General features: G+C 32.1%; 53 protein-coding genes and 5 pseudogenes (1 of these 58 running past the window's edge). 14 read left to right on the plus strand and 44 right to left on the minus strand.

The features are described from left to right. A partial coding sequence (locus BR66_RS0111015) for an NADPH-dependent F420 reductase (protein ID WP_035796049.1) occupies positions 1–562 on the plus strand: 562 nt, incomplete at its 5' end. A 27-nt stretch (positions 563–589) separates the two neighbouring features. Next, the gene (locus tag BR66_RS0111020) at positions 590–964 is read left to right on the plus strand and encodes a VOC family protein (protein WP_026882996.1); all 375 of its coding nucleotides are present in this window, start codon (positions 590–592) and stop codon (positions 962–964) included. A 71-nt stretch (positions 965–1,035) separates the two neighbouring features. Here BR66_RS0111020 and BR66_RS0111025 read toward each other — a convergent pair whose 3' ends face one another. The 3 genes from BR66_RS0111025 to BR66_RS0111035 all read right to left on the minus strand — a co-directional run bounded on the left by BR66_RS0111025 (position 1,036) and on the right by BR66_RS0111035 (position 3,141). Then, on the minus strand, positions 1,036–1,485 hold the full coding sequence (locus BR66_RS0111025) for an Rrf2 family transcriptional regulator (RefSeq protein ID WP_026882997.1): 450 nt from the start codon (positions 1,483–1,485) through the stop codon (positions 1,036–1,038). Positions 1,486–1,560: 75 nt separating this feature from the next. Continuing rightward, entirely contained in the window at positions 1,561–2,589 is a 1,029-nt protein-coding gene (locus BR66_RS0111030; protein ID WP_026882998.1) for an epoxyqueuosine reductase, read from the minus strand. A gap of 141 nt (positions 2,590–2,730) precedes the next feature. After that, positions 2,731–3,141, minus strand: a complete 411-nt coding sequence (locus tag BR66_RS0111035; RefSeq protein WP_026882999.1) for a peptide deformylase — start codon at positions 3,139–3,141, stop codon at positions 2,731–2,733. Positions 3,142–3,571: 430 nt separating this feature from the next. On the opposite strand from BR66_RS0111035, the gene BR66_RS0111040 reads away from it, so the two are divergent. From BR66_RS0111040 to BR66_RS25695, 3 genes are all read left to right on the plus strand, one after another. Then, a complete protein-coding gene (locus BR66_RS0111040; protein ID WP_035796051.1) occupies positions 3,572–4,501 on the plus strand; it encodes an SDR family NAD(P)-dependent oxidoreductase in 930 nt (309 codons plus the stop codon). Positions 4,502–4,543: 42 nt separating this feature from the next. Further along, entirely contained in the window at positions 4,544–5,140 is a 597-nt protein-coding gene (locus BR66_RS24810) for a TetR/AcrR family transcriptional regulator (protein WP_051624198.1), read from the plus strand. 187 nt (positions 5,141–5,327) lie between these two features. Further along, positions 5,328–5,483 (plus strand): hypothetical protein, encoded by a 156-nt coding sequence (locus tag BR66_RS25695; protein ID WP_156946282.1) that lies wholly within the window; start codon positions 5,328–5,330, stop codon positions 5,481–5,483. A 140-nt stretch (positions 5,484–5,623) separates the two neighbouring features. Here BR66_RS25695 and BR66_RS26415 read toward each other — a convergent pair. The 4 genes and pseudogenes from BR66_RS26415 to BR66_RS0111070 all read right to left on the minus strand — a co-directional run bounded on the left by BR66_RS26415 (position 5,624) and on the right by BR66_RS0111070 (position 8,150). Then, a pseudogene (locus tag BR66_RS26415) lies at positions 5,624–6,233 on the minus strand (aldo/keto reductase). 121 nt (positions 6,234–6,354) lie between these two features. Further along, a complete protein-coding gene (locus BR66_RS0111060) occupies positions 6,355–6,861 on the minus strand; it encodes an AAA family ATPase (protein ID WP_026883001.1) in 507 nt (168 codons plus the stop codon). A 101-nt stretch (positions 6,862–6,962) separates the two neighbouring features. Continuing rightward, complete coding sequence (locus BR66_RS0111065; protein ID WP_026883002.1) at positions 6,963–7,196, minus strand: hypothetical protein; 234 nt, start codon at positions 7,194–7,196, stop codon at positions 6,963–6,965. A 111-nt stretch (positions 7,197–7,307) separates the two neighbouring features. Next, positions 7,308–8,150, minus strand: a complete 843-nt coding sequence (locus BR66_RS0111070) for a 4Fe-4S binding protein (protein WP_026883003.1) — start codon at positions 8,148–8,150, stop codon at positions 7,308–7,310. Positions 8,151–8,403: 253 nt separating this feature from the next. Between BR66_RS0111070 and BR66_RS0111075 the strand changes: the two genes are divergently transcribed. Beyond that, positions 8,404–9,132: an SDR family NAD(P)-dependent oxidoreductase gene (locus tag BR66_RS0111075; RefSeq protein ID WP_026883004.1), complete on the plus strand. Its 729-nt coding sequence runs from the start codon at positions 8,404–8,406 to the stop codon at positions 9,130–9,132. Positions 9,133–9,551: 419 nt separating this feature from the next. On the opposite strand, the gene BR66_RS26805 is transcribed toward BR66_RS0111075, so the two are convergent. The 5 genes and pseudogenes from BR66_RS26805 to BR66_RS0111095 all read right to left on the minus strand — a co-directional run bounded on the left by BR66_RS26805 (position 9,552) and on the right by BR66_RS0111095 (position 13,366). After that, a complete protein-coding gene (locus tag BR66_RS26805) occupies positions 9,552–9,785 on the minus strand; it encodes a formylglycine-generating enzyme family protein (RefSeq protein WP_423219380.1) in 234 nt (77 codons plus the stop codon). 98 nt (positions 9,786–9,883) lie between these two features. Further along, positions 9,884–10,378 (minus strand): annotated as a pseudogene (locus tag BR66_RS26810) (formylglycine-generating enzyme family protein); the annotation flags it as partial. 158 nt (positions 10,379–10,536) lie between these two features. Next, positions 10,537–11,610: a sensor histidine kinase gene (locus BR66_RS0111085; protein ID WP_035796053.1), complete on the minus strand. Its 1,074-nt coding sequence runs from the start codon at positions 11,608–11,610 to the stop codon at positions 10,537–10,539. Further along, on the minus strand, positions 11,607–12,284 hold the full coding sequence (locus BR66_RS0111090) for a response regulator transcription factor (RefSeq protein WP_026883007.1): 678 nt from the start codon (positions 12,282–12,284) through the stop codon (positions 11,607–11,609). The genes BR66_RS0111085 and BR66_RS0111090 overlap by 4 nt, the downstream gene beginning before the upstream one ends. 116 nt (positions 12,285–12,400) lie before the next feature. After that, the gene (locus tag BR66_RS0111095) at positions 12,401–13,366 is read right to left on the minus strand and encodes an AraC family transcriptional regulator (RefSeq protein ID WP_026883008.1); all 966 of its coding nucleotides are present in this window, start codon (positions 13,364–13,366) and stop codon (positions 12,401–12,403) included. 409 nt (positions 13,367–13,775) lie between these two features. Here BR66_RS0111095 and BR66_RS0111100 point away from each other — a divergent pair, with 409 nt between their 5' ends. Next, entirely contained in the window at positions 13,776–14,774 is a 999-nt protein-coding gene (locus BR66_RS0111100) for an SDR family NAD(P)-dependent oxidoreductase (protein ID WP_026883009.1), read from the plus strand. Further along, on the plus strand, positions 14,771–15,760 hold the full coding sequence (locus tag BR66_RS0111105; protein ID WP_026883010.1) for an aldo/keto reductase: 990 nt from the start codon (positions 14,771–14,773) through the stop codon (positions 15,758–15,760). The genes BR66_RS0111100 and BR66_RS0111105 overlap by 4 nt, the downstream gene beginning before the upstream one ends. Before the next feature lie 432 nt (positions 15,761–16,192). Here the strand turns inward: BR66_RS0111105 and BR66_RS0111110 are convergent, their stop codons facing one another. The 7 genes and pseudogenes from BR66_RS0111110 to BR66_RS25195 all read right to left on the minus strand — a co-directional run. Beyond that, positions 16,193–16,579: a hypothetical protein gene (locus BR66_RS0111110; RefSeq protein ID WP_026883011.1), complete on the minus strand. Its 387-nt coding sequence runs from the start codon at positions 16,577–16,579 to the stop codon at positions 16,193–16,195. A gap of 195 nt (positions 16,580–16,774) precedes the next feature. Next, a complete protein-coding gene (locus tag BR66_RS26645; protein ID WP_278246809.1) occupies positions 16,775–16,906 on the minus strand; it encodes a hypothetical protein in 132 nt (43 codons plus the stop codon). A gap of 327 nt (positions 16,907–17,233) precedes the next feature. Beyond that, a pseudogene (locus BR66_RS25190) lies at positions 17,234–17,380 on the minus strand (RNA polymerase sporulation sigma factor SigK); the annotation flags it as partial. Between the two features lie 155 nt (positions 17,381–17,535). Further along, positions 17,536–17,862, minus strand: a complete 327-nt coding sequence (locus BR66_RS0111125) for a putative quinol monooxygenase (RefSeq protein WP_026883012.1) — start codon at positions 17,860–17,862, stop codon at positions 17,536–17,538. 135 nt (positions 17,863–17,997) lie between these two features. Further along, positions 17,998–18,456, minus strand: a complete 459-nt coding sequence (locus BR66_RS24815; RefSeq protein WP_051624199.1) for a MarR family winged helix-turn-helix transcriptional regulator — start codon at positions 18,454–18,456, stop codon at positions 17,998–18,000. Between the two features lie 270 nt (positions 18,457–18,726). After that, complete coding sequence (locus BR66_RS0111135) at positions 18,727–19,581, minus strand: carbon-nitrogen hydrolase family protein (RefSeq protein WP_278246810.1); 855 nt, start codon at positions 19,579–19,581, stop codon at positions 18,727–18,729. A gap of 416 nt (positions 19,582–19,997) precedes the next feature. Further along, positions 19,998–20,111, minus strand: a pseudogene (locus BR66_RS25195) (sigma factor-like helix-turn-helix DNA-binding protein); the annotation flags it as partial. 419 nt (positions 20,112–20,530) lie between these two features. Here BR66_RS25195 and BR66_RS0111140 point away from each other — a divergent pair. Continuing rightward, positions 20,531–21,337, plus strand: coding sequence for a class I SAM-dependent methyltransferase (locus BR66_RS0111140; protein WP_026883014.1), 807 nt, complete (start codon positions 20,531–20,533; stop codon positions 21,335–21,337). Between the two features lie 221 nt (positions 21,338–21,558). On the opposite strand, the gene BR66_RS0111145 is transcribed toward BR66_RS0111140, so the two are convergent. The 13 genes and pseudogenes from BR66_RS0111145 to BR66_RS26650 all read right to left on the minus strand — a co-directional run bounded on the left by BR66_RS0111145 (position 21,559) and on the right by BR66_RS26650 (position 40,609). Further along, the gene (locus tag BR66_RS0111145) at positions 21,559–22,185 is read right to left on the minus strand and encodes a type 1 glutamine amidotransferase family protein (protein WP_026883015.1); all 627 of its coding nucleotides are present in this window, start codon (positions 22,183–22,185) and stop codon (positions 21,559–21,561) included. 100 nt (positions 22,186–22,285) lie between these two features. Next, positions 22,286–23,248 carry a helix-turn-helix transcriptional regulator gene (locus BR66_RS0111150; protein ID WP_026883016.1) on the minus strand — a complete coding sequence of 321 codons (963 nt, stop codon included), beginning with the start codon at positions 23,246–23,248 and terminating at the stop codon, positions 22,286–22,288. 74 nt (positions 23,249–23,322) lie between these two features. Next, positions 23,323–24,000 (minus strand): YczE/YyaS/YitT family protein, encoded by a 678-nt coding sequence (locus tag BR66_RS0111155; RefSeq protein WP_242841149.1) that lies wholly within the window; start codon positions 23,998–24,000, stop codon positions 23,323–23,325. Positions 24,001–24,005: 5 nt separating this feature from the next. Beyond that, a pseudogene (locus BR66_RS23650) lies at positions 24,006–24,607 on the minus strand (AAA family ATPase). Positions 24,608–25,162: 555 nt separating this feature from the next. Continuing rightward, positions 25,163–26,080, minus strand: coding sequence for a bacteriophage abortive infection AbiH family protein (locus BR66_RS23655; protein ID WP_035796056.1), 918 nt, complete (start codon positions 26,078–26,080; stop codon positions 25,163–25,165). Between the two features lie 238 nt (positions 26,081–26,318). Further along, complete coding sequence (locus BR66_RS0111170) at positions 26,319–29,411, minus strand: DEAD/DEAH box helicase (protein WP_026883018.1); 3,093 nt, start codon at positions 29,409–29,411, stop codon at positions 26,319–26,321. Positions 29,412–29,865: 454 nt separating this feature from the next. Beyond that, positions 29,866–30,126, minus strand: coding sequence for a hypothetical protein (locus BR66_RS0111175; RefSeq protein WP_026883019.1), 261 nt, complete (start codon positions 30,124–30,126; stop codon positions 29,866–29,868). 762 nt (positions 30,127–30,888) lie between these two features. After that, on the minus strand, positions 30,889–32,025 hold the full coding sequence (locus BR66_RS0111180; protein WP_026883020.1) for a hypothetical protein: 1,137 nt from the start codon (positions 32,023–32,025) through the stop codon (positions 30,889–30,891). Positions 32,026–33,055: 1,030 nt separating this feature from the next. Continuing rightward, on the minus strand, positions 33,056–34,843 hold the full coding sequence (locus BR66_RS0111185) for an ABC transporter ATP-binding protein (RefSeq protein WP_035796058.1): 1,788 nt from the start codon (positions 34,841–34,843) through the stop codon (positions 33,056–33,058). A 75-nt stretch (positions 34,844–34,918) separates the two neighbouring features. Continuing rightward, positions 34,919–36,715, minus strand: a complete 1,797-nt coding sequence (locus BR66_RS23660; RefSeq protein WP_026883022.1) for an ABC transporter ATP-binding protein — start codon at positions 36,713–36,715, stop codon at positions 34,919–34,921. Between the two features lie 160 nt (positions 36,716–36,875). Then, complete coding sequence (locus tag BR66_RS0111195) at positions 36,876–38,285, minus strand: radical SAM/SPASM domain-containing protein (RefSeq protein ID WP_026883023.1); 1,410 nt, start codon at positions 38,283–38,285, stop codon at positions 36,876–36,878. Positions 38,286–38,806: 521 nt separating this feature from the next. Beyond that, positions 38,807–40,246, minus strand: coding sequence for a class I SAM-dependent methyltransferase (locus BR66_RS0111205; protein ID WP_026883024.1), 1,440 nt, complete (start codon positions 40,244–40,246; stop codon positions 38,807–38,809). A 237-nt stretch (positions 40,247–40,483) separates the two neighbouring features. Continuing rightward, a complete protein-coding gene (locus tag BR66_RS26650) occupies positions 40,484–40,609 on the minus strand; it encodes a hypothetical protein (RefSeq protein ID WP_278246811.1) in 126 nt (41 codons plus the stop codon). 264 nt (positions 40,610–40,873) lie between these two features. Between BR66_RS26650 and BR66_RS0111215 the strand changes: the two genes are divergently transcribed. Both BR66_RS0111215 and BR66_RS0111220 read left to right on the plus strand, forming a co-directional pair. Next, a complete protein-coding gene (locus BR66_RS0111215) occupies positions 40,874–42,253 on the plus strand; it encodes a TldD/PmbA family protein (protein ID WP_026883025.1) in 1,380 nt (459 codons plus the stop codon). A gap of 6 nt (positions 42,254–42,259) precedes the next feature. Continuing rightward, the gene (locus tag BR66_RS0111220; protein WP_026883026.1) at positions 42,260–43,624 is read left to right on the plus strand and encodes a TldD/PmbA family protein; all 1,365 of its coding nucleotides are present in this window, start codon (positions 42,260–42,262) and stop codon (positions 43,622–43,624) included. Between the two features lie 708 nt (positions 43,625–44,332). On the opposite strand, the gene BR66_RS0111235 is transcribed toward BR66_RS0111220, so the two are convergent. Beyond that, the gene (locus BR66_RS0111235; RefSeq protein ID WP_026883027.1) at positions 44,333–45,043 is read right to left on the minus strand and encodes a Crp/Fnr family transcriptional regulator; all 711 of its coding nucleotides are present in this window, start codon (positions 45,041–45,043) and stop codon (positions 44,333–44,335) included. A gap of 239 nt (positions 45,044–45,282) precedes the next feature. On the opposite strand from BR66_RS0111235, the gene BR66_RS0111240 reads away from it, so the two are divergent. Beyond that, on the plus strand, positions 45,283–46,257 hold the full coding sequence (locus BR66_RS0111240; protein WP_026883028.1) for an alpha/beta hydrolase: 975 nt from the start codon (positions 45,283–45,285) through the stop codon (positions 46,255–46,257). Positions 46,258–46,364: 107 nt separating this feature from the next. Here BR66_RS0111240 and BR66_RS0111245 read toward each other — a convergent pair whose 3' ends face one another. Next, entirely contained in the window at positions 46,365–47,177 is an 813-nt protein-coding gene (locus BR66_RS0111245) for an alpha/beta fold hydrolase (protein ID WP_026883029.1), read from the minus strand. 193 nt (positions 47,178–47,370) lie between these two features. Here BR66_RS0111245 and BR66_RS26145 point away from each other — a divergent pair, with 193 nt between their 5' ends. Next, positions 47,371–47,520 carry a hypothetical protein gene (locus tag BR66_RS26145; RefSeq protein WP_169738170.1) on the plus strand — a complete coding sequence of 50 codons (150 nt, stop codon included), beginning with the start codon at positions 47,371–47,373 and terminating at the stop codon, positions 47,518–47,520. Positions 47,521–47,558: 38 nt separating this feature from the next. On the opposite strand, the gene BR66_RS0111255 is transcribed toward BR66_RS26145, so the two are convergent. The 6 genes from BR66_RS0111255 to BR66_RS0111280 form a co-directional block, all read right to left on the minus strand. After that, positions 47,559–48,425 (minus strand): GNAT family N-acetyltransferase, encoded by an 867-nt coding sequence (locus BR66_RS0111255; protein ID WP_026883030.1) that lies wholly within the window; start codon positions 48,423–48,425, stop codon positions 47,559–47,561. Positions 48,426–48,673: 248 nt separating this feature from the next. Beyond that, entirely contained in the window at positions 48,674–50,599 is a 1,926-nt protein-coding gene (locus BR66_RS0111260) for a bifunctional 4-hydroxy-3-methylbut-2-enyl diphosphate reductase/30S ribosomal protein S1 (RefSeq protein WP_026883031.1), read from the minus strand. A gap of 34 nt (positions 50,600–50,633) precedes the next feature. After that, the gene (cmk, locus tag BR66_RS0111265; RefSeq protein ID WP_026883032.1) at positions 50,634–51,284 is read right to left on the minus strand and encodes a (d)CMP kinase; all 651 of its coding nucleotides are present in this window, start codon (positions 51,282–51,284) and stop codon (positions 50,634–50,636) included. A gap of 124 nt (positions 51,285–51,408) precedes the next feature. Then, positions 51,409–52,641 (minus strand): BaiN/RdsA family NAD(P)/FAD-dependent oxidoreductase, encoded by a 1,233-nt coding sequence (locus BR66_RS0111270; RefSeq protein ID WP_026883033.1) that lies wholly within the window; start codon positions 52,639–52,641, stop codon positions 51,409–51,411. A 90-nt stretch (positions 52,642–52,731) separates the two neighbouring features. Beyond that, a complete protein-coding gene (locus tag BR66_RS0111275; RefSeq protein ID WP_026883034.1) occupies positions 52,732–53,622 on the minus strand; it encodes a MurR/RpiR family transcriptional regulator in 891 nt (296 codons plus the stop codon). A gap of 119 nt (positions 53,623–53,741) precedes the next feature. After that, positions 53,742–54,455, minus strand: a complete 714-nt coding sequence (locus BR66_RS0111280) for a pseudouridine synthase (protein ID WP_026883035.1) — start codon at positions 54,453–54,455, stop codon at positions 53,742–53,744. Positions 54,456–54,838: 383 nt separating this feature from the next. Here BR66_RS0111280 and BR66_RS23665 point away from each other — a divergent pair, with 383 nt between their 5' ends. Beyond that, entirely contained in the window at positions 54,839–55,360 is a 522-nt protein-coding gene (locus BR66_RS23665; protein WP_051624200.1) for a DUF6465 family protein, read from the plus strand. Between the two features lie 353 nt (positions 55,361–55,713). Here the strand turns inward: BR66_RS23665 and BR66_RS0111295 are convergent, their stop codons facing one another. The 4 genes from BR66_RS0111295 to BR66_RS0111310 form a co-directional block, all read right to left on the minus strand. Then, positions 55,714–56,139: a GNAT family N-acetyltransferase gene (locus BR66_RS0111295; protein WP_035796060.1), complete on the minus strand. Its 426-nt coding sequence runs from the start codon at positions 56,137–56,139 to the stop codon at positions 55,714–55,716. Between the two features lie 134 nt (positions 56,140–56,273). Further along, entirely contained in the window at positions 56,274–56,570 is a 297-nt protein-coding gene (locus BR66_RS0111300) for a DUF1648 domain-containing protein (RefSeq protein ID WP_026883037.1), read from the minus strand. Between the two features lie 28 nt (positions 56,571–56,598). Then, a complete protein-coding gene (locus BR66_RS0111305; RefSeq protein ID WP_026883038.1) occupies positions 56,599–57,360 on the minus strand; it encodes a DUF3784 domain-containing protein in 762 nt (253 codons plus the stop codon). Between the two features lie 67 nt (positions 57,361–57,427). Further along, a protein-coding gene (locus BR66_RS0111310) for a DUF3887 domain-containing protein (RefSeq protein WP_026883039.1) crosses the window boundary here: on the minus strand, positions 57,428–57,671 show its 3' portion. 200 nt of this gene lie beyond the right edge of the window; 244 of the gene's 444 nt are visible here — the last part of the coding sequence; its start codon lies beyond the right edge, outside the window — the gene reads right to left on this strand; its stop codon occupies positions 57,428–57,430.

Genomic DNA, 57,671 nt, shown 5'->3' on the forward strand with positions numbered 1-57,671 from the left:
AGGTTCAGGAAATATAGGCACTGCAGTGGGCAAGAAAGTAGTCGAGGCAGGACATGAATTGATTATTAGTAATAGTAGAGGACCTAAAACATTAGCGGAAAAGATTACTGAAATTGGATTGAAGGCTACAGCTGGAACAGTTTTGGAAGCTTCTAAGCAAGAGGTAGTTGTAATAGCGGTGCCATTTGCAAAAATATCTGAGGCTGTAAAGGGATTGCCTAATTGGAAAAATAGAATTGTTATTGATGCTACAAATTCTCCTGAACCAGATTTAGAAACACTGACATCCAGTGAGACGGTATCAAAAGCTCTACCTGGTGCAAGGATAATTAAAGCTTTTAGTTCACTATATGCACCATTTATAGACGGAGAAGTTAACGGTGGCAAACGTGTTCTATTTTATGCTGGAGATGATCTAGAAGCAAAATCCATAGTTAAAGGATTATTCGAACAAATGGGATTTTATCCTGTTGATCTAGGATCTCTTGCAATTGGAGGCAAAATGATGCAATACGTCGGTGGACCACTTTCGGGAGAGCATTTTACACAAATTGAAGAGTAGTATACCTATTATAAGGAGGTTATATAAATGATAAAAGGGATTTGCATAGACAATATTGCTATCGACTGTAAAGATGGGGTTAAACTCCGTGATTTTTATGCTGAACTTCTCGGTTTGGAATCTTTTATAATGTATGATTTACCAGCTTTACGCAGTCAATCAGGTCTTGTGTTATTTTTTAAGGAAGATGCAGACTTTGAATATGTTAAACCTGTTTGGCCTGAGGAGATAGGCAAACAGCAAAAACAAATGCATTTTGGTTTCCAAGTAGATGACTTGCCTAGTGCTGTATTACAAGCAGAAGCATTAGGAGCTTGCAAAGCAGAAAGCCAGTTTGGTGGGGATTACCTTGTTACTATGTTTGACCCCGAGGGTCACCCATTTTGCCTATCCGCAAAATAAGTATAATCAATCGAAGAATATCAAAAGTATTTTAAACATTAGAGACTGTAAACAAAAAAACATCTAGAGCCCTAGATGTTTTTTTGTTTACAGTCTCTATTTAATTTTAATATATCTTCAACTATATCTGCTATTGTAACACTCTTGAGTTCCATCTCCATAGCTGTCTCTGTACGATGTAAAACTCCCTCAAGAACAAAATGAATTTTTGATCCTACAGCACAGGTGGGATCGGAATCTTCATGTATCTTAAATAGTTGCCCTTCTTTAACAACCTCAACTGCTTTATATACATCTAATAAAGTTATATTTTCTACTGGCTTCAAAAGATTAGCTCCACCGCCCCCTGCATTAACACTAACTAATCCAGCTTTTTTTAACATTCCTGTAACTCTCCGAATAACTACAGGATTTGTGTTTACACTGATAGCGATAACTTCTGAAGTAAAAACTATATCTTTGCCAATATCCAACATGGATAACATGTGAACTGCAACAGAAAACCTACTACTTATTTTCATATTTTTAGCCTCCAATCGTAATCATTGTAGTTACATCCGGTACAATTGTCAATAGCTTTATTTTGGGGCTAGTTTTTATATTCCCAATTTTTTAATTGCCCACTCTGCCATTTCCCTTACCTTTTCATTGCTATCATTGCATGCCTCATAAATGAATTCCTTATACTGCCCTTTATAGTCATTTACCATTGAATTGATGGCATTGGTCTTAAATTTCCAAGCATCTTCTTTCTTTATATACCAAAACTTAGAACTCATTACATTTTCTAAATATTCATAGTCCATTTTTAAAATTTTCTCAAGGGATATATGTTGGCTAAGCTTATCTAAACCCGGAAATTCTTCTGATTCGCTCCAACGCCTTATGTTTTTTGGACAAACATCTTGACAAACTTCACAGCCAAAAAACCAATTTCCCATTTCAGCATTAAATTTTTCATTAGGCAAATCCTTGCCCCCAAATGTGGTAAGGTATGAGATACACGATGTTGGATTCATTGTATAAGGAGCTGATAAAGAACATGTGGGACATGCTTTCACACACAAATTACATTTTTCAGAACAAGCGTCCAGTGTTGGTATTTCTATTGATTCAAGCTCTTTATCAATTAGCCATGCTTCTAAATACACCCATGAACCGGATTCTGTATAAAAAAAATTGTTTCTGCGAACTAAACCAAGTCCAGCTTTCATTGCTGCCCAGCGTAGTGAGGTAATACCGAACTTCCTTTCAGTTTTAGCTTTAAGTCCCATTCCTTGCATATGGGCTTCAAATTTTAGACTATACTGAAAATCTTTAGAATTCTCATCTATTCTACTATCTGTTAAATAATATTTTGCAATTAAACCTTTTAGGTGCTCTGGTATATTATATTTGCCATATTGTCTTACACATATAACAATGGACTTTGCCCATGGATATGTATCATTCAAATTAGTGAATCGATAAAGGTTTTTATAAAAAGGCTCAGTTTCTGGAATATTCTCAATTCGTTCATTAAGCTTTTCCTCATAACCAGCTATATCAGATATCTTGATAATTCCACACTTTTCATAGCCCATATTAAGTGCTGCAGTTTTTATTTGTGATGATAAAGTATCCATTTATTAAGCACCCCTCGTTAATTAATGAAATTGTTATAGTGTACATACACGTTAATGATTTCATTAAGATATTATCATTTATATATAAGGCTGTCAAGCATAAGAAAATCTCTGATTAGTCTTATATATAAATGATAATAATTAGATTATTATACCTTCAAAATGATCCATTTCATGTTGAATTATTTGTGCTGTAAATCCATTAAACACTTGCTTTTGCTTGTTAAAATTTCTATCAAGATACTCCACCTCTATTATTTCATATCTCTTTGTTTTTCTAGAGCCAATTAAAGATAAACAACTCTCCTCTGTTTCATAAAGCTTTTCTTTTTTAAATATAAATGGATTTATCATAGGCACAATAAGGTTTCCCACAGTAAATACCAATATACGTTTTTTTGCTCCAATCATATTACCAGCTAGTCCAACACAATTATCTAAGTTTGCACTTAATGTATCTATTAAATCATCAATTACTACTATATCTTTTTTAGTTGCCTCTTCTGATTTTTGTCCTAAAAACAATATATCTTTTACAATTGGTTTTATCATAGTTTATCTTTAGTGAGAGAGTGTATAATAAGTACCAAACTCCCGCTAAAACTCACCCCTTTTCTTTTTATACTGTTTTATGTGTATACTATGTTGATAAATGGTCATATTAAAAAAAATTAAGAATTAATTGTTACTGCATTGAAGAAATATCATAGTAAATGTTTTATTATACTTTACAGATGTAATTTTACATGGTTTTTCGCCCTACGTAAAGGTATACCTTTGCGTAGGGTTATTAATTTGGTAAATTAAGCAATTTTCATTGCCGTTTCTGTTCCATTACTACTTGAACCCCAATAAGCAATAAGCAATAAGCAAAACCACCCATATCAATCTTCGATAAAACCTATTTTGACTGAATTCATTCAACATGTTATACTCGTATCTATCATCAAGTTGATGAATCAAATTTATATGGAGGCTATATATGAAAAAAAAGACTGTAATCATTACAGGTGGTAATTCTGGGCTGGGGTATCAATGTGCACTGAACATCGCAAAGAATGATCCTGACTATCATATTTTACTGGCCTGCCGGAACCTAAAAAAAGCTGATACGGCTGCTGAAATGCTAAAAAGTGAAACAGGCAATCCCAATATATCCACAATGGAGTTGGATTTAGCATCGTTGTCATCAATTCGTATGTTCTATGATGCTTTTTCTAAAGCAGATTTGCCACCATTATATGCTGTGGTTTGCAATGCTGGAATTAGTGCGGGTGGTGTACCGGGTGAGAAATACACAAAAGACGGGTATGAAATGATATTTGGCGTAAGTCATTTGGGACATTTTCTATTGACAAATCTGCTATTGAACCTCATGGGTAAAAGTGGACGCATTGTTTTCGTCAGTAGCGATATGCACAATCCCCCTCCGTTCTTTCGGCTTAAACTTGTGTATGATAATGCGAAGGCTATTAGCGCTCGTAGCTCTGGGATGCTCCAATACTGTACTTCAAAGCTGTGTAACATATATTGTTCATACGAGATGGCAAGGCTACTAGCCACAAAGACTGACAGGCAAATCACAGTTAATGCGTTTAATCCAGGTGCCATGTCGGACACCAATTTTATACGGATAGAGGGTAATATCCTTTTACAAGGGATTATGAGAGGTTTTTCTCGCGTTATGGGAGTCATCGTCGGCAAACCAAGTTCTTCCGTAAAATCAGGTGCAATTTTGGCTTCGCTTATAATTGAACCTGCATTAGCTGAAATGACCGGAAAATATCTGGATAGAGGCAAGGATATAAAATCATCCCTTCTCTCCTACAACAAAGATAATGCCAGGGAACTTTGGAAAACGAGCATGGAACTATCTAAATTGAGTCAAAGTGAGACTATTTTCGGACAGTAAACAGTAGAAATAGCAAAAATGACGTAATTAAGGAGTGATAAGATGACTAGAATAACAAAATCAGCGGAGGAACGACGTCAGGAAATTATCGACATCTCTAAGAAGTTATTTAGTGAGAATGGCTTTGATAAAACACAGGTGGCTGATATTTCCAAGGAGATGGGAGTTGCACAAGGACTAGTTTACCATTATTTCAAATCAAAGATGGAAATTTTGTACGTTGTAATTGATGAAATATCAGGCGAAAATGAGGAAACAACAAGGCAAATTATATCTGAATATCATGGTTCTGCGTTTGACTGTCTGAACATGATTTTCATGAAACTCATAAACAAAGAAAAGTTAGACAAATATAGCACTCTGTTTTCGAGCCTTAAGGAAGATCATGGCGTAATGGAATATGTCAGCAAAAGGATGTCTATGTCAATGGAGTCATTTTCAATTTCTCTGATTGAACGAGGAAATGCCGACGGTTCTTGGAATTGCGAATATCCGAAAGAAACAGCGAGATTTATTTTGCAAGGGTTAAACGGGTTTATTGGCTCATATCCACTAAATCAAGATGTAAATCAAAAAAAACAAGTACTTAACAGTATTGTTTTAAGGGCCCTGGGTGTTCATTCTCCAAAAGATAGATGACAACTAAATATTCTGCACTGAACCATAAAAGACAGATATTGGAGTGGTACCTCCAACATTAAAAAATGCTTGAAGTTAACAGTAAGGGTGCGTTTTTTCCTGATAACCCAATAATGGGTTATGTCGCTAATATTTCATGTTGGTGTGATTCAGAGAAATGTTGGCGAGACTCTAGGTTGTTGCGGCCATGAAGTGGAACGAAGTAAAGCCTGAAAAGAAAGAAAAAATAATTGTTAACGTAGATAAAATCTCAAAGAAGATATTAAAAAACATCGGTAAAGTTAAGCCGACATTCAAATCGAAGTTTATGTTTGACATTATGAGAATGCAGCAGATGGAATAAACGGTAGTTCTAATAGTACAGTAAAGTAAAATACTCCACTTCTAAAGCGTAAAAAGCCATAACCCCACTGACAATACAGTGGGGTTATGGCTTCCCTATTTGCTTTCTAAGAACAATTATTACGATTTTATCTAAACTGATTAAAACAACCTGCTTAAAAGACTGTAAGCCACAAATGTAATTCCCAGTTCTCTTGCAATAGGCAAAATTTCCTCAACATCACGACTCCAAAGAGAATATTCAGTTTGTAATGCAGAAATGGGATGCACTGCATGTGCTCGCCTAATAGTAGATGCATTTGCTTCACACAGACCAAGATAACGTACCTTACCTGCCTTAACTAACTGTCTCCTCAATTGGTATATTAGGATCTACTCTGTACTGATAATACAGGTCAATGTAGTCAAGACCAAGACGCATTAGACTCTCATCGATTGCTTTTTTCACGTGGTCCGGGTGTCCACCGATAAACTCCCAATTGGGTCCAAATGAAAATTTAGTAGCGACAATTGCCTGCTCTCTTCGCCCTTTCAAAGCTTTGCCTAAAAGCTCCTCGTTATGTCCGCTGCCATACGTATCAGCAGTATCAGCAGTATCAAGCATCGTTACTCCAAGATTCAGACCTCGATGAATGGTCTTAATAGACTCTTCATCGTTTATGGTACCATAAATGCCAGGAGACATTACCATCAATCCCAATCCAATAGAAGAAACAACAAGCTCACTGTTACCAAGTTTTTGTGTTTTCATTTAAATCAACCCTTATTTATTAACTTCTATATATCTCTTAGCATGCACAGTATACATAATCAAAAAACGGGGGTACGCTGATGAAATTAAAATTGCTATGCACTGTAAGTGAAGATTATGCTCATAATAAAAAGTTATCCTTTTGTATAATTTCATCAACTGTTTCTACTATACTTAATAACGTCGTATTAAGAAAGTATTTTTTACTATAATCCATCACTTTAAACTCATCTAATAATAAAACACAGCGTTCACCCATCTGGCAATCCAGCGGACGCATTTTGTCACGTTTCATTATAGTTTCTTCATCAGTTATCAGTATACATAATTTTATCTTTGTATTTTGAAACCTATTTCTTATGTATTCTATGTCTCCAGGTATACATATATAATTAAAAACCACATCGTATCCTCTATTTAAAAAATTCATAATTAAACCTATACAATTTTCCCAAAACACTTCTAAATGATTACCTTCAAGCCACGGTTTTACATAGCCACCATGCACCAAGTGGTAGATGTCGTCTCCTTCTATAAGTGCTGATTTTTCCTTTTTTTCTGCTAAGTTTTTAGAAACTGTTGATTTCCCTACACCCGCTGGACCTGTAATAATATATAAACAGCTCATTTATTTCCCTCCATTATTAAATACTAATATTCTTATATCATCATACCTGTATTAATATGTACCATCGCGACGTAAGCTACGGAGAATATGAAATTCCTAAGCTATAAATCTCTTCTCATCAAACTAAAACTCTGACCTGTTGGACCAACCAATGGTTTATTTGCTATAAATAATGCAAGATTTGTGACATCTTCTGGTTCCTTAATCCATTCACTGCCAACTGAAATTGTAATTATTTTACCTCCACCTTGTTTCTTTAAATAAGGGATTGCTGCTTTAGATGTATAAAACACTCCTGTAATAACTGCAACTTTGTTTTCTAAATGACTAAACATAAAAACCTCATTATTACTTAATAGTTTTACTATACATTGATTCATTGAACTGATTAAAGTAGTTCTTACCTCGGATAAACCAATAATCAATAATCAATAAATTTGCCATCTTTATTTTACATTGCAATGCCTAGGAATACTGCTTTCACAAGGTACCCCTGTTTGACATTTCCCACACCCATATCTTGGTTTGTATTTTTCATATGTTTTGTCTAAAAAGTCAGAACATATAATGTGATTTTTACCCTTATCTATAGTTATTGCATTAGCTGGACATTTTTTAACACAAGCACCACACCTTGAGCAATAATCATATATATTTTCATACTCTCTTTTCCTCGGTGACAAATACAATTCTGTGATGATGCTGCCAATTCTTCCTGACATACCTTTTGATGTTATTAAACCTTTAGAAAGTCCAAATGTTCCAAGCCCACCAACAAAGGCAGCGTGTCTTTCTGACCAAGTGCTTGTAAATGTTGCCTTAGGATGTTGAGAATTATTATTAAGTGCAGCATTAGACCAGAATCTTTCATCCTGAGTAGGAACTAGAGTCTTATATCCAGCATTTATTAATTCTGACTTTAGATATATACAAAGCTTGTTTATAAAAGCTTGACCTTCAATACGTCCATGCAACCATTCTTCAGAAGGCCATACTTTTTCACATCTATTTCCCTTTTTAACTACTTCACTAAATGGTAAAAAGAATGAAATAACAGACTTTGATTGTGGTAACCATTCTTTGGGTCTTAAGAAATGTTCTCCAATCACAGTAGGTTCTTTAAATAATGTGAAATACTCATCATCAGAAGCAGCAAATCCCAAAATTGGTGCTTCAAAAATTTTCATCCCTGCAACACTTTCAGAAATAGCAATTTCATTTGATACATAATTGTCCTTTGAGTTTTCAACAAAGTCCGATGCTATTTTTATTAAATCCTGCTTATTCATATCATACCTCCAGTTGTAATTTTCATTTTGTAATCATTCCTTTATATTTATTTTCCATAGTATAATTATATTATTAAATCAAAATAATACTAGTACGCAATTTATATTGACTTAGCATACACTGTACGATAAAATCACCTATGTAATAGCTATTTTCGATGAGGAGATATTTGGGAAAAGAAATTGAATACGAGCAAGATAGTCAGCCAAAAATGTAATGTAGCCTTAATGTTGAAAACAAAGGAGAGATATTATGACAAACAAAGTATTAATTTCCGGTGCGAATAAAGGGATTGGTTTTGAAACTGCCCGCCAATTAGGTGAACAAGGTTGGTCAATCTTATTGGGAGCTCGTAGTGAAGAACGTGGCTTAGCAGCCGTGGAGGAGCTCAAAGCAGGTGGTGTGAATGCGGAATGGATCAAAGTAGATTTGAATGATGTGTCAACTATTCATGCTGCTGCGAAATATATTAAAGCCAATCATGCCGACTTAAATGTTTTGATTAACAATGCCGGTATCCCTGGTGACATGCATAAGAGTGCTTTAGATTTTACTTCCGTTGAATTACGGGAAGTTTTTGATGTGAATTTCTTTGGAAACTTTGAAATGATTAAAGCCTTTACCCCAATATTAGCGGCTAATAATGGGCATATCTTGAATTTAAGCATCCCAACAGTTGCTAATGATTTCTTTGCACCTTTCGCTTATATGACTAGTAAAGCGGCATTAAACTCAATGATTGCGGCTTTTGGCGCATACTATACAAAAAATAATATCACAGTTGAAATATTTGGTGTGATGCCAGGTGGGATTACTACTGACTTGAACGGAAATACGACGGGACCATTCATGAAGACTCTTCCGCAAGGTGGTAAGATCATTGTTGACCTCTTAACTGATGGAAAGCATCACCAAGGAAAGGTATTGAACGAACATGGCGTGGCTATGGATTATGAAGCTAATTACTTACTAAAAGCATAAACCCAAAATAACTAACGCGTTAATAGGTTTATTAAGTAGATTTATTTTTTAGACTATGAGTATGAGCGTGAAGTAAAAAAATATCGTTTTAGTGCTTGTGAACTCCCCCCTCATTTCTTTGAGTTATGAGGAGGTTTTTCCTGCCCTCAGACGGAGGTGAACCACATGGACAGATCTCGACACCATGAATAATTGCAAAACAATGACACAAGTTGACGGATACCGAGCCGCGAAAAAGGTCCGTTCTAAGAGTATCGCCAAAGTGCCGAATAATGCGAACCAAAAATCTGTGCCTATCGTGCCATAAGTCAACAACTGCCGTACCAACATTATGGCACAGCAATTGTTGACTTACAGTACAAAGAATTTCAGCCAGCTCGGCATCGTTTCTGCCTGAACAAAAGCGTTTGATATTAATACTAAAGGACGGCCCTCAAGAGAACACGAAATCCGAGATGCTCGTTGCGGTCGGATGGCGCGTATCCGTATCGCATGGTAGTCCGACAGGCGAGTACGCCGGGGTTGCCCCAACTGCTGCCACGGTCGACCCGCCACGAGCCGTTCTGAGGAGGTAAGAAGTCTCCACTGATGGACCGCGGAAAACCTTCCTCATCCCACCAATCTTCGACCCACTGGAAGACGTTTCCTGCCATATCAAGTGCGCCATATGTTCGTCTACCGTCTGCCCATTGCCCATCATAATTTTATCCCCAGGACACGATGCATCAAGAAAGTTTGCCTTCTTAGTATCCCACACATTCCCCCACGGGTACTTTCGGCCATCGGAGCCTCGTGCCGCCTTCTCCCATTCGGCTTCGGTCGGCAACACGAGCCCGGCCCATGTACAGTATGCCTTCGTGTCGTCCCACGAGACCATGATCACCGGGTGACAATCCTTGTCCCCATCTAACTTGTCCTCGAAGTAGGCCTTCTCTGGATCGACTCTACCTGTCACGGTGCAAAATACCTTGAATTGCCCACGCGTCACGTCGTTGCGACCGATCCAATAGGAGTGCTCCATGGGATGGATGTGCTTCGGCTTCTCCCAGTCGGGTGCGTCCGAGTCGTCCGTCCCCATGACGAAGTCGCCCTCCGGCACCGCGACCATCTCCATGTCTGAGCCGTCCGGCAACCGGAATAGGTAGAGTGGCACCTGCCTCCCGTCTGCCGCCGGAACGTTTCGGCCCGCGAGCCGAAGCCCATCGGGCAGCTTTTCCTGCTTATTTACCTGAATGATTGACTTCATAGTATTCACTCCTTTTTTGTATTTTGTTTTGCTGCTGTTGTACTTCTATTGTAAATTCAAGGTTATAAAAAAACACCTCCGTTTAACTTACAGCCTTATCATAAGGCCATAATTTAAACAGAGGTTAAACGGAGTTTAAACAGAATGTAAACTGAAAACTATTTTGAAACGGCAGGGTTTTGCCGAATAGGAATACGGACTGTGAACTCCGTTCCTTTTCCTTCCGTGCTTTCTACTTCTATGCTGCCGTTATGCATTTTGACGATTTTCTTAACGAGCGACAGCCCCAATCCATTACCGCCCAATGCGCGGTCACGAGATTTATCCACCTTATAAAAGCGTTCAAAGATATGAATTTGATCTTCTTTCGAAATTCCTATGCCGTTGTCCGCAATCGCACAATATATCTCACCGTTTCTTTCACTAAGTGTAACCTTGATGATGCCCTGCTCCGGCGTGAATTTGATCGCGTTATGCAATAGGTTAATCCAGACCTGACTTAACAAGTCCTCATTCCCACTTATATGAATTTTTGCAAGCGATACGTCCGGTGAGATATACTTCTCATCCCATTGTGGCTCCAACATCAGCAATACGCTCTCGATTTGTTTATCCAACCGAAAATCTTTCATCTCAAAAGCTGTTACATCTGCTTCCAGCATTGATAATTTCAACAAATTTTCGCTGAGATTGGAAAGCCTGCGACTTTCGGTTTCTATGATGGCGGCGTAATGCAAAACATCTTCCCTTGTCACGTTCTCATTTCGCAACAGTGCTGCAAATCCGCTGATGGAGGTGAGCGGCGATTGGATTTCATGCGATACGTTTGAGATAAAAGCCTGCCGAAGCTTTTCCATAGAACCAAGTTCCTGCGCCATTTTGTTGACGCTGGCGGCCAATTCGTTAAATAGCTCTGTCTCATTCACGGGAATGGAAACAGCAAAATCACCTTGCGCTATTTTCTTCATTGCCTGCACGACATCATTAACGAATTCTTTATGCCCATCATGCTTGCGCCCTCGTATTTTAGACATGACGTAGGCTGTTACAGCAATAAGACAAATACCTATTATGGGGGACAGTATGTGCGAGAACAATTCGGATGGTGTGCCTGTTGCGAGGAATATCCATTTTGAAACTGCATATCCCAAAGCTAAATAGCCGCATAACGTGGCAATGGCAACCGTAATACCTAGAATTATCACATAATGGCCATGTCTTTCTTTGTTCATTCCTCCACCTCCAAGCGGTACCCCAAGCCCCTGATTGTTATAATCTTGAAATGAAACTGTTCCGCCGGGAAGCGATCCCGCAAGCGGCCTATATGGACGTCCAGCGTTCGTTCGTTGCCGTCAAAGTCGAATCCCCATACATCTTCAATAAGTTGGTCGCGGGGGAAGGTTCTGCCGGGGAAACCTGCAAGCTTAAACAGCAGTTCAAATTCCTTCATTGGAATGTCTGCTTTTTTACCATCTGTTGTAACGGCATAGCTGTTTCTGTCCATTATCAATGCGCCGATTTTCAGCATTTGAGATGAAGCGATTTTGTATCGTTTAAGTAAAGCGCCTACCCTTGCCACAAGCTCCGCATTTTCAAACGGCTTGACCAGATAATCGTCCACACCAAGCTCGAATCCCTTTACCTTTTGGCCGATTTCATTTTTTGCCGTCAGCATAAGAATCGGCATATCCATATAATAACGACGGGCGTGTGCGCAAAATTCAAAACCATCCATATTTGGCATCATGATATCAAGCACACATAAGTCTACTTTGGTTTCGCCCAGCTTTTTCAAAGCGTCGCACCCGTCAACTGCCTCCTGTGTGGCATAACCTTCATCTTTTAGTAAAGTTCGCACAAGTTCACGAATATATGGGTCATCATCAATAATCATTATGGTATTCATTTTGCGCCTCCTTTTTGCCAAATTGAAAATCACTTTATTTTATCAGCCAAATGTAAACGGAGTTTAAACTGATTTGTAATGATTATTTATAATAAGTTTTGAATTGTATAAATGCACTAACTATTTCTGGATGTGTTTAATTCAGAACTTTTATGCGCATCTTTTATATCTTTAAGAGGCGGTTGGCCGAAAGCCCTACGATATTCCCTACTGAATTGCGATGAGCTTTCATAGCCAACTTGCAAAGCAGCAGTAGTTGCATCCATAGAACCACTCAGCATGAGTCGTTTTGCTTCCAAAAGGCGGAGCTGCTTCTGATACTGCAAAGGACTCATTCTTGTTATAATTTTGAACTTATGATGTAATCCTGAAACACTCATATTACATAATTTTGCAAGTTCATCAGCGGTAAATGAACGTGAGTAATTTTCTTTGAGCCATGAGATAGCTTTGCCAACTCCATCGGATTTTTGGTCAAAGAACACTTGTTGGAAAAATAAATGCCCATAGTCTCCTGAGAGCAAATTAAAAATCATCTCTCGCTTGATAAGCGCAGACATAAATCGGGCTTCTTTGGGTTTATCAATAAGCCTAAGAAGTCTGATAAATAATTCTAAAAGGTCAGTATCGGGTTTACCAACAAATGCTCCTGTTCCGAGTTTTCTATCCTTTGGTTTAATGCTAATTTCAGCCTCTATCATTACAGAAGCAATTTCTTTCGTTGTAAGATCAATACGCAGCCCTATATAAGGTAAGTTATCTGTAGCACCGATAACTTGTGTAGATGCAGGTATATTAATCATAGAAGTTAAGTAATCACCTGCGTGAAAACTAATAATATCTGTACCTACATGAACGTTCTTTGTTCCTTGAAGATTCAGACAAAATGAGGGAGTCAAAACACATGGCCTTAGCAGAGTTGGATAATTGTGTCGGTCAATAAAAAGAAATGGCACGATTGTTTGAGTACTTCCATCTACAACAGTAATATTCTCGGTCATCATAATGATTTGATCAAATATCTTCTGAAGAGAGGTACTTTTTTTAAGTGCATTCACGGTTTTTAGTTTTTGCTGGGACATTCATTTATCACCTAGCCTTTATATATAAGTATTTATTTATATAATGCATTATTGTCTTAAATTATATCCTTTGTTGTGCCCGCATTCAATACAGTACAATAATATAAAATTACACGCATTTGCAGCTTTAGGCAATTTTTGTGCAGTATTAGTATATATAATCTTATGTTTTTAGTTGATAATATACCTAAGGACATTTTCAAGATTTAGAGGAATTGCCTATAGGTCCTGGATATATTCTAATTAGCCAGTCTTATTGATTGTGCAAATTAGGGTTATCTGATTTCCACTCAGTGAAGTAGATTCATTGTTATTTATTTACTTATTTAGTTATTAAAAAAGCTCACTTAAAATTCATGAACAGTATTTACTAAGCACAATATTAAAATATAGTTTCAAGGAGGAATTTATGGTAACACAACAAATTTCTATTGGCTCAGGTTTTGGAGCTTACACAACAGCCGAAGAGGTCATTCAAGGTTGCGATTTGAGTGGGAAAATAGCCATCGTTACTGGCGGCTACTCTGGCATTGGACTTGAGACCACGCGAGTACTACATAATGCCGGCGCCAAGGTCATTGTTCCAGCACGTAATCGTGAAAAGGCTGTAATAGCGTTGCAGGGATTAGATAGTGTCGAAATCGAAGCGTTGGACCTGTTCGACACTACTTCGATAGATGCATTTGCTGAGAAGTTTCTTGCCTCTGGCCAGCCATTACACATTTTGGTGAATAGTGCTGGCATTGGAGGTGGCAAACTAAAGCGAGACTCGCGAGGATATGAAGAACATTTCGCAACTAATCATCTGGGACATTTTCAGCTAGTATATAGGCTTTGGCCGGCACTTTGTCAGGCACAAGGTGCACGGGTAGTATCAGTAGCGGCATGGGCACACAGTCGATCGCCTATAGTTTTTGATGATCTCAATTTTGAACACCGTGACTATAATCCAATGAAGGCTTATGGCGAGTCTAAGACTGCCAACATCTTATTCGGGGTTGAAGTTGATAAGATAGGCAAGGACAAGGGTATACGTGCTTTTTCACTTCATCCAGGTAGCATAGTAGAAACAGGACTGTCAAACGATATTTCTAAAGAGCAACTGCAAGCTTTAGGATTAATCGACGAGAACGGAAAGGCTATCATTGATCCATCAAAGAATATGAAAACGGTGGAGCAAGGAGCAGCGACCAGTGTGTGGTGTGCAACGAGTCAGCAGCTTGATGGAATGGGAGGCGTTTATTGCGAAAATTGTGATATCGCGCCACTGGCAGAGGATGCATCTATAAATAGTCAAGTTGGATCGATGGCTCTTGGAGTGATGCCTCATGCAATTGATTCAGAGTCTGCTGATCGCCTCTGGAGACTGAGCGAACAATTTATATTTGAAGGAGGACAAAAATTATGAATTTGAACAAACGTAAACTTGGAAGTCAAGGACTTGAGGTTTCATCTATTGGTCTTGGTTGTATGCCAATGAGCCAGTCTTATGGCCCAGCAGATGAGAGGGAATCTATAGCCACACTACACGGGGCCATCGAGTTGGGATGCAACTTTTTCGATACAGCTGAGAACTATGGTCCTTTCACTAACGAGGAACTGCTCGGCAAAGCATTTAAGGGTAGGCGTGACCAAGTTGTAATTGCAACAAAGTTTGGCTCTATTATCGAGAATAATAAGATAGTCGGCTTTAGCAGTCGACCAGAGCATATTCGTAAGGCTGTTGAGGGGTGCTTACGCCGCCTTGGCACCGAATATATCGATCTGCTTTATCAGCACCGCGTCGATCCTAATGTACCAATTGAGGAAGTTGCAGGCACTGTAGGTGATTTGGTTAAAGAGGGTAAAGTAAAATTTTTCGGTCTTTCCGAGGCAGGCACTGCCAACATCCGCCGTGCCCATGCTATACATCCTGTTTCAGCGCTACAGAGCGAATATTCGCTTTGGGAACGAAATCTGGAGCCAGATGTAATCCCTGTTCTACGCGAGTTAGGCATAGGGTTAGTGACATTTTCTCCACTTGGAAGAGGTTTTTTAACCGGAGATATAAATCGTGCGGAAGAGTATCCGGAAAGTGATACCAGACATTCAGATCCCCGCTACCAAGGCAAAAATTTCGATGCAAATGTAAAAGCCGCACGGATAGTACACGATATTGCTGCAATTAAACACGTAAAACCTGGACAGATTGCGCTTGCATGGCTACTGCAAAAGGGCAATGACATCGTTCCAATTCCAGGAACCAAACACTTGAAACACCTAGAAGAAAATGTAGCTGCTGAGGCTATCATGCTTGATATTCCACAAATGGAGGCACTCGATAATGCTCTGTCTACCGGAATGGTATCAGGCAAGCGTTACCCCGATTGGATAATGGCTACGATTGATCGATAAATTAGTAAGTTACTGTTTCAGTAGCAAGTATAAATACGTAGACAGGTGTATCAATATAAGAATATATCAAGGTGCTTTTAAGTCAAACTTCACTTAAAAGCACCTAATCTTTATTTCAAAGAAACATTGATCACTAATAGAAATTTAAAACACCGCATTATTCATAAATGGATTTTGGGGTGCTTTTACGTCGCATCCCAACTTTAACAAATTTGAATTCAACACTTTATTCTTGCAAACTTATAAATACTTACTGTATTCTCAAGTTGGAAAAGGATTCTCTAATCCCAACACTCTTGGCCATAAGCCTGTGTTGTCAATAATAAATCCCATTATCATTACCATATGACAGTGAGTTAAGCATATGATAAATATGTTTCCAAAATGGCATGTCACAATAAATTACCTTTGTGACATAAGATGATAGGAATATTATGAAGAGAATTTCACTTTACTAAAATATTTTCTTTGAGATAAAGTGTATATTAATACTACTATTGAAAATATAGCATTTCCGTAAAAAAGTTGATTTTTATATTGTTGAGACAAACAAATACTCACCACTAGAAAATATACAGTGTAAATTATCATAAACCAATATCCCCATTTTTGAAGTCGCAAATATCCATAAGACATTAATAAAAATACAACAACCACTGAAGCTCTCATTATATTCTCAGGAACATTAGGCATGCCAAATCTAACTGCAATCCCAAATTGTTGTGTAGCATTAGTAAATAACGTTACTATTAAAGCAATTGCCCCCAATATATAGAAGTATCCAATTAATGTTATACCTATAGGTCTTTTTTTATCCATACATATACTCCTATCAGTCCGTGATTTTTACCCTTGTTACGCAAGATAAGAAAATTTTGAAGCATTTCTATGAAAATATTTATTATATCCTAAGAGTTTTTTAGTTGAAACACCAAACAACATATATTTCCAATGATCCATATACTTAATATTCCATAATATTAAGTATATTTATATAGCCGTCCAAATCAATATCTATATATACTTGAATACATCTAGCGGTTTTTCAATTTGCTTAAATTTCTCGTTTCTACCTGATGGTTGAATAGTTCCCTCTTGCAAATACCAAACTGCTTGGACTGCATTCATTCCTAGTTCTCGAATCACATAATTCCCCAGAATAGCAATTATTCTTTATAAGAATAATTGCGAGGACTTTTAAAAAGAGTTATTAAGGTTTTATACATATCAAAGATTACTACTTTTATCATAAATACACCAACTCATCCTTTTTATAAATTACCACTCGTCTGTTAATAATCTATACTTCTCAATAAAAGAAGATATGGAATCAATTATAACTACCTATTATCACATCAATAAATTACTATTTATTGATGTGTCTTGCATCCTTCATATGTGGCATTAAATTACGATTGCAACTCAACTAATTGTAATTATATCATTAATATCCAATTAGCTCCATAAAATATAAAGATAAATAATTAACTTTTCTCTTCCCTTTAGGCAGTTCTCTATTTCTTCATATAATTTTTTAACCTGAATTTTATTTTGATCAATCTCCATTACTGCGTCGCCTTCACAGCTTAATATATCCATTAGCGAAATTTCATTACTCTCTGAATGTTAGATGTATAAACTAATGGTAATTATATCCGATTTAAAATGGTTACTCACAAATAAAGAGGATTTTTACTTTATAATTTGTATATTTATTGATTATTTAACTAACTAATCTTATTTTTCAATATCAAATTACATATTCTCGGGTAGGATTACAGTGCTGATTGTCCAATACGCTTGAGGATACTAGTCCGAGGTGCATCACGCAACATTGAAGTAGCATCTTTCATCCCGGATTTTGCAGCACTCATGTGAGTATGAAAGGCTTCTATATTTTCCCACTCTTGGGTTGAGTAAAAGGTCCCCGGGTCATTGCTATCTTCAAAGATTTCATAGCCCAAAAGCCCAGGCTTTTCCGTTGTCGCAATCGTTGTTGTAAAAGCCTTTCGTGCAGCCTCTTTCTCGCCGTCTTTGGCATGAATTTCGATGAATATCGTTACAGTATTGGGACATTTGTTGCTATCATTTACTGTATTCATATAATCCTCCTATTTTTCTGATTTAACTTATTTTTATGAAATATTATGTCACTGGGCATACATAAAAATGCAAAAAATTGTTCGACATACAACTTATCGCTAGCTAAATCATCTTTAATTCATTAGCAAGTCTTATCAAAGTAAATACTTATTGAATTTGGATGACAGTTTTCTCATTGCTTGAGTAGTTTGATTTATGAGTTCCAGATCTTCATCATCAAGGTTACTTAATAAGCCAGCGGATGACTTAATTAACTCTTCAGCTGTTTTTTTAAAAAAACTTTTTCCCTCATCTGTAAGCCGAATTAGGAATATTCTTCTGTCACGAGTGCTGGTTACACGTTCAACATAATGTAGTTTAACAAGCTTATCAATTAAAACTGTTATATTTGGTTTTGTAACATGGAGGATTTCACTTAAATCACTCATTGAAAGTTCTTTTCCATCTATCAACTCATGTAAAATTACAAAATGTGTTCTAACTAGTCCTGTTTTATTTAGTTTGTCATCAATAAATTTAAGGGCTTTACTGTTAAATTCATGAAAAACATTTGAAAATTCCTTAAGCATTAATAATATTTCATCGTCTTGCACATTATTCCCCCCTTCAATGATTTCTACAGCTGACGTTGCGTTGTAATTAGTTAAGTACTTAATAGTTAAGTACTTAACTAATTACAACTTACTACTAGATTTAGTAAATGTCAAGATATAAATAATCGTATAATAAATTTGTTCTTTTTTAGACTCTTATTATTAAGTTGCTTAACCAGGTTTTTATGAAAAAAGTTATATATATTATCACAAGTTAGCAAAACTCTACCTGTAATTGAGATTGCATTTTAATTTTTTACTTTCCTTTTACTATTTTCTGTAATCCTTCCTGATGAATGGTTCTTCAATACTTTCAGAAATAAGTAATTTGTATTTCTGAGGCTGGCGGTATGCGTTGCCATGTACTTCACGACTTCTATACTCTCTGATTTCATCAATAGGAAAATCAGCTATATAAATTTCCTCTCGTTCACCAGCTTCAATAATAAGCGTATCTCTTGAACCAAAGTCAGAAGTTCTGTACGCAATCCCATCAAATGCAGAAGAATGACCATTGCAATCAGGTTTGCCTTTTGGATAATTTACGGTTGCAATGCCCACCATATTTTCATATGCTCTTGCCCGCAACTGTGAAATGCGATTTATCTCCATAGGGCAAGCGTTTGGTACTAAAATAATCTCAGCGCCTTTTAGCATAAGAATTCTCGCACTTTCTGGAAATTCCCTATCATAGCAAATCATTGAACCTACTTTCACATTGCCTTGCGCAGTGTCTAAATCAGCAACATAAAAATCATTGCCTGCTGTTAATCGGCATTCATCGCCAAAATCACAGGTATGTACCTTTGCATAGGTAAGTACATTGTTTCCCAAACGATCAAACAGGCAAAGGGTGTTCCTTGGTAATGGATCATACTTTTCAAGAAAGGTTATTCCAATAGCCATATTAAGATCTTTTGCAAGTTTACTAAATGAATTAACAAAAGTACTATTAGCAGATACAGCGCTTGCTTTCAATTCAGCAATATCTTTAGGAATATTATAGCCAACGCTCCACATTTCAGGAAACAATGCAATGTCTGCACCCATTTCCTTGGATTTTCTGCAATATTTCAATCCTTTTTGTATGTTGGCGTCTAAAGTATCTTCAGGCATAAGCTGCAATAAAGCTACTTTCAGATTTTCCATTGTAAAATCCCCCTTCAAATTTCTATTTATTTTACTTCTTCATATGTCATTTTTTTCAATTTGCACATAACTATCCAACCTATAAACGTATTCAGGTATCACTGAATAATAGGATTTGCAGAATCCTTAATAAGATGCATTAAATTAAATGTAACTTCTTCTGTGACAAATGGCTTGGTGTCAAGATAATTTTACAATTTATCAAATGGTATCATCATAAACAGTTCCCATCCATGCCACATCATGTATTTCGGCGAAAGATAACTTCATTGATGGCCTACATTTTTTCTGAACTTATTTCTAATTTTAGCATTTTTTACATATAAAAAGCTAGCACTAACACTTAATTTATAAATAAAATGTTAATGTTAGCTTTTATTTATTTGTAACATTTAATTGGTTAAACAGTTTTTTAGAGCTAGTTTTTCTATCCTTGACACATAAAATCTTGAGATTCCAAGCTGTGCTGCAATTTCTCTTTGAGTTTTAGGATTTCCATCGTTTAGTTTAGGTATTATGTCATAATCTGAAAATGATGCCACGTAACTAGTGAAAGTAAAAATACGAACAATGTACTTTGAAAATCGAACAATACAGTGTTGAAAATATCCATTTTATACAAAAATAAGAGTATATTGCTATGTAAATATGATATAATTACCATTAGTTAAGTCATATTAGTAAATTAAGTAGAACTACAGATTATTTATATAATACTTTGCATTTAAATACACCTAATGTAAAGAACTTCTTCCAACTCCTTGATATAATTATTACACGAGGTGAGGTTATGGATTGACAGAAGTGCATGAGGCTAAGGTACCTTTAAGTTAGAAAAAGTGATATAAAATATTTTAATGGGAACTTGAAAATCAATCACCGGTGAATGCCGAGAGACTATTTAATATTAATGGAGGGTGTCTGCATGGACAATAAATCTGATTATAGAACAAACATTATAGGTGCTGGCGAGGTTGGCTGTGCCATCTCAGTCGACATGGACAAGAGTGCTATTCATAATACAAACAGCTTCTTTTGGGATACAAAAGGGAATGATGCTTTAGGAACAATCGCACTTCCGCTTTATGGAGCGTTTGTTTCAGAAGAAAAATGCCAATTTTTCGACGATGTTTCAAGAAAAAAGGTGCTGGAGATAGGCTGCGGAAGTGGTCAATCCTTGCAGTATCTGGGAGAACACAAAGCATCTGAGCTGTGGGGTATGGACATATCAGAAAAACAAATTGAAAAAACAACACGACGTTTAACTGAATGTGGTCTTTCAGTTAAATTGATTTGTTCTCCCATGGAGGAAGAATGTGGTATACCAGAGAATTATTTTGACTATGCTTATTCAGTTTATGCCATAGGCTGGACTACCGACCTTGAGTGTACTTTTTGCCGAATTGCTTCTTACCTTAAAAAAGATGGCATATTTATTTTTAGTTGGTCTCACCCTATACATAAATGTGTTGCTATAGAAAATAATATGCTTGCTTTTAAAAAATGTTATTTCGATGAATCTTGGTATTCGGTATCTCTTGATGGAAGTGCACTATCATTATCAGATCGTAAACTATCAACCTATGTGAATGCGTTGGCAAAGGCGGGATTTATCATTGAACAAATGATTGAGGAATCTGATGATGACATTATGCGGAACAAAAACAGCGATTTTGCAAAAAAAGCAAAGATGCTTCCTGTAACTTTTGTAATCAAAGCAAGAAAACTATAAGGGCACGATATAAGCATAATCTACAGTAAACTTAATGCACAATATTCAAATAAAACGTCACAACTATAAAAACTGAACAATTATTTAAAACACCGCATTATTCATAAATGGATTTTGGGGTGTTTTAATGTCGCATTTCAAAGACTAACTGTTCATTTAAAAACAGTAGTATTAATCCACGCTAAAGTAAAAGGTGGTGAAAAGTACCTATCTTAGCCACTTTATTCAATTGAGTTCATAAGCTTAAAGAAATATTTTGCATCTTGAGTTTTATAAAGATTGTACCAAGAATCTAGGGTTTGTGGTGAAAACACTTCTAGAATTCTCAACATATGCAAAGCAAATTCAAGGGGAGCTATTCCAGAAGCAGTAATCAAACATCCATCAGTTACTACACATTCCTGCTTATAATACTTCTCTCCATCATAGCTTGGACAGACCATTTTAAGATACCCCAGGTCATTGCTTGTATGATCTCGCTTATTCAGTACTCCACCCATAGCAAGTCCTATTGTAGCACCACAAATTGCCCCTACAACAATACCTTTCTCTAAATATTTTTCAGCTATTCTTATAATGGGAGCATGAATTGCTTCTGTCCATGTATTCCCACCTGGTAGAATCAACGCAGCAGTATCTTTAACACTACACTCCTTAAGTTCAATTTCTGGCAATATTTTCAGACCTCCCATTGTAGTAATAGGGTTCTTGTTAATTGCTACAGTTACTATTTTTAGAGGCATTAATCCCTTTTTGTAGTACCTTCCCGAATTGATTTCAGCGCTTAAATAACCTATTTCCCAGTCTGCCATTGTATCAAATACATAAAGATATACTATATTTTTCATTTTCTATTCCCCCACATTCATTTTATTGCTACTATTTATTACAGGATGGTTTCAAACTCCATCTTGACCTATTATATATTATCTTTACTGACAAATTCGGTCAGTGAAGATAATGAGTCATCAAATCTTTAAGAATTGATGCCATAGCAGCTTTAAAACTATTTGGTTCAAGCACCTTTATTGATTTACCATATGGAAGTAGAATATGAGGAACATAGGTATGGATTGAGTTTTCATCCATTAAAAAATTCGCTCTACATTCAGTTCGTTCTATCAGATGATATCCTAAAAACCAATGTGCACAAAGGTCATTCAATGCTTCTGATTTGCCCTCAATTACTAAAGTGCAAAGTCCTACTTTGCTTTCCAGATTTGATAATAAGTTTTTTGTAAAAAACTCACGCGCCGAAAAAGCTTCAGGACGTTTAAACGTATTTTTAGTGCTTATAATATTTACTACTCTATCTACCCTAAAGCTGCGAATTTCATTCCTAAGATGGCAAAATGCAATAACGTACCATTTATCGTTCCAGTAAAGCATCCCGTAGGGGTCAACAACCCTATGCTTGGGATGACCTTCATAACCTGTACAGTATTCAATTTCCATAGAGCATTCATTTGCAACAGCTTGCTCGAGTTCCATTAGTATTGGTTTGACAGCTGGATCGCAAATACGGCTCACTACTTCAAATCCAACTAAATGACGATTGAGAACTTTTTCTTGTTCTTGATTGGAAAACATCTTTAACTTCGATGTTGCACTATTTAGTGATTCCATAAAAGGATATCCTGATTCCATTGCAAAAACAGCAGCATGCAAAAGTGATTTCTTCTCTTCAAGATCAAAAATCAGGGGTGCTCGGATAAAATTGTTAAGCAAACTATATCCGCCGTTATGACCAGGCTCCGATATTATTGGCACTCCACTAACACACAGTGCATCCATATAACGATAAACTGATCGTATATTAATTTCTAACCTTTCGGATATTTGCTTTGCAGTTATTTTTGTACCTGAATTCAGCATCCATAAAATTGCTAGCATATTATCATTTTTTGGCATAATGCGCCCCACTTCCATAGATTATTAACTCTACTTTACAATATTATAACTTAATTTAATATTTTGGTATAACCTTATGAAAATGGTCTAAATTTAATATTTCTATATAAGTCAACTAAATTCTTATGTTGAGCTTTTTTAGAATCATATTTTCCTATTTTAAATGCCAATTGTACGGAAGGTCCAATTGCCACTGCTAACAGTAACGTTCCAACTCCCACTGGTCCGCCTAAAAAGAAACCTATTATTAAAACAGTAATTTCTATGGAACCTCTTACACACCAAACCGGCCTATTTAGTTTTATTACAAGACCTTCCATTAATCCGTCTCTAGGCCCAGCGCCAAGTTCAACATTCAAATAAAAATATGTAGCGATTCCCATAATTAAAATCGCTGATAGAAGCATTAGTATTTTTAGTAACATGCTTTCTGGAGTTTTGATTATTCCCATATTATTAATTAGATCAACAAAAATGCCAATAAAAATCATATTAAATATGCTCCCAATTCCAGGAATTACTCCCAGAAAAATAGATAATAATATTACACAAAACCCTACTAATTGTGCTGCACGTCCCAATGTTATCATTGAATGAGCAACTATACCCATATGAAATACATCCCATGGGCTCATTCCAAGCTTTGAATAAAGTGCTAAAAGCATTGCTAGTGCAAATAAAAAGAAACCAAAAAATAAGGAAGGCATTTTAAGTAGTAACTTTAGCCATAGGTTTTTGCGCTTTTTCAACATTGATTTCACCCCATTAGAATATTTAAAAATCTTTCAGTATTATTAACAAAACTTTTCATAACATTATAATTCTCTGTTTCTTCATATTTAACTATCCTAAATTCATCTTTTATTTCATATATAATTGAATCAGGATAAGCCATTATAATTGGAGAATGGGTAGCAATAATAAATTGTGAATCATTCTGAACTAAGTCATGCATTCGTGTAATAATAGACATTTGTCTTGCAGGTGATAATGCTGCCTCAGGTTCATCAAGTATATACAAGCTTTTTCCGCTTAACCTATTCATAAAAACTGAAAAAAAAGATTCGCCATGTGATTGGCTATGTAGTGATCGTCCACCATATGATGCTGAAACTTCAAGTTCATCCACATTTGTTGCAAAATTATAGAAACTTTCTGCACGAAAGAAAAAAGCATCTTTAGGTTTAATAAAACCCTTAACTAACTTGAGATACTGGTTTAAATCTGAATGTGTTTCTTTTGATGCAAAATTAAATTTTTTATAACAGGTAAACAAAATGGGTATCTTACAAATGATTCGATTTTTTCTTTTTTAAGCTCTATACTCCTTAAATATTGATTACGCTCTAATAAATCCATATACACTCCTCCCCGTGAGATTTCATCTACTAAAACAATTATACCATTTTACTAATACAGGTACTGAAGAAGCTACACATACCTAATATAATCTACAACTAAAGCAATGCTCAACATCAGAAGTATCAGCACTAATTTTATAAATAAAAATAGCGAGATAGCATATAAAATACTTCTCGCCGCTTATTTATATAACTATGCTAATTCCAAACTTTTTTCTTCTAATTCATTGCTTTTTTTCAAGTTTTACTTCTAACCCTAATACATCTGCATATTTCAAGAAATTGTCCAAACCAATCCATTTTACCTAGAATCGAAAAGCTTTGTAACCGGAATGGACATAGTATTTGCGCTCCTAAAAACTCATTAAATAATTTGGCACAGTTGTTATTCTATATACGTGACATGTACGCACTATTTCTTGTCTTATTTTTTTAACTTCCTGTTATTGATTTAACATGACAGGAACTCAACTTCTCATTTTATGGATAATTGGTAGTTAAAATCTTCTTATAAACCTCACCTGCCATATAATTATATTATCTTATAATCGTACTATTTAAAAAATTCTACCGACTTTAACATTTTAATATTTTCTATTTTTACACCTATAGATATAATTTTATTCATGAAATTAATCTTATCTCTATCATCATGATAATAAATATTCCAAATAATATCTTGTTTTGTATTTTCTTTTATTTCTTTGAAATACAGCATATCAACATCACCAAATGAATGTCCTATAATAAATATTTTATCAACACAACTCAACCTTCCAAAGAAATCTCTATGAATTGATATGTAATAATTTACGTCTTTAAATGTTCGTTCATAATATTTTGCTAATGCATTACAAATACTAGATTCCTTTTCATCAAATTCTTCTCCAGCTTCATCCGCACGTCTTCTCATTTTACTAATTTTCAAATAATCACCATGTCCAATAACTGGAGGTAAATCATTTTCTTCATCAATAGAACCATGTATGTGTAATATATTATATTTATCTATTTCATAAATTCTTTCCAATAATAATGTATAATTAAATGTTAAAAATAAGTCATTTGTATCATTTTTTATTCTATTTGTCTTTTTGGATGTATTTATATTAATTTGATCAATCCATAACTTAATAAATCCATTCAGCCTTTCAATATATCCATATCGCTCTTCCCAATAGTCATTAAGTGTATCTTCAATTCCTATATCTCCACCCTCTAACCCCATATCAATAGACATTCCTAAATCTATAATTTCATCTTCATTTGCTGAGGATAAATTTTTTTCAAATTCTTTCCATAAATGTTCTTCTACCATTTCTCTTTTGCTCTCTGGTACAAAATTATACATTCTCTCGATACATGTTAGATACTCCCAATCTTGTTCTTCTAGATAATGTCTAAAATCAAAATATGAAGTATTTAATCCATGTGCTCTATCAAATCCATTGCCTATAACAAATAAATTCATATCTAATTCTTTCTCCTATTTAAATTACTATTTATCTTATACTTGAAAGATTGACTACTATCCCCTCAAAACATACTTTTTATAATATTTTTCAAAAATAATTCATATAAATCTTATGTTATTATATTACTTATTGTACAGCTCTCCGTAACTAGTATAAGTGCGATTTACTACTTACTAAGTATATCGAATTCCGTTGCTCATTAATTCTAAGAATCTCATAGTATATTAGGTATAATTACTCCATGTTATAGTCGTTAATAATCGAAATAGTTTTATTTGCCACTTCACTACCAAGTGATGTATACAATTTCTTATCGCCAATAATATAAAATTCTTCTTTAGCTCGTGTAGCCGCAACATTCATTATATTTGAATCAGAAACAGCCCATCTTGCTGCCCCACTGCTACTAGAGTCTGCTCCAAGGACAAAATAGACAATTTTCGCTTCTTTTCCTTGAAAAGTATGAACAGTTCCAACATTTGTTATTTTACCGTCTTGTCGTTTAGTAAAGTTAATTTCATCTAAAACTCGTGCAATTTTATAAGCCACATTTTTAAATGGAGATATAACATAGATTTCATTTGCTAAATCTGGATTCCCTTGTAACCGTTTAGCAATTAGCCTTTTCAGTAAGTCAGCTTGTTCTTTAACATATTTATCATTTGCCTTTCCAACAGAATCTAACCACTGTGATTTCCCTTGCGCCTCATCTTCTTTTTTGCCTTGTACCATTAAACCATCATAAGATATTTCATTTGAAATTGTAAACATCGGATAGTCCGAACGCCTGTGTACCCAAAGTGGTATACCAATCCATTCATCATCATTTTTTTGGAGCCCATACTGACTGGCATCATCTACAATTGTTTGAGTAGAGGCATCAGCAGATACAAATTTTTCGTCTACTTTATAATGTCTTCCAATTAAGGTTAGAACATTCGAATCTAAGGTTAATACTGGTCTTATTTGTAAGGGATCCCCAACAACCATAACTTTTTTACTTCTAAAAATTGCCCCAACACTAGCCTGTGGTAGTGCTTGACCAGCCTCGTCTATGAATAGGTTGCCTATTGAATTTTCTTTAAGATTTTTAAACATTCGACCAAAACTAGCAAAAGTGGTGCTGATAACAGGAACAGTAAAATTCAGCCATTGCCATGATTCTAAAATTAACTGATGACCATTCTCTTTCACAATGTAATCAGATTGTTTATTCCAAATAATCCTTGCCGCTTTTAAACTTCTTATGTTTTCATAGAGGAATTGCTTTCTAACTTTTAAAGCTGAAATAAATAATTCTGATTGTAAAATACGGAACTCCTTTGTAAACCAAGGATTAGACTTTTGAAGTTCTTCATATGATAGTGAAAAATCTATTTCCTCTATGCCTCTTTGTAACTTGATTTTTTCCAATGACTCGATTTCTTTTTCTAATTTTTTCAAATTATTATTCTTAGTAGTCATCCATCGTTCGAAGGCAGATTTTCTGTCCTTCATTTGTTTTTGAATAAACTCATTCTTATCAGCAGTTCCCTTTAGCTCATTTTCAAATTGCCTACAGTCATTCAACAATTTACTTTTTTGTTGAGAAAGATAATTTAAGTGGTCATTCGCGCTATTGAGATTCTTGAAATACTGTTCAACCTTTGATTTATTAAATATTTTCTGAAACCATAAAAAGCTCGGCTTTTGTGAAGTAACTACATTAAAATTTCTTTCAGCTTGAAATTGTTCATTAGTTAAATTTTTAAGTTCAATAGAAGCATTCGATACATCTTTTTGAAGATTTATGCTTTCTTGTCTCAGTCTTTCAATTTCAGCTTTAGCTTCTTTTTCCTGTCTAATCAAATCAGTTCGTTTTTCCTTTTTTTCTTTTTCAAATTCATTAACTTGCTCTTTATGTTTGACTTTTAGTTTGCGTAGATAATATATTTTTTGACTATATTCTTCTACTTTGTCTCTTTCAATTTTCAATCCATTATAAAGACGTGAGAATTCCTGATATACATCAGTATTCGATTGATAATTTTCTTCTAAATCTTTTTCAATTGCTTCAATGTTTAGAAGTAAATTATTAATATTGCTTGACTTTCCACCTTCTAACGAAAAGACACTCCAATTTTCCTCATTTAACAGTTCACTTTTAATGTTACGATTTTTTCCGAATCCTTCACCAGTTAATTGGGAATTAGAAATATCTTTGAAATAATTCGCTTCCCCTAATTGGTTTTGAAAATCTTTAGCAATCCCTTTTCTCTTTGGTAACTCCTTAACAATGTTTTGGACTGCCCCATTATTTGAACTTGCCACAATAATATTTTTATCTGAAATAGATTGTGGTAAAACGCCAAGTTTAGCATTTTGCCAATAAAGCAGACTCCCTTGAATACTTTTGTTAGAAAGTTTCGAAATTTCTAGTGCCTGTTGTACTACTAAATCAGCGAAAATATCCTTCAACAATGTTGTTTTCCCTGTTCCTGGTGGACCGTTGACACTACGAATATCATTTTCGTCGTTTAAAGCTAGATTTACCGCAACCTGTTGCATGAATGAAAGTGCATAAGCAGGGTTAGTTGGGAAACGTCCTAATGGATAAAATTTGGGTTTTAAAGCAATTCCCTCGAAAATATGTGCGTTAAAATGTTCTGATTCTTTATTGCTATCTAGATTTTTCCTATATCCAGAAAACCCATTAAAATATCGATTTAAATTTTCACTATTAATTATCTTTGCTATTTTTAGATCTTCAATAAAGAAAGAATGTAGATTTATATCGTCATTATCCAAATTTTGCACGAATGTATAGCGAAAGTTATCTACTGAAACATTACATTTTTGTAAAAGTTCAGAAATTGTCTTATTAAAATCTTCATCAAATTTTCGATTCAAAGCTTCTCTAAATGAAGTTTCAACTTTTAAAAAATCTTCGGGTAAATTACCATGTTCACGAATATAACCGCTCATTGTTAAAAACAATTTATCGGCTATAATATTTAGTTGATTATCAAAATATAAAGCAAAAGTAAATTTTTCAGAATTACTGACTTCTTGATAAGTTTTATTAATCTTGTATCTCTCTCTCAATATATCAATAACTTCTTGAAAATTGAAAATACCAAAATATAATACTATGCCCGACTTTTTAAAGACCTTATCTGAAATATTTTTTTGTTCCTTTTGATTATTTAAAAAATCTAAAAAAAACTTCTTCCAATTTTCTTCCAAGGTATGTAACGACTTTAATAATTTGTCTTTTTTATTAATTGAACCTTCCGATAACTGCTCTATTGTAATCCATGCATTTAAAATATCTTCTCTTTTATTCATGTTCTATCTCCCATTATCATATATATTAAAATTTTATATAATTCTTTATATATTTCATTAATACAGAGTAAATCCCTTTTAAATCAATATCAAAAACCATCTGAAACGCATAATTCAAACATTTTAGGTGTTTCTTTTTAAAACCTCACTTATTTATGATACGGTTCACCATTACTTATTCTAAACTTTTCTCATTATTTAACTATGTCTCTCTTTTCTACTCAATCCAGCTTCATATTATTAGCCTAATTAGAAGTTCTGCAGCATATTCAATTCTATAAATAATTAAAAGTCACTCTAGTCCTGATTGCCTCTATATTATTACTGCACCTGTCGTTAGGCTTTCTAACTGGAAATAAGTTTCCTTTCTGTGTAATCACACCATAGTTATTATAACAAAACTAACCCTTAATTTTACTTTACCAATAACATACTTAATCCAAAATACGTCTATCTATTCAGAATCAAAATCAATAAAGTAATTTTTCTCTGATGTATGTATCCTAAGGGTTGCTAAATTAATATTGTCCTCTAAAATATCCACTCTGTACTCGAACATGATATCATCATTTTGCTTCTTCATGTATAAGTAACTTCCTTCTTCTTGCGCCTCGGCCTCATCACTTATTTCAACGTAGATTTTTTCGCCACTTACTTTACCAGGATATCCTGACTTTCTTATCTTTTCCTCTATTGTTTTAAAAAACTTTTCCATTTTTTTCGCTCTCTCTCTTTTTTTAAAATACCTATCTTTATCCATCTCATTTTACCATTGAATATTTCTCTCATTATTTACGGTGTATAACTACAAAATTCCAAACACTCACAAATTATTCATTCATTTTGAACTGCAACTTATAGACATAATCTATACTTGAATTTTATAGTCATTAAAACTTTTACTCCTCAGCTTCAATGCATCTTGTTTTTTCCATATTCAATCAGGAACAACCCCTATGGAATTTCAAGCTAAACCCTAAGTTGACTACAAAACTTGTGAATTTGATGTTCTTTATTGTATGTTTTTATACATCTAGGTATCATAAAATACCCTCCTTAATTTGCTTCGCTGCGTTTGATTAGTATTTGTGGTTCAAACATAGATTACAATGGAAGTCCTCCATGAATTACTATACTGTTTTCATTTCACATAACTCAGTATCCGATTATGGCTTAGTAAAACATAAAATTAGTAATTATAATTTCAATTTTTTGTTGCAATATTCATAATCTCATTATACTCCAAATTTTATCATTATCTCTTCTTTTTACCTATAATATTTCTATTAATCATTCAATATATTGGTATAAATATTGTGTATTAAAAAATTAATTTAAAAATTTTATATTTTCATGCAATAAAAAAGCCGTGAAGCATTTTATATCAATGCTTCACAGCTTTTTATCTAAATGAGCACAATTGTTTGACTTTACTCCACTTAAATTATCATCTAATTTATGGTGTAACGTATATGGCTTAATCAAGCCACAAGCTTAGCTGGTGGTACATGACTTTGTTAATATCATAAAAAGCTTTAATCATTTTATTTAATAAATCTACTACTGCATCCTTATTAGGTTGAAGCTCTGACCAGAACCAGTAATCCTTTAACTTAAATCCTTTTGATTTAAGTTCACTTATAAAAACTTTATCATATGAAGTATTATAACCAATTAACAAACAATATTTTTCATTATATTTTCTAATAATTACTGGAATTCTTCTTTTATAGCTTAAATCTACAATTGAATTAATTATAGAAGCAGCATGCCCAGTTATAGAATATGAAGTGCCATTTACAGTTCTAATCATTCCATCTTTCATAGCCTCAATCAAAAACTTATCAACTTCTATATTGATATCATAATCTTTACAAATAGTTTCAACTAAATTTTTATGAAATATGTCTCCACCCCAATCCACAGGATTTCTAGTCAATCTCTTAAGCTGAACATAGATTTCTTTATATTTGAAAAAAGTTTTACATGCAAATACCCCTCTATGACTTAAATTAGCTGCATAGTCTTTATATATTTTTCTCCTATGACCATACTTTTTAATAACATCTGAAAAAGATTCACTATACTCATATAAATCTGGGTCAAACGTAGATACCAATAATTCAATGTTACTACGTAGCTTATCTAAATTTTTACACCTACGCATACATGTAAATTGACTTTTATTATGTGTCCATCCAAAATCTTTTAAGGCCAAAATATTTTTCTCTGACACTGTATCCATCGTAAAAAATACAGCTTTTATATCCTTTTCCCTAAAAATAATTGTTAATGTAATTTCATTTGTTTTAGTTTTCGCATCATTATGATAAACTGAAAAATCTCTTTTTGCACGTTCAGTAATTCTGAATGTTCCGTTTTTAATATTATTAGTAAATTCAGGAACTAAAAAATTTGCGTATAAACATCCGATTATCTCACTGTCAATGTATTTAGTTGACATAGGAACTTTATATCCTAGTCTTAACAATTCAACATAGCTAATCACATCATTTTTATTTGAATATTCTAATATTCTTTTATAAAAATCATATCTGCTTGTGTTTACATTTAAAAAGACATTGCGTCCAATTGCATAACCGCTATCTTCCATAATTATCATTTCCCTTCTTTAATATACATACAATTTTTCTATCAGGTATCTTTCAAAATTCTCCAAAGTATTTTCGAATTCTAGTTTGAAGTCTCCTTCAAATATCCACCGCCATTCACTACCTTTGTTTAATTTAAGATACAGTTATACGGTTACTCTATAGCATCATGAGCACTTCTTTTGGGGCTAAATCCATATGATATGGATTCAAACTCATTTTTTCATTGTAGCTCAGCAGTATTTTTAACAATATTTAGGTTTAATATTTTTAATACTATAGCCTTTGAAAATATTAAATAGTTTAATTCAGTAGTGGCTCTAACCCCATAAATTGCAAATGTATGCTTCCACTTATTAATTTGGCTTACCCTTTTAATTTAAAGTAGTAAATTGGCGTTGCTTTCTCTGCTTAATCTTTGAAGTTTTCTTACTTTCATTCTCTATCTTGATTGCTCAGCACGAAAAATCCACTGTTGCAACCTCAGCACGTAATTATTAATTTTCTTCCAATTTAGTGCGTACTATTCTGTGATACGTGGAGAAGTAGCCGACTTATTAAGTTTTATAATAGCTTCCATAACTAAACTCCTCTTTGATAATTGGTTACTTTTCGCTTTCAGCATACTTCTTCACACCCTGTATATTATAATTTTCTTGCCATTATACTATCTTCACAGGAAAATATAGTGATTACCAAGTTCCACTAATAATAGATATGAATTAGTTATGTCTCCTTCTATATTTCAATAAGTATATGGGTTACTCCTCGATTGAACAAAATCACTCTTTCCTACTTATAATATAAGCCTATCAATCATATTTGGCCCAACTTCGCATGGCGAAACTTACAAAGATTCAACCCACGTTTATACATTCTCATTTGTCCATTAATATTCAAGTCTAAATTATTATTCTTATTTATACAATTAAAACTTCAATAACCTTATCACCATCCCAATGCTATTTTTACATATATTGTTAAATTCATTGTAAATAATTTTTTTTGCCAAACTCTCTAAAGAGTACTATCTTACTGATCATACCATTTGCTCTGAGCTGCATACATAATGGCATATTTTCCTGAAATATTTATAAGCTCATCGTGTGTGCCTATCTGAACAACTTTCCCTTTATCCATAACAACTATTCTATCTGCAATTTTAGCTGATCCCAATCTATGAGTTACAATGATGGAAGTTTTACCTTTAGAAAGTTCGCTAAATTTAATATAAAGTTTTGTTTCCTCTATAGGGTCTATAGCAGAAGTAGGTTCATCCAAAACTATCATAGAATGACTTTTATAAAGCCCTCTTGCAATAGCAACTCGCTGCCATTGTCCACCAGATAAATCTATACCATCAAATTCACGACTTAATATAGTATTATATCCATCTTTAAACTTTTCTTTATTTATATTTAAATCTGACTTCAATACTGCATTATTTAATACATCCTTATCATAATCTTTTTTTTCACTTATCGCTATATTTTCTGCTAAAGTAAGTTTATACTTCTGAAACTTTTGAAATACCACTGAAATGTTTTTATATAATGATTCACAAGATAAATTCGAAGTACTTTTTCCATTAATTAATACTTTTCCATCAGAAGGACTATATATCCCAAGTATCATTTTAACTAATGTGCTTTTTCCTGCTCCATTTTCTCCTACAATAGCAACAGTCTCCATAGGTTTAATCGTAAAATTTATGTTTATAAGTGAATAATCTTTAGCCCCAGGATATTTAAAACTTACGTTTTTAATAGTTATAGAAGGGTTATGCACTATTTCAATTTTTTCACCTTGCTTTTCTTCCATATATAAAAATCTTACAAAATTGCCAACTGTGCCTATATTCTCAGCAATTTTTCCTATATGTTTACACACTATCTGTTGCATCATATCAAACATAAGTCCTATAGAAAAAAGTACTGCACTAAAAGCTCCAATACTTATAGATTTATTTAAAAGAAAATATATTAAAAGTACTACTACTCCAATATAACCTAATAAAGTTAAAAAACTCATAAATCCCTCAATAATAGCTGACTTCTTTTCTATATTCCATATGTCAATATTCATTAAATTAAGTGCTTCTTTATATAAATGTCTAAAAAATGAAAATGCGCCTAATGATCTTGTATCTTTAAAAAATTCTCTATCAATAATACATTTTTCATAATATTCATACGCCCTACGCCTAGGCGCAATTTTATCCTCCAATTTTGAAAACAAATTTGTCCTAATAACCTGAGATAGTTCCACCGGAATAAATATAAGAACTATCGAAACAGCTAATATAGGTTTTAATTTATAGAGATATATTGCCATAAATGAAAAGTATGGTATGTAGAAACATATGAATGAATTTATAGCTATAACTAAATCTATCCCTACTTCTAATCCTTTTTGTGCTTTGTTAATATCGTCAAGGATACGAGGATTTTCGAAATTTATAGCACTAATTCTACAACTTTTTTCATTTAATTTTTTACCAATTAGCCCAATCTCCTTATAATAAAATAATTCTCCAGTAATAAAATTAGCAACTCCATTCAATATTTGATTTATTATAAGAACAACACACAGTAATACCAACTTAACTATCGCTGATTTAAGAGGGGATTCCATTATTATAACTTTAGAAATAGAATCAATAAATTTTTGAAGAAACACTGTCCTTATTCCGAATGATACTCCATGTAGTATTCCAAATATAATGTTTAATAGAAATATTACTGGACATTCTTTAAATGTAATTGATAATATAATCTTAACTATTTTAAAAAAAGACAAACTATCTTTTTTATTTTCCATAATAAATCTCCCTTTATTTTCAAGTTAAAATAATTTCAGCTTTGGAATAAATAACAAATATCTATAAGATCGCATTTATGATGTATACCAACTTTTCTGACTTTCATACATAGTAGCATAAATCCCATCTTGTTCCATTAGTTGTTCATATGATCCACTTTCTACTATATTACCATCATCTAATACAAATATCTTATCTGAAATTTTTGTAGAAGCTAGCCTATGACTTATAAAAATAGTGGTCTTTGATTCATTTATTTTTTCAAAATTCTCATATAAATTGTTTTCACTTATAGGATCCAACGCCGCTGTAGGTTCATCTAATATTGTTAAAGAAGTAGAATTCATCATCAGTCTTGAAATAGCTACTCTTTGCCATTCGCCTCCAGATAAATCTACTCCATTACTTTTTATTTTTCCTAAATTCGAATTTATACCATCATAAAGCCTTTCAACTATATCTTCTAATTGCACAGTTTCAATTAAATTTTTCAGCTTATTGTTAACATTTTTATTGTTATATTTCCCATTTATATCACCAATTAAAATATTATCTTTAAGAGATATATAGTATTTAGCAAAATCTTGATATTCTACTGAGAACATTGATTTTATTTTATCCTTGCTATATTCTTCTATTGATTTCCCATTAATTAATATTTTGCCTTCAAATTCCTCATAAAGTCCTGTTATAAGTTTTATTATAGTTGTTTTCCCTGCTCCATTAGTACCAACAAATGAATAATGTTTTCCTGCTTCTATTCTAAAAGATAATCCTTTTAAAACATATTTTTTCATACCTGGATACCTAAAACATACATTTTTAAACTCCAAAGTTTCTATCTTAATGCTTTCTTCCGCTGGTTTTTCTAAATTTTCATTATTTCCTTTAAGATTTATAAAATTATCTAAGTCCACTAAATATTCTTTGCTTTTGGCAAGCTCATTACCATATTCGGGAAGTGACCATGATAAATCATTAATTAAATTAAACAGAGTACTTACTATAGATATAAACATACCTATAGTAATTTTTCTATTAACAACAGGAAAAATTAATATTAAAACTATTACCGTAAAAAGAATAGTTAAACCGATTCCACTCAATTTTGCATTTATATACCACTTACCATCCACTTTAAGTTGTTCTTTTATCGCTATTTCATATTGCTTAAACCATTCATTATTAATTTTTTCACAAAACTCAAATATCTCCCTCTCTTCTACAGACTCCCTTCCTCTTAAAACTTCTCCTAAATATGTTGCTTTTCTTTTATTTTTTTCTACATTTCTATCCACTTCATAGATGGCTCTGCCCCCTTTTAGTGATAGATAGAACACAGGTATAGAAAACATACATATAACTATAGTCGCCCACCAAACCTTAGAAAATAATATAATTAATACTCCAAGTACATTTATAATCATTGATATTATCCGTAAGATTGAAGTATACGCGTTATTGCACTTAACTTCTGGTTCTCTTATGACTCTTGATATTAAATCCCAACTATCCTGATTTTCAATATAACAATAATCTAAAGATGCAATTTTTTCCACAAAGTTCACTCTAATGTTTTGTCTTAATTTGTTATTCATTCTTACATTTATAACTTTTTCTATCTGTTCTGAAAATAAATCGTAACCAATACAAATAGTCATAAGTAATATTGTGATTATAATATCAGACATTTTCTTTTGATTTTTTAATATTAAAATGGCAATATCTAAAAGTTTAGCAATTATTAATGCTTCAATTACAGGGGCTAATCCATCTAACATTATTTTAATTCCAATTAGTACACTTTCTTTTTTCGCATATTTAAATGGAAGGTTTACTATATCTGTTATATTGCTTTTTTTTAAGCTCATATTTTATCCTTTCATTAAGCTATTATCTGTAAATTGAAAAATTAAAAGTCAACTTGTGATTTCCTTCTCCATAATAAGTGCCAGTTAATTATTAATATAAACCTCTAAATATTATATATTCACTTTATATTTTTGCTAATGAAATATTCCAATTAGTAATCTATATTTGATGTATAATTTGACCACGTTCCATTTGTGCTTGTAATTCTTTGATTTTATTACTAAATATTTTATTATTTCCTTCACTTAATCTAAACATCATTGCAATTATTGATTCTTTCATATCTTCACAATAAGGACATTTACTTTTGAATGCTTTATTATGAAAATATGCTTCTCCCCTACATGCACCACCACAGTAATATTTTACAGAGCATTTTCTACATAATTCAGAGAAATCATTTATATCTAATTTTCTAAGCTCTTTTAATTTGGAAGAATATTTCCATATATCTAATATATTATCCTTTTTGATATTACCAAGTTTCAACTCGGGTTGCATTGTATTGTAACAAGGATACAAGTCTCCATTATAATCAATTACTAACGAAGCTGCACCTACCCCACAATAATAAAATTTATAGTTTAATAACAAAAGGGAAGCGACATTAACAAACTCTGTTTGTGACACATATTTAAAGTGATCCTTAGATATTTTAGATATTCTTGCTAATTCATCATGAAAATTTTTCATATTAACCCTTGGCAGGTTTAATTCACATGCACGTGATAAAATATTAATTGGATTTACGGCTATTTGATCTACATTAAGCTTTATTGCAAGGTTTATAAATGCCTCTAATTCACATAAATTCAATTTATGTATTGTAATAGATAACTTTGTAATTACATTATGAGCCTTTAGCTTTGTTACTTGTTCAATTGTTCTATCATATGTATTTTTTCCTCTAATAAATTCATGTGTTTCTTTTGTAGCACCATCTAAAGATACAAGTAGCTCTGCTTCATATTTACATAATTTATCCATTTGATCTTCCCTAATTAAAAGTGAATTTGTATTTACATACGGCACTCCTCCTTTTTCATGAATATATTCTAAAATTTGTATTATATCATTTCTTATAAATGGTTCACCACCTGATAGTAATACTTTAGCTGGTTTATCTGTTGAGCAGTCAATTACTATGTCAACTGCTTTCTTAACTGTATTTATATCCATTGTATCATTCACGACTAATTTATCGTTATTTGCATCAGCATAGCAATGTTTACAATTTAGATTACAATTTCTTGTAACATTAATAACAGGATTAGGTGGATTATTATCAAATACATGTAAGTCATATTCTCTACTTCTTGAACTTATAAATAATCCTGCACTAACGAACATATCTTTAACTTCCTGTAATACTTTATCTACCTCTTCATCGATGTATGAATACTCATTAACTAAACATAGTCTCAAATTTACATAATCAAATAACTCATCATAAAATTTAACAATATTGATGATAGATTTATCCGCAATAAACCAAAAAGGTTTATCAGGAAATATACACAAACATTTATCTTCTTTTAAAATAAACTCATATTTATATTTTAATTTCATTTATCTTTACCTACCTTTAAATTAAAAATTTTTCTAATAAAAAAATGCTTCACTCAACCATCCTGAACTAAAGTACCTAGGTTACTTTGACAACTATAAGTCTCATTTATTGTTAAAGCCTTCTGAAATTTTAGATTTAAGTCTATTTTAGAAAAAAAATTTTATCGTATCTTGTCTTACTACTTTAACTGTCACGCAAAAATATCCTGTTGACCTCAAATGTCTTCCATAATATTTTGTTTTAGTTCCAAAAACTCTTCTTTCATGGATTTTGATAACATTCCTTTTAATTTTTTGATATCCTTAACTTCATATCCATATTTTATTAATTCTATTAGTTTTATTTGCATATTTTTATTAAATATTACATATCTATATTTTACATAGCATCATGTTTTATGTTAAATATAGATATTTATGTTATAATATAGCATTATGTGATGCACCTTTAAAAAGATATTATATTTTTGATTAATACAATTAAAATTTACTAATTGAAAGCTTATTTCCATATCAAGTCTTCAATTAGTGATGTATTTAATTTTTTGTTTTTTTAACAAAAGCACATAAAAGAACTTCATATAAAAAGAAATATTAGTATATTTAATATTGAAAATTTTTCCATTTGTATAGTTTTTAATATAATGTTGTGAGTACATCTGCTTATGAATTTTATTATAATAATTTAATAGATAAAATGATTGTTGAGAAAGTATTTTACAATCATCAATATCCAAAAAAGACATTAATGGTAATAACTTTACCTCAAAGCCAAAACATTCTGATATGGATTTTAGTAGAATAAAATCTATAGATATTTCTTTATGATCAAACATCATATTTGAAATTTGAGGCTTTCCATCTAATTCACTGTATTCGCTAATAAATGCTTGTCCATCTTCTTTTAGTGCATTATATATTTTCTTCAAAAAGCTTATAGCACCAGTATTTACGTAATCTTCATCCGAATAATTATTGAATAATTCTTTAGATAATTGTTTATATTCGTCTGTATTTTTAAATATTTTATATTTCATTGATGTAAAATCACCAATCACTTCATTACTTATTATTAAATCAAATTTATTATTAATATTAATTTTTTCTGCATTAATGCAGTAATATGATATATTGTGTAATGAGGTAGCAACTTTATTTATTTTTTCTCTTTGATAATCAAGTAAGCTGCCTGATAAATCATATATAGTGTAATTAAGTTTTTGTCTATTATAATATTTTAAAATTGATACTGCAACGTCCCCAAGCCCAGCGCCTACTTCTAATATATCATTTGGTTTACCTCTTTTTTTCCCCAAATTATATATAAGCTTTTCTCCATAAGATTTGTTGTTTAAAATATCATTTTTTCGTCTAAACATATACGATATTGTTGTTTCAGTGCTTTCAAATTGATTATGTACCTGCTCTGCTTGTAGCTCTTTATAATAATCTATATTCTCAACTATATTGTTTTGATTATGTATAAAAGGTTTAGGATTATTGTAAATGAATATACTGCCTAATGTTTTAAATTCAAATTTTTTATTCAATAATTTTATTACTTGAGTATTAATATCCAACAAAAAATTTATAAAAGGTACAATTTCATTATAATCAATTGAACTATCATTTATAATATCCTTTATTTTTGTCATACCATCTGACTTATTTAGAAAAACAAATTCTGATAAATTAATATCATAACTATTAATTTTCATATCTAAATCATAATATATTAACTTCTTATCACTCCAAATGCAATATTGTGAAACGATAGGGTACATCTCTAGCATATCGATGCTATAAAAATCATTTTCTTTTAAAATTTCTTTTAAATCATCCTCTATTAAATTGTTACATATCTCTTCCTTGGTAACTCGATCGCAGTGAAAAAATATTCCTGTAAGCTTATTGAAAATATAATCTATACCATTAAGGTTGACAATTTTTAAATTAAGCATCTATACATCCCCTTCATTCAATTAGTCAAAATTTTATAGTTTACAAATATTTTTTTATATTATGTAATGAACAATTACTTTTATAGAATAGAATGTTTTTTGCTCACATATAATCCCCTCAATTGTAACTTAATACATGCAAAATATATTTTCAAACAAACAAATTAAAGCGCAAATAGGTAAACACAGCCTCAGCATTATATATTTCCTGTGTTTACCTAGAATTGAATACTGATGTTAATTTATTATTTTTCCGTTTGGATATCTAGGCATTAATGCTTCTCTTACTGAATCTACTGGTATGACACTTGCCATAACGAATATTCTACTCTTTGAGGCCACTTCTTTTGATTTTTCTAACATTTTTTTCACTTCTCCTTCTTTATATTATTTTTTATTACAGATATATGATATAACTATCAATTACATTTTTCAAGACTTTTAATGTATTTTTTTTACATTATATATACATATTGTGATTATTTTATAATATTTAACTATTTATATAACTTAGTAAAGTAATACTTGTATAGTATCGTTACAATAAAACCCTTATATTGAAAATTTAGAAGGATTTTTGAATTATATACAGAATATTAATCTTAGAATTAGAAAGGGGATGCTAGTATGATTTCAAAATATATACTTCAGGAAGTATTATCAAAAGCATTACTTAATGGTGGTGATTTTGCTGAAATATTCGTAGAAGATACCATTAGCAATACTATAAACATGCTTAATGACAAAATTGAAAATGCCATATCAGGTAGAGATTTTGGTATAGGGATAAGAATATTTAAAGGGTTGAGATGCGTATATGCCTATACTAACGATAAAAGCAGAGAAGGCCTCTTAGAAGTTGCTTATAAAATATCAAACGCTTTAGGGGAAATCAATGAAAAAAAAGAAATTAATCTTACTGGAAGAATAAATTCAAATATTCATCCAATAATACATGTACCTTCTTCAATAGAAAATGCTGAAAAAGTAAATATAATGAAGCAGGCTTATACAGCTGCCAAGGAATACAGCAGTGAGATTATTCAGGTAGCTGTCTATTATACAGATGTTGATCAAAAGGTAATCATTGCAAACAGTCAAGGACTTTTAACAGAGGACAGAAGAATAAGAACAAGACTTGGCATAAATTCTATTGCAAGCAGTGGAAAGGAAAATCAGACAGGCTTTGAGGGACCGGGAAGAAGAATGGGTTTTGAAATGTTTGAATTTATAGATCCCGTTTTATATGCCAGGAAAGCAAGCCAAACTGCAGTAACTATGCTACATGCTGATTATTGTCCAGCTGGGAAAATGGCCGTTGCAATTGACAATGGTTTTGGTGGTGTATTATTCCATGAAGCTTGTGGACATTCCTTAGAAGCAACTTCTGTAGCTAAAGGAAATTCTGTTTTTACAGGAAAACTAGGGCAAAAGATAGCTTCAGAAAAAGTAACAGCAATAGATGATGGAACAATGCCAAATCTTTGGGGGTCTCTTAACATTGATGATGAAGGAACACCAACAAGGAGAAATATTCTTATTGAAAAGGGTATATTAAAAGGATATATGATAGACAAGCTTAATGGAAGAAGAATGAACATGGCTCCAACAGGAAGTAGTAGAAGAGAGTCTTATAAGTTTGCACCTACCTCAAGAATGACTAATACTTTTATTGCAACAGGTGAGGATTCAAATAATGATATTATTGCTTCTATAAACAAAGGCCTCTATGCTAAAAAGATGGGTGGAGGTTCTGTAAATCCTGTTACTGGAGAATTTAACTTTGCAGTAGCTGAAGGCTATATTGTAAAAGATGGCAAAATTGATAAACCAGTTAGAGGCTCTACACTAACAGGTAAAGGTGACGAGGTTCTTATGAACATAGATATGGTGGGAAAAGATATGCAACAAGGTCAGGGAATGTGCGGTTCCATTAGTGGAAACATTCCTACTAATGTTGGGCAACCAATGATAAGGATTTCGGAAATAATTGTTGGTGGAAGGTAAGAAAAGATGGAATTTAATATGACACTATATGAATTTAAGAAAGTTGTATTTGAAGAGGCTGAGCTTAATGGCTTCAGCGAATATGAAATATATTATTCAAGTGAAAATTCTCTTGTTATAGATGTATTTGAATGTGAAATAGAAAAGTATATTGTAAGTGCCACTTATGGTCTCAGCTTTAGAGGGCTGTACAACGGAAAAATGGGCTATGCGTATACTGAGATACTAGACGAAACAAATGTTCACTTCCTTATAAATTCAGCAAAAGAAAATGCCCTGGTTATTGAAAAAAAAGATAAAGAATTTATATATGGTGGAGATGATAAGTATATCAAGTTTGAAGGTTTTGACGAAAAGCTCTCTAAAGCTGACCTAAGTGAAAAAATAAAGTTGGCTTTTGATTTGGAAATTGAAGCTAAGAAACAAGATGGCAGCGTTATAAGAGTTGAAAGTGAAATAGAAGAAGGAGAAAATTGTATCCAAATAATAAATTCAAAGGGGCTTAATTTATCCTTTAAATCAAATATTATATTTGGTTTTGTTGAGGCAGTTGTTAAAGATGGTAAAGGAATGAATACAGATTATGCAATTAAATCGTCTAAAAGTCTTGATGGAATAGATGCGAAGAGTATCGCCAAAAAGGCTGTTAATGGTGCTTTATCATACAAGGGAGCTAAAACAGTAAGATCAGGCAAGTACAGAATCGCTCTAAAAAATGATACAGCGGCAAACCTTCTTCAAACTTTTTCAGGGATATTTAGTGCTGATAATGCTCAAAATGGAATGTCTCTATTAAAGGGCAAATTGGGGAAATACATCGGGAGTAAGTCAGTAACAATTATGGATGACCCCCTTCTTAAAGGAGGAATAAATTCAAGACCTTTTGATGCTGAGGGTGTTGCAACCTACACTAAAGAAGTCGTAAAAGACGGAGAGCTTAAAACCTTCCTTCATAATTTGAGGACTTCATCAAAAGAAGGAGTAAAAAACACAGGAAATGCTTCAAAATCAACTTATTCTTCACCTGTTGAAATTGCTCCATCAAACTTTTACTTTAAACCAGGAAAGAAAAATTATGAAGAAATACTTAATGTTTTAGGTAATGGCATACTTATTACAGAACTTGAAGGTCTTCATTCAGGTGCAAACCCTATGTCAGGAGATTTTTCATTGGCAGCTAAAGGATTATTAATAAAGGATGGCAGTGTGGAGAGACCTGTAAAACAAATTACGGTTTCAGGAAACTTTTATGAACTTCTAAAAAATATTGAAGAGCTATGCTCAGATATAGAATTCGGTTTTCCTTTAGGAAGAGGATGTTTTGGAAGTCCAACAATAATAGTTAAGGAGCTTTCTATAGCCGGGGAGTAAAGTAAATAAGGAACAAAAAAATATATATTCATGACAGCACATTTTATATGCAACTACCAATGAAATAAGAATTGGACGCATTTTGAAACAAAATATGTCTTGTTTTTAGGTAAGTAGACGGCAACTTTGAATTGTTAATATTTTTTTGTACAATTTCTATTCGGTCATCTTCTCTAATCTATATTCTACTGGGGTAATATGTTTAAGGGCTATGGTTTCAAATGCTGGGCTTTTATTCCAAACTCTTTCATGTATTTTCCAACTGCACGTTCTGATATTTTTTGTACCATCTTTCTGTATTTCCTTTATGATTTTATGAGCACCATAATTTTGATATGATTGATCATCAATTCACCTAATTCTTCTCATTTGTTGATTTGATGGCAGACGATGTAGCCATAAATTGTAGCCTGAACGTGAAACACCTAAGATACCAAGGATTCCGCTGACAGAAACATGGCGTTTACCCTTGAAATCTTCATATCCTGCCATATTTCTTTGCCTTTTATATTTTTATTATCCATTTTAAAATCTCCTTTACAAATATATTTTTAAATATATTGTTTCCATGACATAATTCTAATTGATTCTGATCTATAAAAATGTGATTTAAATCAAACCCTAAAAATAGATCTATAGGTTCTAATCAATGAGAAAAAAAAATCAACCTAAAAGCTTATCTAATAGCTTTAGGTTGATTTGAAATCATTATCCTACATATGATCTTAACATATCTATTTGTTTTATAATAAGTACCTTGTTCCCCTTAAGACTAATGATACCCAATTCCTCAAATATACTAAGTTTTCTACTTATGGTTTCTCTTGTAACTCCAACATAATTGGCCATTTCTTCTCTATTAATGGGTAAGTTGATTTGTAAGCCTTGATTTGATGCCACACCATACTTTTCACCAAATTCTAAAAGCATAAATGCAATTCTTATTTCTGCATCATTAGTAGCAAGATTTTGTGCAAGATTTTCTGTCTCAGATAGACGCCTTGCAATAACCTGTAATAACTTTAAAGATATCTGCGGGTTACTCATAATGATTTCATCCATATTTTTCTTAGTTAGTGTACATATTTTTACATCTGATATAGCATAAGCATCAAAATTACATAGTTCATCACTACTAAACAGACTTAATTCTCCGAAGAAATCTCCACTAGTAAGTATATGAACAATTTGTTCTTTACCTTCTTTGGTTAATTTAGATATTTTCACTTGGCCTTCATTAATAATAAATAACGTATCCGATTTTTCACCTTGGCTACACAACATATCACCTTTTTTATAGTTCTTATGTCCTGTCATATCAATAATTTTTATAAGTTCATCATCAGATAGAAATGAAAATATCGGTACCTTCTTAGCACATAGTTTATGATTACAAGTCCTGCAATTACAATCTTTCATTTGTTTATCACCTACCGTTATTATCATAACATTTTTAATTTATTTCGGTCAAATATTAATCAATTTAACTCCATCTCCTGAAATAATACACCTATTTCCTAAGGTATATTATTTTCTGCTGCGACTTTTATTGTTTATTGAAACAATGGATATTTTAGTATAACATAATATACAACATGCTGTTAGGATTTTAAAATAGAATATTTGTCAATTGGCAAAGAAAAGTGGGGTATGAGGAAATGAAAGTAAAATTTAGTATGATTGATAAGGATTTAAGAGCTTATGGAAGAACAATGAAGATTTTAAATAATACTTTTACTGAGCGAAGATTCCGACTAATTAATAAACTTATGAGTAAAGGTACGGGTAAGATTAAAGATGACACAATGCAGTTCACAGAAGAGTGGATTCCACGTAAGGATGGTTCCAAGATGCGTATTTGTATATTTAAACCGCTTACGCCCAAGGAAAATGTTTCTGGAATTCTTTGGCTACATGGAGGAGGCTATGCGATTGGAGTACCGGAACAGGCAACAATGATGGCAAAAAAATTTATTGATGTTAGCAATTGTGTTGTTGTAGCTCCAGATTACCATTTATCCGTTCAATCTCCATATCCGGCAGCGCTAAAAGACAGCTATGAAGCGCTATTATGGATGAAAAAGCATGGGAAAGATTTAGGAATTAGGGATAACCAGCTGATGGTTGGTGGGGACAGTGCAGGAGGAGGATTAACTGCTGCTCTTACACTTTATGCAAGAGATAAGGGGGAAGTAGCTATTGCTTTCCAAATGCCATTATATCCAATGCTGGACGATAGGATGACAAGTGAATCTGCAAAAAACAATAATGCTCCTGTCTGGAACTGGAAATCTAACCTTAATGGATGGAAACTATATCTTGGAGAGTTATTTGGTACATCAAATGTGCCTTACTATGCAGCCGCTGCCAGAGCACAAGATTACAGTAATCTTCCACCAACAGCCACATTTGTTGGCTCAATAGAACCGTTCATGGATGAAACCATTAAATATGTAGAAAACTTAAAAAAAGCGGGAGTGACCGTTGATTTTGAAATATATAAAGGATGTTATCATGGTTTTGATCAGGTATGCCCCAAAGCGGAAGTGAGTAAAAAGGCAACTCAGTTTATTGTAAATGCATTTAAGTATGCGGTAGACCATTATTTTGCGGAACAAAATAATGATCATTAGCAGATATTGTTGCCAGGATGTAATGGGCTTTAGACCGCATAACATGTCCTCAGTCCATTATTCTCTCTAGATAGTGAATTTCTCTGTTGTCTCTGTAAGTCTTTCACTCAAGGTCCAATAAATCTCACTAACTCTTCATTAAATTTATCTTTCTGGTCATAAAATGCTGCATGACCACTGTAATTAAAAGGTATAAGCTTCGAATTTTTAATATCTTTGTTTTGTATTTCACCTAGCTCAAATGGAACAACCTTATCATGAATCCCATGAATAATTAAAGTTGGAACATTTATTTTGCCTAAGTCAGAGAACAGTACTTCATTTATCCAAGTGTTTGCAATAGCCGCTGTGGCCCATCCGGCTGCTTGTAATCCCAGTTGAAAGAACCAATCTGAGAAAGCCTTAGTTATATGCTGATAGAAAAAAATATCACCAAAACCCTGAAGCATTTTAGGACGATCAGTATATGTCCCTTGGATAAGTTGTAAAACAGTTTCTTTATCTAAACCATAAGGAAAATTAGGTCGCTTAATAAGACTTGGTGCCACTGCAGCAAAAAGGGCTAGCTTTGATACGCCATAACCATTATATCTAGCCATATATCTAATTGCAATTGCGCCTCCATTTGAATGTCCCGCCAGTGTAATCTCGTGTAATTTTAATGTATCAATAACACATTTAACATCATCTGCCAGTCTATCAAAATTGTAGCCATTCCAAGGCTTATCTGAATTACCGAATCCTCTTGTGTCTATCCCAATGCACCTATATCCCATTTTGGGAAGCTGGTCAAATTGATATTCAAATAATCTATAGTTTCCTGGCCAACCGTGTATAAATAAAATTGTCTTATTACCTTCAGGATTAAGATCCTCAACATAAATTTTTACATTAGGTTCCACTTTTACATAGTATCCCATTTATAATCTCCAATAAAAAATAATTATAGTAATAGCTTATTCACTAAGGCATAAATTTATGAATTACTGGATTTGATTTTAAATAGACAGCTATTCAATTTTCAATGAATTATTATTTTTTTATGAATTTTTTTAAAATTTATGGTAACAATAATATTAGTTCTTAATTATGAAGAACAGGAGGTAATCAAATATGTATGATGCAAAAAAACAATGCAAGGACGAAAAGCTGAAATATAATACCATAGCAGACAGAGGTTATTTTGGAAGAATTCCCTACGATAGTATTACGAGTACCCCCACTTCATATGTACCATTTAGTTTCGTTTTCAAAAAACAATAAAGCGGTTTTCACCGCTTTATTGTTTTTTGAAAGGTGCCTTAAAGTTTTAGTTTCCACGTATATGTTTCTTTACAGATTTTAAAACCAACCGATTCATAAAGTTTAAAAGCAATTTTATTAGAATAATCTACTTTTAAAAATATTTTATCAAATCCATTGTCTTCAGCAAGTTTAAGAAAAAACTTTATAAATAATTTTCCATAGCCATGGCCTCTAAATTCGTCTAGTATTCCAAAGTTAACTATAGTTGGTATATAATTATTCATAATTAATTGGCCATAACCTATTGTACTATCACCTAGTTTTATAAAAAAGCTTCCATCAGCAAAATAATATTCTTGTGCTTCATCAAAATATATATCCTGAACAGATAATGGGATTCTATCATCTTTTTTGAAGATCTTATTTTGCAAATCACATCTCAATTTCTCATCCACATCGGGCAAAAATTTTCTAATAGTTATTGATTTAGGAATTGAAAAATCAATATAATTTTCTAAAACGCAGTACATTTCCACTGTACCGTGTTTTTCTATAAACCCTAAATCTTTAAGAACTTTATAATTAAAATCATTTTTTTCACACTCGTAAAAGTATGTTCTTTTTTTGGCAAATGATTTTAGTAAAGTCATAATGCTTTTTGATAAATTTGCATCCTGCTTTGCATTAATGGATTCAATTTTATAATATTTTCTTGAGTCGTTATTTATCCATATGTATCCCGTATAAGTACCATTATTTTTTAACAATTTCACGGTTTTTCTTATGAAATGTTTCTGTATAAAGTTTAAACCATTATAAAATGCAAAAAAATCCTTGTTCAGATTATTAAAATTATTTCTTTGTTTATTAAGTTTTTTTAATGTTTCCATCTTATTTTTATCTAAATTTACACAAATATGCATATTAAACCTCTTAACTTTTAAATACTTATATAATATAGTTATTAATAATAACTATATTATGACATATGACTTCATTTTTGTATATACAAGGAAGATCCATTATTAAAATATATTAATACAAATACTATATTATTCCATAAGTCATATTTAATATAACAAAATTATGATATGCTTTATATGTTTTCTTATAACTACCAAATTAAAAATGTGCAACATATTTTTCTATGTTACACATTTTTTATGCCTTACTACTCTACTGTGTCTTCCACTTCTTTAATACTTAATCCTATTTTTTTATTATCTTTACTTACTTCAAGAATTTTAGCCTTTATTTCTTCACCTATAGCAAGAACATCGGATGGTTTGTTAATTCTTTTATGGCTTATTTCTGAAATATGAGTAAGAGCATCAACTCCTGGTTCTAGTTCAATAAATGCACCAAAGTTTGAAAAGCGCACTACCTTACCCAAAACTACAGATCCTACAGGATATTTTTCTTCAACTGTTATCCATGGATCTTCAACAAGTTTTTTTGCACTTAATGATAATTTCTTTTTATCTTTGTCTACATCTAAAATACATACTTTTATTTTTTCTCCAACTTTAAGTACATCTGATGCCTTATTTACGCGGCCCCAAGATATTTCAGATACATGCAATAACCCATCAACCCCATTAACCGATACAAAAGCACCAAAATCAGTTAATCGTTTTACTTCCCCTTCGATTATTTGACCAATCTCTAAGGTTTCCCAAGTTTTTTCTTCTTCTTTATCTTTTATAGCCTTAAGGATCTCTCTTCTTGATCCTACAATTCTTACTGTATTTCTCTTCTTAGAAAATTCAATAATATTTAGTTCAAGCTCCTTGCCAACGAATTGTGTTAAATCATCAACATGAAAAAGTTCAATGTGTGATGCAGGTATAAATACTCTTATACCTTTATATGCAGAAACAAGTCCACCATTAACTGCTTCCTTAACCACTGCTTTTATTATTGTTTTTTCTTCAAAGGCATTTTTTATAACGTTAAAGCCTTCATCTCTTTGAAGTTCACTTTTAGACAATACTACATAATTGTCCTCATTTTTTAATTTTATAATCTTAGCGTCTATCTCTTGTCCTAAAGTAAATAGGTCTGTGAGTTTTACATTAGGGTCGCTAGTTACTTCACCCCTAGGTAATATTCCATCATTCTTATAACCTATATTTAAATACACTTCTTTATCATTTAATTGTATTATTTCACCCTTAACTAGTGCTCCTACATAAATCTTTTTTTCATTTTCATCCATCATTTTAATTACTTCACTCATACCTTCAACATTCTGTTCATCACTCATTTTATTTATTGCCTCCTTTATAATCCAATCTGGCGTTGAAGCTCCAGCTGTGACACCAATTTTTATGTTATCTTTTCCTTTATAAAAATCTTCTGGTATTTCTCCTGAATTTTCAACATGAATCGTATTAGTGCAATTGCTTTTACATATTTCATAAAGCTTGGTCGTATTTGAACTATGATGAGCACCAATAACAACTATAGCATCCGATTCTTTTGATAATTTGTCAGCTGTTTTTTGTCTTATTTCAGTAGCGCTACATATTGTGTTAAACGCCACCAAATCTTTTGATTTCTTACCTATAATCTCTAATACTTTTTCCCAATTTTCTTGCTTTTCAGTTGTTTGAGAAACAAGACAAACCTTTTGAGATAAATTTTCTAAATTTTCTCCATTTTTAGAAATAATAGCAGTTCCATTACACCATCCATTAATGCCTATGACTTCAGGATGATTTTTGTCTCCCACTATCACAATTTGATATCCTTTTTCGCTATAGTACTTTACTTTTTCATGTATGTTTTTTACATAAGGACAAGTAGCATCAATTATGTTTAACCCTTTTTCATTTAATACTTTTATTACTTCTGGAGTAACGCCATGAGATCTTATTATTATAGTATCATTAGAACTCAATAATCCTATATTCTCAATATCCACAGTATATATATCTTTATTTTCTAAATACTTAACAACATCGTTATTGTGAATTAATTGACCAAGGGTATATATCTTATTTGGTTTGTTGTTTTTTGATCCAAGTGTCAAATCCACAGCTCTTTTTACTCCAAAACAAAAGCCTGCGCTTTCTGCTAATACAACATGTCTCATTATACTATCACCTCAAAACTGTAATCTAAGTCCATTAACGTCTATATATATACTCTGCCATCAAATCCACAACTTCTTTTATATTCATAGTTGAAGAATCAATTTCGATTGCATCCACTGCTTTTGTTAATGGATCTATTTCTCTATGAGAATCTGCATAATCCCTCTTTATTATATCACTTAATATGTTTTTATACTCTGCATTAATACCTTTATCAATAAGTTCTTTATATCTTCTCTCAGCCCTCTTCTCTGGCAAAGCAGTAAGATAAAATTTAAAATCTGCATTTTTTAAAACTACAGTACCAATATCTCTACCATCCATTACAACACTATAGTTTTCAGCAATTTTTTTTTGTAAATTAACAAGCCTTTCTCTCACTTCTAAAACAGCTGCATAACTTGAAACTTTTCCGCTTATTTCAGGTGTAATTATTTCATTACTGAGATCTTCTCCATTCACAATTATATTATCATCTTCAAAATGCATTTCTAAATTATCTATCATATTACATAGCTTAGAAATATTCTCAGCCGTTATCCCATTTCTTAAGGCAATTATTGTAACAGCCCTATACATCGCCCCTGTATTTATATACACTAAGTTAAATTTTTTTCCAACTAATTTGGCAATGGTACTTTTGCCTGCTCCTGCTGGTCCGTCTATAGCTACAGTTAATTTCAATTTTAATCCGCCTTTCTAGGACAAAAGTTAACTAATATTATATATTCTATATAAATTGTTAAAATCCTTTAAACTACTAAAAATTTTGTTATATATTATTTTGATATTTCTATTTAAATGTATTTTAAGATTCATCATCTATATTTTTCCCAGCAATATGTCCAGTAGACAATGCTATTTGCATATTAAAACCACCTGTAAATGCATCTACATCAATTACTTCTCCTGCAAAAGACAAATTATTCACAAGTTTTGATTTTAATGTAGAAGGATCAATTTTTTTTACGTCAACACCACCTGAAGTCACAATAGCCTCAGCAATTGGTCTTAGACCCTTAACACTCATATCTAAATGTTGCATTAAATTAACAAGTTCTTTTCTTTCTTCTTTTGTAATAGAATTCACCTTTTTTTCTTCATCTATGTTTGAAAGTTTAATAATTGTTTCAATTAATTTTTGTGGTAATAATTCATTTAAAGCATTTTTAAAATCCTTATTATTAAATTTCAAAAAATCTCTTTGAATTCTTTTGTCAAGTTCTTCAGCCGATAATGCAGGCTTTAGATTAATACTTGCCTTAATACTTATGTTTTTATTTTCCTTTACAAATCTACTGGCGCTTAATACTATTGGACCTGATATTCCATAATGAGTAAAAATCATTTCTCCAAATTCACTATATATAATTTTGTTATCTTGAAAAAGTGTTAACTCAATATTTTTTAGGGATAAACCTTGAAGTTCTTTTATCCACTCTTCCTTAATTTCTATAGGAACAAGTGAAGGTTTAGTTTTTATAATTGTATGGCCAGCTTCTCTTGCAAATTCATAACCATCACCTGTTGATCCTGTTTGTGGATATGAAAGCCCACCAGTACATACTATAAAGTGATCTCCAGTTATTACATGTCCCTTTTCAGTAGTTACACTTAGTGCTATACCATCCTCAATATTAACTTTTGTAACCCTAGTATTTAAAAGTATAGTTACATTTTTATTTTCCAATTCACGTCTTAGTGCATTGATTATATCTGATGACTTATTTGAAACAGGAAAAACTCTATCTCCTCTTTCTACTTTTAAGCTAACGCCTAGTCCTTCAAAAAAATCCATGGTGTTAGTATTTGTAAATGTATAAAGTGAACTATATAAAAAATGTGCATTACCAGGTATATAATCAAAAAATTCACTAATATCCTTTGAATTTGTAAGGTTACATCGCCCCTTACCTGTAATATATAATTTTTTACCAACCTTCTCGTTTCTGTCAATGAGCACTACCTTATATTTATCAGCGGCTGCTATTGCAGCCATCATACCTGCTGGCCCTGCGCCAACAATTACAACTTTTTTCAAAAAATCACTTCCCTTTCAATATATAATTATAATCTAATATAAACGAATAATTTATTCATCAAATTGCAAAATAAAAAAGTAGGTAAATTCCTACTTTTCATCATTACTTTTGAATGAGTAAACTTGATATTCTTTCCATATGTTTTCTAAATTCTCAAAAGTAGTAGAAATTTTTTCTTTTTCCCTTAGTCCCACTGCAACTATTAGCGCATTAATAACACTTAGAGGCGCTACAAGTGAATCAACAAAAGATGCCATATTACTCTGAGCGATTAATGTATAATCAGCTTTTGTGGCCAGTGGTGAAAGTAAACTATCAGTTATTGCCACAACTTTGGTTCCTTTGCTCTGAGCATAGTTAAGTGCTTCTATTGTTCTAGTGGCATACCTTGGGAATCCAATTCCAATTACAAGATCTTTATCTGAAATATTGATTAGTTGTTCGAATATATCACTCATACCATAAGCAACTATATTTACATTATCAAGTATTAAATTAAGATAAAATCCTAGGAATTCAGAGAGAGCTGTTGAACTTCTAAGCCCAATTATGTATATTTTTTTTGCAGCGAATATAGAATCAACCACCTCTTCAAAAGCTTTATGATCTATTTTTTCAAGAGTTGTCCGTATATTCTCCATATCTGATTTTAGAACGCCCTTTAAAGCATTCTCTTCTGATATAAGATTATTAGATATCTCTAATCTTTGAACCGTAGTTAATTTATTTTTAATTAACTCCTGAAGAGCTTTTTGCAATTTGGGATAACCGCTAAAACCCAGTTCACTTGCGAACCTAACTACTGTGGATTCACTTACCTGAACACTTACACCAAGTTTTGCTGCAGTCATAAATGCAGCCTTGTCATAATGTTTTAAAATATATTCAGCAATTAATTTTTGACCTTTACTAAGTCTTGAAAATTTTTGTTGAATTGTTCTCATCAAATCTTGTTTTTCATTTTCTAAAACACTATCCATATATGTATATCAGTCCTTTCCGGAACGTACAAGCTGATGTAAAATCTCATTTAATTTTATCATCAAATTGAAAACATATCAATGAATTATTATTAAACTGACATGATTAAATTTTCAATCTATAAATTTTTCAAATAATTAACTTCTTTTTCATCTAAATATCTCCACTTACCCTTTTTTAAATTGGATAAACCTATATCGCCTATGGATACCCTTCTCAAAGTTATTACTGGATGAGAAATGATCTTACACATTTTTCTTATTTGTCTCTTTTTTCCTTCATGAATAGTTACCTTTATCTTAGAAACATCAGCATCAGTACTAATTACGGATATATCAGCATCTGCTGTTATATAACCTCCAATGTCCAATCCCGTGCAAAAGTCATACATTTCATCAATTGTAGGGGTACCTTTAACTGTAGCTTCATATACTTTATCAATTTTTTTTCTTGGATGAATAACGCTATTATAAATATCCCCATCATTAGTCATAATTATAAGACCTGAAGTATCATAATCTAGCCTTCCAATTGGAAATATTCTTTCATCAATTTCTTTTACAAGATCAAGTACGGTTTTTCTACCCCTTTCATCTTTTAAAGTACAGAGATATCCCTCTGGTTTATTTAAAATAATGTAGATGCTCTTTTTCTCCACTTCAATAAGTACTTGGTTAACATAAATCTTATCTATATCTCCATCTACCTTTTTTCCAAGTTCTGTCACAAGCGTATCATTAACTTTAACTTTGCCTGCTTCTATCATCTTTTCACAATTTCTTCTTGAAGCAACTCCACATCTTGCCATAAATTTTTGTAGTCGTTCTTCCATATAATCACCCAATTTTATTAATAAATTTCACATAGTATTATATATATATAATACATTAAAAGCAAATAAATTTTATTTTCAATAAGTATAAAAACCAAAATAAGGTTAATAATACTATGTATATAACAAAGGAGGTGCTATAAAGTGGGCAAAAAAAATTCAGAGAATAATTCTAGTCAAACACAATCTCAAAACAACAAAAAATCAGAAGGCGGAAAATCTAAAAAAAAGAACTAGTTAATTTGGAAAACTAAAAAGAGGAAATTTCCTCTTTTTAGTTTTCTAAATTATAACTATAAACATTATCATTTAACAATATATATATTGTATTTATTTGCTATGAATGTTAAAATAAAAACATATATTATTTAGGGGGGCTTTTGATGAATATCAAGACAAAAGCACAAGACTTAGAAAAAAATGCTAGTACTAAACCCGTTGAACCTTTAGAAAAAAAGCCAGTGAAAAAAGCACCTAGAGTTACTAAGGCTTCTAAACCTATTAAAGAAATTGTAGATTCTTCTTTAAACATTTCCAAGGAAAATATCAAAAAAAATATCAATGACCTTAAAGAAGCAGCCACAGGCGTTTCTAAAACTACTGCAAAAAGAGTAAAAAAAGTATCTGACAATGCTAAAAAAACAATATCTAAAACATCTGATGACTTGGCAAAAGCTGTGAAAACTAACATTGCCAATATTAAAGGTTTTGATAAGAAATTTTACATTGAGTATTCAGGAAATCAAGTCAGTGAAGATGAACTAATTGATAAATTTAAATTCAAGTGGCTGGAAAGCCATGATTTATCTGAGATTAAAGATTTGAAGGTATACTACAAGGTTGAAGAAGATACAGCTTATTACATTGTCAATAATAAAATAAATTTATCTATTAAAATAATTTAGTCAGTATAATAAAAAATTTGCTGTAATCTATACTGGTGAATTTTTCTAATATGCTAAAAGTGTGCTGTGAGAGGTAGAGTATTTCATTACTCTAATTCTCACAGCACACTTTTTTATTATCTATTTGAATTGTTTTAGTTTTATTTCAAAAGTTAGTTTTGAATTTTAAGTATATTATAAAATAAACAGGTTTACTTTAGTGTTAGTCTACATAATATTTGTTATGTAGACTAACACTAAATAAATATAGGAAGCACTTAAATTGATTTTCACAAATCTAATTGCTTCCTATTGTATATATTCTAGATTACATTTATCTTAAATTAGCCCCACATGGTATAACCTACATATTTTCAGTGGGTTTTTATTGACATGATATTTAAGTCTTCTGTTTTTTCACAGCCTAATGTATTCCAAAATTTAATCCCATGATCATTATCTATAAATACAAATAGATAACATAATTCAATATGCTCTTTTTTTAGCATATTCAGACATTCAGCCATTATTTTTTTACCTATTCCATTCATCCTATGTCCTTCATGCACAGCTAAATGATGTATAAATCCTCGCCTTCCATCATGGCCACATAATACAGCACCAACAATTTCATTTCCTCTTTCGGCTACCAAACTGAGTCCAGGATTTCTATTTAAATATCTTGAAATATTCTCTTTAGAATCAGCCTCATCTAGCTGAACCCCTTTAGTGTTATTCCACAATTCTACTACAGTTTCATAGTCTTCAATTTTCATTTTTCTTATTTTTATTTGAACCATTAGTGAAAACACCTACCTCATCTTATACAAATACTATATCATAAGAAAATAAAAATGAATATAAAAATTGTAGAACTAAGAATATCCGGCATAAGCCACCTGAAAAGAAATACCAAGAATGCTGCCTTAAACCTTTATATCTTGATTTGTGAAAATATTATCCATATATTCAATAGAAAAAATATTAATTCTAAAACTAATGCTTTAAACTTAAAATTATATTCACAAACATACAAATACATCGATATTGCAATTAATATTAAAGGAGTAGCTATAAGATATATTATTTTGGGCAGGTAACTATCAGCAGTGCCACTAGCATTTATATGTATAGCAACATGTCCAGGTAAAAACATATAACTAGCTATGTTAATTATCATAGCTAAAGCAATAAAAATCATGCTTATTTTATTGAATAAATTTTTTGTCATCTCAAATCATCCTTTCCTATTCAATTCTTCATTTCTTATATTTTAGAAGTTCTTTATAAAATTCTTTGGTTTTTGATGCATCCTTATTGCTCATTATTAAAAAATCATTATCCATAATCACATATAAATATGGTCCCTTTTCACCTTCTAAAAATATTGAACCCTTTCCAAGTCCATCCACATCATAGGTTCCACGTTCAATACTGCCTATGCCTTCTCCAGAAATTTTGGAATGATCTTTAATTGTTTCCTTCATATATACATTTTTTATACTACTTGTATCATAAAATCTTTCTACTGTTCCCGCCTTAACATTTAGTTCAATTTTATTAACAGTTAATACCGTAGTTTGATGACTTTCTTCTACAACAAATCCACCTACTAAACTCGATATAATAATTAATAATGCAATAATAGCTACTATGGCTGTTTTATCGTAATACCTATGCGTTTTCGTCTTTCCTCTGCCTTCTGAAAGTTCATATTTTTTAGATGAAATAATAGATTTTAGGGAAAAAAATATCACATCAATAAAAAATATACTCGTGGTTAATACAGGCGTAACAGTATATAATTTTGAAATTACTGCAACTATTATGTATATAATAAAAATAGATGATCCCATATACATAAGATTCCTACCGTTAAATTCTGCAAGTCCATTTCTGTCATACTTTTTTGTTGCATCATATCCACTTAGCATTTCAATAGACTTGGTTTTATATAATATACAACCTAAAATAAAGATAAAAGCTCCCACAGCTATAAATATAATATATGCAATATGCAAATTGATCCCCCCTCATGCACCTTTAAAAATTAATATGTTATTATTGAATTTATATATATGCCTAAATTTAATTTTTTCTAAGTTTAGGTGAACTTATATTTATTGATTCTACTGCATGTTTATTATCATCATCAAAAGCAGCTGTAGCAAGAGTCTCTCCTGGTTCATTTTTATATTTCACATCATATATAACCACTATGAATTTTTTACCATTCTGTGATACTTCTGCTGCTTCTTTGAACTTCTTCGAATTTTCCAAATAGTTTCCTACCTTTTTTGTTATAATTTTATTCTGTTTGTCCATGTCATCT

Origin of the sequence: Clostridium akagii DSM 12554 (genome assembly GCF_000686725.1) — a bacterium.
GTDB lineage: Bacteria > Bacillota > Clostridia > Clostridiales > Clostridiaceae > Clostridium_I > Clostridium_I akagii.

Bases quoted from the DNA above. Each gene is read 5' to 3' on its own strand.
- BR66_RS0111300 (WP_026883037.1), bottom strand. From the start codon at position 56,570: ATGACAAAAAATTTATTCAATAAAATAAGCATGATTTTTATTGCTTTA.
- BR66_RS0111170 (WP_026883018.1), bottom strand. From the start codon at position 29,411: ATGAATAAAAGAGAAGATATTTTAAATGCATGGATTACAATAGAGCAG.
- BR66_RS0111260 (WP_026883031.1), bottom strand. From the start codon at position 50,599: ATGAGACATGTTGTATTAGCAGAAAGCGCAGGCTTTTGTTTTGGAGTA.
- BR66_RS23655 (WP_035796056.1), bottom strand. From the start codon at position 26,080: ATGAATTTATTTGTTATAGGCAATGGATTTGATAGAGCACATGGATTA.
- BR66_RS0111175 (WP_026883019.1), bottom strand. From the start codon at position 30,126: ATGGAAAAGTTTTTTAAAACAATAGAGGAAAAGATAAGAAAGTCAGGA.
- BR66_RS0111245 (WP_026883029.1), bottom strand. From the start codon at position 47,177: ATGGGATACTATGTAAAAGTGGAACCTAATGTAAAAATTTATGTTGAG.
- BR66_RS23665 (WP_051624200.1), top strand. From the start codon at position 54,839: ATGAATATCAAGACAAAAGCACAAGACTTAGAAAAAAATGCTAGTACT.
- BR66_RS0111205 (WP_026883024.1), bottom strand. From the start codon at position 40,246: ATGCTTAATTTAAAAATTGTCAACCTTAATGGTATAGATTATATTTTC.
- BR66_RS0111105 (WP_026883010.1), top strand. From the start codon at position 14,771: ATGAATTTGAACAAACGTAAACTTGGAAGTCAAGGACTTGAGGTTTCA.
- BR66_RS0111275 (WP_026883034.1), bottom strand. From the start codon at position 53,622: ATGGATAGTGTTTTAGAAAATGAAAAACAAGATTTGATGAGAACAATT.
- BR66_RS0111065 (WP_026883002.1), bottom strand. From the start codon at position 7,196: ATGTTTAGTCATTTAGAAAACAAAGTTGCAGTTATTACAGGAGTGTTT.
- BR66_RS26805 (WP_423219380.1), bottom strand. From the start codon at position 9,785: ATGGCAGGAAACGTCTTCCAGTGGGTCGAAGATTGGTGGGATGAGGAA.
- BR66_RS0111095 (WP_026883008.1), bottom strand. From the start codon at position 13,366: ATGTCCCAGCAAAAACTAAAAACCGTGAATGCACTTAAAAAAAGTACC.
- BR66_RS0111140 (WP_026883014.1), top strand. From the start codon at position 20,531: ATGGACAATAAATCTGATTATAGAACAAACATTATAGGTGCTGGCGAG.
- BR66_RS0111155 (WP_242841149.1), bottom strand. From the start codon at position 24,000: ATGTTGAAAAAGCGCAAAAACCTATGGCTAAAGTTACTACTTAAAATG.
- BR66_RS0111025 (WP_026882997.1), bottom strand. From the start codon at position 1,485: ATGAAAATAAGTAGTAGGTTTTCTGTTGCAGTTCACATGTTATCCATG.
- BR66_RS0111145 (WP_026883015.1), bottom strand. From the start codon at position 22,185: ATGAAAAATATAGTATATCTTTATGTATTTGATACAATGGCAGACTGG.
- BR66_RS0111020 (WP_026882996.1), top strand. From the start codon at position 590: ATGATAAAAGGGATTTGCATAGACAATATTGCTATCGACTGTAAAGAT.
- BR66_RS0111070 (WP_026883003.1), bottom strand. From the start codon at position 8,150: ATGAATAAGCAGGATTTAATAAAAATAGCATCGGACTTTGTTGAAAAC.
- BR66_RS23660 (WP_026883022.1), bottom strand. From the start codon at position 36,715: ATGAGCTTAAAAAAAAGCAATATAACAGATATAGTAAACCTTCCATTT.
- BR66_RS0111040 (WP_035796051.1), top strand. From the start codon at position 3,572: ATGAAAAAAAAGACTGTAATCATTACAGGTGGTAATTCTGGGCTGGGG.
- BR66_RS0111240 (WP_026883028.1), top strand. From the start codon at position 45,283: ATGAAAGTAAAATTTAGTATGATTGATAAGGATTTAAGAGCTTATGGA.
- BR66_RS0111060 (WP_026883001.1), bottom strand. From the start codon at position 6,861: ATGAGCTGTTTATATATTATTACAGGTCCAGCGGGTGTAGGGAAATCA.
- BR66_RS0111255 (WP_026883030.1), bottom strand. From the start codon at position 48,425: ATGCATATTTGTGTAAATTTAGATAAAAATAAGATGGAAACATTAAAA.
- BR66_RS0111215 (WP_026883025.1), top strand. From the start codon at position 40,874: ATGATTTCAAAATATATACTTCAGGAAGTATTATCAAAAGCATTACTT.
- BR66_RS0111085 (WP_035796053.1), bottom strand. From the start codon at position 11,610: ATGAACAAAGAAAGACATGGCCATTATGTGATAATTCTAGGTATTACG.
- BR66_RS25695 (WP_156946282.1), top strand. From the start codon at position 5,328: ATGAAGTGGAACGAAGTAAAGCCTGAAAAGAAAGAAAAAATAATTGTT.
- BR66_RS0111185 (WP_035796058.1), bottom strand. From the start codon at position 34,843: ATGGAAAATAAAAAAGATAGTTTGTCTTTTTTTAAAATAGTTAAGATT.
- BR66_RS26145 (WP_169738170.1), top strand. From the start codon at position 47,371: ATGTATGATGCAAAAAAACAATGCAAGGACGAAAAGCTGAAATATAAT.
- BR66_RS0111035 (WP_026882999.1), bottom strand. From the start codon at position 3,141: ATGATAAAACCAATTGTAAAAGATATATTGTTTTTAGGACAAAAATCA.
- BR66_RS0111220 (WP_026883026.1), top strand. From the start codon at position 42,260: ATGGAATTTAATATGACACTATATGAATTTAAGAAAGTTGTATTTGAA.
- BR66_RS26650 (WP_278246811.1), bottom strand. From the start codon at position 40,609: ATGTTAGAAAAATCAAAAGAAGTGGCCTCAAAGAGTAGAATATTCGTT.
- BR66_RS24810 (WP_051624198.1), top strand. From the start codon at position 4,544: ATGACTAGAATAACAAAATCAGCGGAGGAACGACGTCAGGAAATTATC.
- BR66_RS0111100 (WP_026883009.1), top strand. From the start codon at position 13,776: ATGGTAACACAACAAATTTCTATTGGCTCAGGTTTTGGAGCTTACACA.
- BR66_RS0111295 (WP_035796060.1), bottom strand. From the start codon at position 56,139: ATGGTTCAAATAAAAATAAGAAAAATGAAAATTGAAGACTATGAAACT.
- BR66_RS0111180 (WP_026883020.1), bottom strand. From the start codon at position 32,025: ATGGAAGATAGCGGTTATGCAATTGGACGCAATGTCTTTTTAAATGTA.
- BR66_RS0111235 (WP_026883027.1), bottom strand. From the start codon at position 45,043: ATGAAAGATTGTAATTGCAGGACTTGTAATCATAAACTATGTGCTAAG.
- BR66_RS0111075 (WP_026883004.1), top strand. From the start codon at position 8,404: ATGACAAACAAAGTATTAATTTCCGGTGCGAATAAAGGGATTGGTTTT.
- BR66_RS0111110 (WP_026883011.1), bottom strand. From the start codon at position 16,579: ATGGATAAAAAAAGACCTATAGGTATAACATTAATTGGATACTTCTAT.
- BR66_RS0111030 (WP_026882998.1), bottom strand. From the start codon at position 2,589: ATGGATACTTTATCATCACAAATAAAAACTGCAGCACTTAATATGGGC.
- BR66_RS0111280 (WP_026883035.1), bottom strand. From the start codon at position 54,455: ATGGAAGAACGACTACAAAAATTTATGGCAAGATGTGGAGTTGCTTCA.
- BR66_RS0111125 (WP_026883012.1), bottom strand. From the start codon at position 17,862: ATGAATACAGTAAATGATAGCAACAAATGTCCCAATACTGTAACGATA.
- BR66_RS0111090 (WP_026883007.1), bottom strand. From the start codon at position 12,284: ATGAATACCATAATGATTATTGATGATGACCCATATATTCGTGAACTT.
- BR66_RS0111150 (WP_026883016.1), bottom strand. From the start codon at position 23,248: ATGCCAAAAAATGATAATATGCTAGCAATTTTATGGATGCTGAATTCA.
- BR66_RS0111195 (WP_026883023.1), bottom strand. From the start codon at position 38,285: ATGAAATTAAAATATAAATATGAGTTTATTTTAAAAGAAGATAAATGT.